The 47,252-nt window shown below is 48.7% G+C and carries 41 protein-coding genes (1 of these 41 running past the window's edge); 14 read left to right on the top strand and 27 right to left on the bottom strand.

Annotation, left to right across the window (positions count from 1 at the left end; all coding sequences use genetic code 11):
* Positions 1-661: 661 nt before the first annotated feature.
* Positions 662-1,213 carry a hypothetical protein gene (locus tag ACXAFR_RS11505; RefSeq protein ID WP_475176872.1) on the bottom strand — a complete coding sequence of 184 codons (552 nt, stop codon included), beginning with the start codon at positions 1,211-1,213 and terminating at the stop codon, positions 662-664.
* A 678-nt stretch (positions 1,214-1,891) separates the two neighbouring features.
* Between ACXAFR_RS11505 and rrtA the strand changes: the two genes are divergently transcribed.
* Positions 1,892-2,464, top strand: coding sequence for a rhombosortase (gene rrtA / locus ACXAFR_RS11500; protein ID WP_475176869.1), 573 nt, complete (start codon positions 1,892-1,894; stop codon positions 2,462-2,464).
* Between the two features lie 36 nt (positions 2,465-2,500).
* On the opposite strand, the gene ACXAFR_RS11495 is transcribed toward rrtA, so the two are convergent.
* The gene (locus ACXAFR_RS11495; RefSeq protein ID WP_475176867.1) at positions 2,501-4,177 is read right to left on the bottom strand and encodes a lactonase family protein; all 1,677 of its coding nucleotides are present in this window, start codon (positions 4,175-4,177) and stop codon (positions 2,501-2,503) included.
* Between the two features lie 160 nt (positions 4,178-4,337).
* A complete protein-coding gene (locus ACXAFR_RS11490) occupies positions 4,338-4,886 on the bottom strand; it encodes an HD domain-containing protein (protein ID WP_475176863.1) in 549 nt (182 codons plus the stop codon).
* Between the two features lie 254 nt (positions 4,887-5,140).
* Between ACXAFR_RS11490 and ACXAFR_RS11485 the strand changes: the two genes are divergently transcribed.
* Entirely contained in the window at positions 5,141-6,238 is a 1,098-nt protein-coding gene (locus tag ACXAFR_RS11485; protein ID WP_475176860.1) for a hypothetical protein, read from the top strand.
* Between the two features lie 52 nt (positions 6,239-6,290).
* A complete protein-coding gene (locus ACXAFR_RS11480) occupies positions 6,291-7,046 on the top strand; it encodes a FecR domain-containing protein (RefSeq protein WP_475176857.1) in 756 nt (251 codons plus the stop codon).
* A 101-nt stretch (positions 7,047-7,147) separates the two neighbouring features.
* On the opposite strand, the gene ACXAFR_RS11475 is transcribed toward ACXAFR_RS11480, so the two are convergent.
* The 9 genes from ACXAFR_RS11475 to ACXAFR_RS11435 form a co-directional block, all read right to left on the bottom strand.
* Complete coding sequence (locus ACXAFR_RS11475; protein WP_475176855.1) at positions 7,148-8,257, bottom strand: hypothetical protein; 1,110 nt, start codon at positions 8,255-8,257, stop codon at positions 7,148-7,150.
* 136 nt (positions 8,258-8,393) lie between these two features.
* Positions 8,394-9,380, bottom strand: coding sequence for a hypothetical protein (locus tag ACXAFR_RS11470; RefSeq protein ID WP_475176853.1), 987 nt, complete (start codon positions 9,378-9,380; stop codon positions 8,394-8,396).
* 25 nt (positions 9,381-9,405) lie between these two features.
* Positions 9,406-10,428, bottom strand: coding sequence for an LPP20 family lipoprotein (locus ACXAFR_RS11465; RefSeq protein ID WP_475176851.1), 1,023 nt, complete (start codon positions 10,426-10,428; stop codon positions 9,406-9,408).
* A 76-nt stretch (positions 10,429-10,504) separates the two neighbouring features.
* Positions 10,505-11,464: an MlaD family protein gene (locus ACXAFR_RS11460; protein WP_475176847.1), complete on the bottom strand. Its 960-nt coding sequence runs from the start codon at positions 11,462-11,464 to the stop codon at positions 10,505-10,507.
* The gene (locus ACXAFR_RS11455; RefSeq protein WP_475176843.1) at positions 11,461-12,111 is read right to left on the bottom strand and encodes an ATP-binding cassette domain-containing protein; all 651 of its coding nucleotides are present in this window, start codon (positions 12,109-12,111) and stop codon (positions 11,461-11,463) included. Before ACXAFR_RS11455 ends, ACXAFR_RS11460 begins: the two co-directional genes overlap by 4 nt.
* Positions 12,112-12,948 carry an MlaE family ABC transporter permease gene (locus ACXAFR_RS11450; protein ID WP_475176841.1) on the bottom strand — a complete coding sequence of 279 codons (837 nt, stop codon included), beginning with the start codon at positions 12,946-12,948 and terminating at the stop codon, positions 12,112-12,114.
* A 123-nt stretch (positions 12,949-13,071) separates the two neighbouring features.
* The gene (locus tag ACXAFR_RS11445; protein ID WP_475176839.1) at positions 13,072-13,902 is read right to left on the bottom strand and encodes a hypothetical protein; all 831 of its coding nucleotides are present in this window, start codon (positions 13,900-13,902) and stop codon (positions 13,072-13,074) included.
* Between the two features lie 28 nt (positions 13,903-13,930).
* Positions 13,931-14,899 (bottom strand): hypothetical protein, encoded by a 969-nt coding sequence (locus tag ACXAFR_RS11440; protein WP_475176837.1) that lies wholly within the window; start codon positions 14,897-14,899, stop codon positions 13,931-13,933.
* 99 nt (positions 14,900-14,998) lie between these two features.
* Positions 14,999-15,811, bottom strand: a complete 813-nt coding sequence (locus ACXAFR_RS11435; protein ID WP_475176835.1) for a sigma-70 family RNA polymerase sigma factor — start codon at positions 15,809-15,811, stop codon at positions 14,999-15,001.
* Positions 15,812-16,284: 473 nt separating this feature from the next.
* Here ACXAFR_RS11435 and ACXAFR_RS11430 point away from each other — a divergent pair, with 473 nt between their 5' ends.
* The 5 genes from ACXAFR_RS11430 (at position 16,285) to ACXAFR_RS11410 (ending at position 21,981) form a co-directional block, all read left to right on the top strand.
* The gene (locus tag ACXAFR_RS11430; RefSeq protein WP_475176833.1) at positions 16,285-17,685 is read left to right on the top strand and encodes a hypothetical protein; all 1,401 of its coding nucleotides are present in this window, start codon (positions 16,285-16,287) and stop codon (positions 17,683-17,685) included.
* A 126-nt stretch (positions 17,686-17,811) separates the two neighbouring features.
* Positions 17,812-18,417, top strand: coding sequence for a hypothetical protein (locus tag ACXAFR_RS11425; RefSeq protein ID WP_475176830.1), 606 nt, complete (start codon positions 17,812-17,814; stop codon positions 18,415-18,417).
* A 94-nt stretch (positions 18,418-18,511) separates the two neighbouring features.
* Positions 18,512-19,981, top strand: coding sequence for a transglycosylase SLT domain-containing protein (locus tag ACXAFR_RS11420; protein ID WP_475176828.1), 1,470 nt, complete (start codon positions 18,512-18,514; stop codon positions 19,979-19,981).
* Positions 19,982-20,052: 71 nt separating this feature from the next.
* The gene (locus ACXAFR_RS11415) at positions 20,053-20,907 is read left to right on the top strand and encodes an ETEC_3214 domain-containing protein (RefSeq protein WP_475176827.1); all 855 of its coding nucleotides are present in this window, start codon (positions 20,053-20,055) and stop codon (positions 20,905-20,907) included.
* A 6-nt stretch (positions 20,908-20,913) separates the two neighbouring features.
* Positions 20,914-21,981, top strand: coding sequence for a hypothetical protein (locus ACXAFR_RS11410; protein WP_475176823.1), 1,068 nt, complete (start codon positions 20,914-20,916; stop codon positions 21,979-21,981).
* A 74-nt stretch (positions 21,982-22,055) separates the two neighbouring features.
* Here ACXAFR_RS11410 and ACXAFR_RS11405 read toward each other — a convergent pair whose 3' ends face one another.
* Positions 22,056-23,819: a vWA domain-containing protein gene (locus ACXAFR_RS11405; RefSeq protein WP_475176818.1), complete on the bottom strand. Its 1,764-nt coding sequence runs from the start codon at positions 23,817-23,819 to the stop codon at positions 22,056-22,058.
* A gap of 104 nt (positions 23,820-23,923) precedes the next feature.
* Complete coding sequence (locus ACXAFR_RS11400) at positions 23,924-24,301, bottom strand: hypothetical protein (RefSeq protein WP_475176816.1); 378 nt, start codon at positions 24,299-24,301, stop codon at positions 23,924-23,926.
* A 693-nt stretch (positions 24,302-24,994) separates the two neighbouring features.
* Between ACXAFR_RS11400 and ACXAFR_RS11395 the strand changes: the two genes are divergently transcribed.
* Positions 24,995-25,438, top strand: a complete 444-nt coding sequence (locus ACXAFR_RS11395) for an acyl-CoA thioesterase (protein WP_475176814.1) — start codon at positions 24,995-24,997, stop codon at positions 25,436-25,438.
* Positions 25,439-25,462: 24 nt separating this feature from the next.
* Here ACXAFR_RS11395 and ACXAFR_RS11390 read toward each other — a convergent pair whose 3' ends face one another.
* From ACXAFR_RS11390 to pedF, 7 genes are all read right to left on the bottom strand, one after another.
* Complete coding sequence (locus ACXAFR_RS11390) at positions 25,463-26,581, bottom strand: DUF3108 domain-containing protein (RefSeq protein WP_475176811.1); 1,119 nt, start codon at positions 26,579-26,581, stop codon at positions 25,463-25,465.
* A gap of 245 nt (positions 26,582-26,826) precedes the next feature.
* The gene (locus ACXAFR_RS11385) at positions 26,827-27,036 is read right to left on the bottom strand and encodes a hypothetical protein (protein ID WP_475176808.1); all 210 of its coding nucleotides are present in this window, start codon (positions 27,034-27,036) and stop codon (positions 26,827-26,829) included.
* Positions 27,037-27,454: 418 nt separating this feature from the next.
* On the bottom strand, positions 27,455-29,491 hold the full coding sequence (locus ACXAFR_RS11380; RefSeq protein WP_475176806.1) for a fibronectin type III domain-containing protein: 2,037 nt from the start codon (positions 29,489-29,491) through the stop codon (positions 27,455-27,457).
* A 321-nt stretch (positions 29,492-29,812) separates the two neighbouring features.
* Positions 29,813-30,121: a hypothetical protein gene (locus tag ACXAFR_RS11375; protein ID WP_475176804.1), complete on the bottom strand. Its 309-nt coding sequence runs from the start codon at positions 30,119-30,121 to the stop codon at positions 29,813-29,815.
* Positions 30,122-30,777: 656 nt separating this feature from the next.
* On the bottom strand, positions 30,778-32,538 hold the full coding sequence (locus ACXAFR_RS11370; RefSeq protein ID WP_475176801.1) for a PQQ-dependent methanol/ethanol family dehydrogenase: 1,761 nt from the start codon (positions 32,536-32,538) through the stop codon (positions 30,778-30,780).
* Between the two features lie 285 nt (positions 32,539-32,823).
* On the bottom strand, positions 32,824-33,708 hold the full coding sequence (locus ACXAFR_RS11365; protein ID WP_475176800.1) for a substrate-binding periplasmic protein: 885 nt from the start codon (positions 33,706-33,708) through the stop codon (positions 32,824-32,826).
* 40 nt (positions 33,709-33,748) lie between these two features.
* The gene (pedF, locus tag ACXAFR_RS11360; RefSeq protein ID WP_475176798.1) at positions 33,749-34,189 is read right to left on the bottom strand and encodes a cytochrome c-550 PedF; all 441 of its coding nucleotides are present in this window, start codon (positions 34,187-34,189) and stop codon (positions 33,749-33,751) included.
* A gap of 447 nt (positions 34,190-34,636) precedes the next feature.
* On the opposite strand from pedF, the gene ACXAFR_RS11355 reads away from it, so the two are divergent.
* From ACXAFR_RS11355 to ACXAFR_RS11335, 5 genes are all read left to right on the top strand, one after another.
* The gene (locus ACXAFR_RS11355) at positions 34,637-35,872 is read left to right on the top strand and encodes an ABC transporter substrate-binding protein (RefSeq protein ID WP_475176795.1); all 1,236 of its coding nucleotides are present in this window, start codon (positions 34,637-34,639) and stop codon (positions 35,870-35,872) included.
* A gap of 2 nt (positions 35,873-35,874) precedes the next feature.
* On the top strand, positions 35,875-36,834 hold the full coding sequence (locus tag ACXAFR_RS11350; protein WP_475176794.1) for a YVTN family beta-propeller repeat protein: 960 nt from the start codon (positions 35,875-35,877) through the stop codon (positions 36,832-36,834).
* Between the two features lies 1 nt (position 36,835).
* A complete protein-coding gene (locus tag ACXAFR_RS11345; RefSeq protein ID WP_475176791.1) occupies positions 36,836-37,564 on the top strand; it encodes an ATP-binding cassette domain-containing protein in 729 nt (242 codons plus the stop codon).
* A complete protein-coding gene (locus ACXAFR_RS11340) occupies positions 37,561-38,337 on the top strand; it encodes an ABC transporter permease (protein WP_475176790.1) in 777 nt (258 codons plus the stop codon). Before ACXAFR_RS11345 ends, ACXAFR_RS11340 begins: the two co-directional genes overlap by 4 nt.
* Positions 38,338-38,430: 93 nt before the next feature.
* Positions 38,431-39,093: a response regulator gene (locus ACXAFR_RS11335; RefSeq protein ID WP_475176789.1), complete on the top strand. Its 663-nt coding sequence runs from the start codon at positions 38,431-38,433 to the stop codon at positions 39,091-39,093.
* Positions 39,094-39,185: 92 nt separating this feature from the next.
* Here ACXAFR_RS11335 and ACXAFR_RS11330 read toward each other — a convergent pair whose 3' ends face one another.
* The 6 genes from ACXAFR_RS11330 to exaC form a co-directional block, all read right to left on the bottom strand.
* Positions 39,186-41,873, bottom strand: a complete 2,688-nt coding sequence (locus tag ACXAFR_RS11330; protein ID WP_475176787.1) for a hybrid sensor histidine kinase/response regulator — start codon at positions 41,871-41,873, stop codon at positions 39,186-39,188.
* Between the two features lie 5 nt (positions 41,874-41,878).
* Complete coding sequence (gene nosP, locus ACXAFR_RS11325; RefSeq protein ID WP_475176783.1) at positions 41,879-43,063, bottom strand: nitric oxide-sensing protein NosP; 1,185 nt, start codon at positions 43,061-43,063, stop codon at positions 41,879-41,881.
* 312 nt (positions 43,064-43,375) lie between these two features.
* On the bottom strand, positions 43,376-44,128 hold the full coding sequence (locus ACXAFR_RS11320) for an ABC transporter ATP-binding protein (RefSeq protein ID WP_475176780.1): 753 nt from the start codon (positions 44,126-44,128) through the stop codon (positions 43,376-43,378).
* Positions 44,125-44,955 (bottom strand): ABC transporter permease, encoded by an 831-nt coding sequence (locus ACXAFR_RS11315; RefSeq protein ID WP_475176777.1) that lies wholly within the window; start codon positions 44,953-44,955, stop codon positions 44,125-44,127. Before ACXAFR_RS11315 ends, ACXAFR_RS11320 begins: the two co-directional genes overlap by 4 nt.
* Positions 44,952-45,956: an ABC transporter substrate-binding protein gene (locus ACXAFR_RS11310; protein WP_475176775.1), complete on the bottom strand. Its 1,005-nt coding sequence runs from the start codon at positions 45,954-45,956 to the stop codon at positions 44,952-44,954. The genes ACXAFR_RS11315 and ACXAFR_RS11310 overlap by 4 nt, the downstream gene beginning before the upstream one ends.
* Before the next feature lie 251 nt (positions 45,957-46,207).
* On the bottom strand, positions 46,208-47,252 hold the 3' portion of the coding sequence (gene exaC, locus ACXAFR_RS11305; RefSeq protein WP_475176771.1) for an acetaldehyde dehydrogenase ExaC. The gene runs 473 nt beyond the window's last position; 1,045 of the gene's 1,518 nt are visible here — the last part of the coding sequence; the start codon falls outside the window, past its right edge; the stop codon is at positions 46,208-46,210.

Genomic DNA, 47,252 nt, shown 5'->3' with positions numbered 1-47,252 from the left:
TGATTTAAATGACAAAGCTTTCCAGAATTTTTCATCTATTTTTTTGACAGGAATCCAATGCAGCGTCATTCGCTTCTTGTTGGCTGAGGTAATGAAATACTGGGGCAGTTATGAACTCTGAAATTTTATTATATGTGATAGAAAGAGCCCGGTAAGGCTTAACACTTCCCTAGTAGTCATCGACTTGCCAACGAAAAATCGGCTGAATAACAACACCCTGTATCGAAGACGGCGCTAGAGTCTCTCCATAACGCTCAAAATTTATATATTTATATACGCGAAAATAGTCTAAAAAGCCTTTCAATTCGCTAAAATCAATTCCTTCCGCGCGCCATGATTTTTCTACCGAAGGCAACCAGCGTAACGGTCAGCTCCTCAATATCACTAATACTCCCTTATTTTAGATATTCCTTATTGATTTAAAAAAAATATGGGCCATCCTAGCCCGGCAATCATCCTTGAGGTTCCATTAAGCAGTACCAGTAAACTACTCGTCTTTTGAAACCGCCACCATCCTTGGTAATTGAGACATCCTAAATCATTAGACGGACAAAATTATCTATAGACGATTATTTTTTTGCAGAAATGTTTTCTTAATTGTGTCCGTTATTTGTTTTTCAGATTTTAATGTCGACCATTAGATCAAATGCATATCTCTGAGCTATTCCAGCTCCAAAGCCACATAATTGGAAACGAACGGCTTGATCTCTAGCTGTCCAGTTACATAGCTTTCAGTTCCACCACCATTGCTCTGAATTTTCAGATAGTAGTTTCCAGCGGGAATAACGACTGAACGGAAATTACTGCTGTTGAAATATATAATGTCGTCTACCAGCCATCCCTCTGCGGTAACTTCATACAAGCCACCATTACACTTCATATTGCCAACCCTAGGATCACTACAACCCTCCAAGACGATCATAGTCTGGCCCTGAGGATTTTTTTCCGTTTTAGTTATCGATATGTGCCCATAGTCCCGTGATGTTTTCGACGCGTTATAATAGGCAATTTTCTCTTTATCAATGCTGTAAGAGGTATCAGAGCTTCCAACCGAGCCTGAGCTGGATCCGCCAGCAACTGCACCTCCAACAGTCGATCCCATCACTGTGGACATAGCGCCAGAAAATGCACCATTTTTTACTCGTTGAAGATCAGCCGAAGTGCAGCCGGACACCAATACAACAGCTGCAATCATTAAAGTGATACCTTTCATGTTAACTCCCATATATCTTTTTAAATAAATTTTTTAGATCCAGCTGACCAATTTAAATCAGAGCATTTTAATGCGCAGCCACTCGAACACTTTGATTCGAGAGACTCAACCATCCTGATGAAATGCGCTTCGCATAATGAGCATTCCATATTCACTTCTTTAGACGGACACATTTGGAAAACGATACGTAACTCTTGAAGTCGCGATATATCTCTACGATATGGATTTATAATGATGGCTTTTCTTAGCACCACCTTATTTACATCGTTTAGATATCGCCAGGAGACTCAAGGAGTTTTTACAGGATGAGCGAGGAGTTCGTAGCACACTTCACTTTAAAATCCTTTGACAATGCATATGAGAGGTAAAGAGGCATTGTGAACATACGAGGCTTTCCACGTCTAAAATTTCTGACTCGATGACTTTGACTATTCAAGAGAATGACTAATAACCAACAGTCTTGTCGGTATATTATCAGACGCGCAAATTAAGGTTCAATTAACATATCTATACTTATTTAATTGATGTTTGTTTTTCCATCAAAAAAAACGTTCAGCTCATACTTTGATCTGACAGCGAAGACACATACACTGTTTATGATAGGAAATTTTTCCTTTATTGATTTTTTAGTATTTACTTATGGTTCACTTTTTACATTCATTTCAAAGAAAGCGCTTAGTGATAATACTTGTGATCCTTGGAATGATTTTTACCTTTTTCTCTCATCATCAATATGCAGTTGCTTTCGACCGTGATGGCATTGCCGCAGGTCAACTCTGGCGATTGGTCACTTGCCATTTCACTCATATTACCTGGCAGCACCTGCTATGGAATTCGCTTTCATTAGTAGCGGTTTATTGGATATTTTATAGTAACCTCAGCCAGCTCACTTTTGTGGGCCTACTCTTCCCACTCTCATTGATGACTGGCGGGTTTCTCTATTTATTTGTTCCTGAACTTCATTGGTATAGAGGTTTCTCAGGTGTATTACACGGATTAGTGATCGTTGGTGCGTTTAACAATTTAAAAGCAAATAGGCTATTAGGGATAGCGACAGTGGTCGGTATCTTGCTCAAAATTGTTGTCGAATGTAACAGCGATGTGTCTGTGAGAGACTATTTGGGAAATATGCGCGTCGTTTCAGAAGCGCATTTAGCAGGCACCATTGGTGGATTTTTCACAATTGGTTTAATTGCGCTATATCGGTACTATTTTTTTCGAACCTTGCAGAAACGATTGCCACCTCGTTAAAGGGTAGGACTCGATATTGCGAGCCCTACCTCTAACTTAAAGCCGCTTTTGACGGTATTTTATAAAGCCCAGCATACTAAGAAAGCCGAGGAAAAATACAGACGAGCTACCACCTCCACCGCTACCCCCGCCGGTATTCTCTGTCGCTGGCTCAGGTTCTGTCGTTTCCGGCTCATCAGCAACAGGCGTTGATCCTTCATTGACGATGGTATCCTCTGTTGAATCATTACTCGAATTCGTATCGACTTCCGCCAAGGCAATTGAGCTAGAAACGCTATAGCCAGTAGTTGTGCCGTTGCTTAATGTAAGGGTGATGCCCTCTTCAACGGTGGGATCCAGGTTAGAAATCAGACAGGTGACAACCTGCCCCTGCTGCTCACAACCGGTATCACTATTATAGGGAAGGATCGTCTGAACCGTCGCACCTTCGCCTACTAGAATTGATATCTCAATGTTATGGGCGGTTACCTCACCATTATTGACGAGGGAGTACACGACATCAGTCGTACTTTGTCCTTGGGTAACCTGACTGGAAACACCTATATCTGTGTCGATAGTAAACTCCGTCAGTCCATAGGTTGATCCGACGTAGGCGTAGTGATTGCCCGATGCAAGATAAACACTTTCGGGACCTCGGATTTCTGAAACTGACCCAACGCCATGAAGCTCAGCTCCGACATAGCTTAGTGAGCCGGAATTAGAATCTCTGGTATAAACCATGATAGCGTCTATGACGTTATCGGTAATGTAGGCCAATTGGCCATTCTCGCTGAGCTGAATGCTGTTTAGCCAATAAAGCTGCTGCACTTTGGAATCTGGATTATCAACCATGACTGACCGAACAAATCCTAGATCACCCGATGCCTGAATTGAGAATTCAAAAATCATATTATCGGATAATGCATAGAGATATTTACCATCTGGACTAACGTCCATTGATCGTGGTCGCTCTAAATCCTCAAGATTCGGGAGCGTATGGTCGACCTGTGAGATATACGACAGCGCACCTGAGGATTGATCTCGATTGAAATGGACAATTGCACCCTCGCCACTGTGGGGCTCCAATCCAACATAGACATGCTGTTGATCCGGACTAATGACCACTGAAGACACATATTGGTAGCCGCTGGTTAGACCTTTCGACACTTCAGTAATGTACTGAACCTCTGACACCATTCCATTTGATGATGTCGCCAAAACCGTAACAGAATGACTATTAATGCTGGTGACATAGATGAACTTTCCATCATCAGAAATGGTCATCGCTCCGGGAGAATCCAGTCCCCTCCCCGAATATTCCTGTATTTGTGTCAGCAACCCCGTTGATAGATCTCGTTGGTAAACAAACAGCTGATCGGTAACGCCGTCGGTATCTAAACCGAGAACGTAGACGTAATTTTCATCTGGCGATAGAAGCAAATCAAAGGGGCTATGGACACCCACATCCGCCGCAGAGTCTTCTTCAAGAACGTACTTAAGATTTAAATGAGTATCAGCCCCCCGTTCAAATACATTAATTGCGTGATCTACAGACGAAACACTGTATATATACTTCCCATCGACAGTTGATACCATGTCTTTGGTGAAGCTCAATGAATTGTTGCCATCGATATCATCGATGATAGCCTGATGCTGGGCCAAAGGCAGAGCCAGCGTTGATGCCGACGCCAATACAGTACTCAAGAAGAGTGGAGAAATTTTCTTTACAACCATGTTTCCTATCCGTGGTAAGTCCCATTTATGGCAATTCGCTGCGACTGTCGCTCGTCGAAACCTGAATGACGATATTCAGTGCAAGCGTCTTGACCAAGAGACTTGGACGGACAACTCATGGATAGCTCAGTCAGTGTGGCGGAGGCCCTCGCGCCTAAAACTATTTGTCAGATGCGCGAGAAGAAAAATAGTCATTGACCAACGACTGTGCACGCTCATATAAAATTGAATCGCCTTCCTGAAGAATCTCCAGGAGCAACCGCTTTTCCGCCATATAGACTCGTGCAAACTGGGGATCATGCTCGGTGATTGAGCGGGTGTTATCGATCAAATCTGCGAGTTTTATTGTTTTCGCCCGTGGACTTGCGGCAGCGGTATGGGCCCTATCAATGGCTTTTCGAGCCGCGCGATTGCCCTGCTCCGGAACCGAGACATCCGTCAGATCGCTTACTAGGCCTGCGATGTCGTTCCCAAAGTGCTGTTCGATGTCTTTCAGTGTCATTGGCGTATCTTCAACCACATCATGCAGCCAGGCAGCAGCGATCATGTTGTCGTCATCAACGACCGATGAGACCAGTTTTGCTACGGCGGCAGGGTGAACGATATAGGGCTCACCTGTATATTTTCTGCGCTGATCTATCTTTTGATGGGCGTCATGAGCAAATTTTTTTGCCTTTTGACTCACCGTTAATTCCGCTTTCTCGGGCATATATACCTCACGTGAATCCTAGCCTCAAATATTTGTCCTGATTTTATCTTAATCAACACTGACAGTTCATCGATTATCCGTCACTGAGTGACTCTCTTTGAATTGCTAGAAAATGATGGCAAGCATCCAATTTTCGCACCGCTAAACAATGTTCACCCAAACAATTTGTCCGTCTTAGTGGAAATTGACGACCAGGCTTTTATAGCTGTTATCTCGCCTTCTGTAACCACCCCCATAGATTAAGGACGACCAATATGAAATTTCCCCGATTGCTACTTTTCTCTGCCATCATCGCATCGAGCAGCGCCATCGCGCAATTTGAAGATCAAGCAAATAAAAATGAGCTCTTTGATGAAATGGACAGCGAGCTTGATGGCTGCACCGCTGAAGAGCAACAAGCCCTCACCATCACGGTACAAGGGCTGCAGGGACAACTAAAAGATAGCCAAAGGAAATCTGCTGAACTTAATCAACAACTGGATACAGCTCAATCTGAGCTCACCAAATACCAAGCCCAAGAAAAACAGCAGACCGCGAGCCTCGCAAGCCTTCAACAACAACTCACCAGCTTAAGAAATGAGAACAGCCGCCTGCAAGGTGCTACGGACAAAGAAGCGGAAACGCGCAAAAACGCTGGTGAAATTGTCATCTATGCGAGTCAACTGGAGGGCCAAATTGGTTCTTTAAATCAACAATTGAAGGATCGTAATACACAGATAGATCAGTTGCGCCAACAACTGGCGCAAAGTAAGTCTCAGTCCGAGCAACTGCGTGGACAAATAAACCAGATACAGCAAACCCAACATCAATCCATGCCTACTTCAATCCCTTCCAATGCGCAAACAAAGCCTGTCACCGTTGCCAGGCAAACAGCTCAAGAAATCCCAGGAGCCCAGGATGGTAAAATCATTGGTCAAGTTCTATCAATGCGCAGAGAAAAGTCGAAGGACAATCAGGATCAAATCGTACTTGGAATCTCTCTAACCAATACGACGAACAACACGATCTATGGCATTATGGTGGGGCCTGAGGCCAGCGCAATCGACAACGCCAACAACATGTTTTCACAGCGGGATGTTCGTCAGTTTCAAGGGATTACCCTGTGTAGCTCCGGCTATAAGCTGTATAATCAAATGGAATGGTGTGAAGACCAAATTAACAAAGGGCGATTCTCAACCACGTCTTTTCGCCCAGGTGTCGCGGTCAATATACTCGCTACCCTACCTGCTATCAGCTCTGATCCAAATACAGAATCGAGCACCGTAAATGCCTCGCTATTTCTTCTATTGCACGACGAAAAAGCAAATACCTTTGAAAAGTTTCCGGTCGATGTGCATTATGCTCGCCAATAGTTCTTCGCGGAAGAGTTAGGATACGTCAGTCACTTCACTGGGAGGCAAAGGGATGCCACACATTAACCGCCGAGACTTTATTTCTCAGACTCTATTACTAGGAACGGCTCTGCAAGCAGGCGCCAACAAAAGTATTGCTGCGCAACAGCGCCCTTCTGGAGCGGTCGTAAAGTACCAAGGGGATGTTATTCTATTCTCTACCCCTGATACATCGGGAACACCACTGAAAGACCGCCGGCACTATATTTTTGCAAACAATCAAATCGAAAGTGAGTCGCATGCAAAGGCTTACATCAAATTGATCGATGGTTCTCGACTATTAATGCGAGATCAAGCACGGCTCACCTTGTACGATGATCGCAAAATACAGATCCACCAAGGCAGAGTGCTCTTCTCTGTCGCCAAACGTAAGCCCGCACAAAGAGCTTTTCAGGTGGGTACCCGTCTGGCGCGTCTCGGGATTCGCGGTACCCAGTTCGCTATTGAACCTGGCGCTAGCGATGACGAGATGACGGTCTATCTGAAAGAGGGTGATATTCTTGCCGAACCCATCGGCGAGGCGTTTAAACTGTATAGGTCAAAAGAAGCGTCAGAATTCGAGCAGTTTAAAGCTACTGAGCAGCAGGAATTCGAATCCTATAAGAAATCTCTGCAAGAAGAATTCGCCGGCTACGTAAAGGAACATCAGCTCACCCCAAACCGAGGGATCTCTTTAAAGGGCGAAGAATTACGAGAGGTTCCCATCCCGACAAGCGTTGCTCGTCTGTTTGATGAGTTACAAGATCCCTCATTTGAAGAAGACATCTAACCCGCCCTACGAAAACCTACAAACCTTCTCCTCTACAAACGCCATCCTTTAGATGGCGTTACCAATACCTCACGCACAAAATCAGCTTCCCACAAGGTACATCAGAACTTTAAGGTAGGACGAATGGCAAAAACGGTGCGGTCCACCTCGCCATATTCGGCTTGGAAAGCACGACTGTATTTTCTAGGCCACTGCTGCACAACACCGATAGACAGAGCGGGAACAAAACGAGACTCGCCTTTTATAGGAAAATAGCGGGTTATAAAGGCACTGGCTTCAACAGGCGCCAAATTGTGCCGAGAGACAATGTAACTCAACTCATAGCCGGTGTTTTCCGAAAGCGACAAAAGACTCCCGCCCTCTCTAACCTGACTTCTTTCAAGAGCCAGATACAAAGTATCGGTGATATCGTCATTTTCGTGATTTTTTATACCCAGCCTCATTCCCCAATCAAAGGCTTCGAGATCACGTTTGACACTGCCTTTCGCCTTCCATTCGAGTTCGTACCAAACGTCGTTGATCAGCTCGTTACGGAAGATGTGATGGCCACCGACACTGAGCAGATACCCCATAAAACCCACGTTCGGCGCATCGCTAGCCCCCTCATCATCTGGGCTGTAAACGCTGATATTACTTAGCAGTAGTGACGCGCTATAGGGTTCATCAAAGCCGGCAGTGACCGATTCAATCAGATTGGAGTCATCGCCAAAATCCAGGTCATCATAAGCACCAGGCCAATTGTCTTTGATCGCAACGCCAAGTAGCGGCAAGGGATAGACGCTGAACTCCATAGTTAAAAATTCTGGTCTTAGGGATTGTTTAAGCAGATCACCATATACCTCCCACTCTCCAGCCTCGACGACGTTGACCGATGCATCGTCTGTTAGCGACCAGGTTTGGCCAACGGAAGAGTAGTAGGGACTCAGTCGATAAAAGGAACCTTTGGGCTGGAGGCTTTCATCAACTCCGCCGGAAAGCTCTAACACACCGTCCGCTGCATCTAACTCAACAAACTCATCATCTGACGCTTCCGCATCCATAGACTCCCACTCGGACTCATCGAAGTCTGCATCCAAGTCAATCTCTTCCGCAGACTCATCGTAGACAGATGATGAATCGTCCGGAGCCTGTGCCTTTACTTGAAATGCAAGACAGGTAACCAAGCCGATACCCATTAAAGGCACGCCAAAAGTGCGAACTAGGTCTTTCATTGAGGTAAACGATCCCTGTAGATTGGCAACCAGGGCTGCCAACGACGGTTTAAGAAAGCAATAAAGAATCGGCAGAAAATACCGAAGAAGAGCTACCGCTGACTCATTGAGTCAACGGTAGTGACCCTACAAGGGCTTAAGGGTTACAACCAACCATGCCTTCGAGGCTAGGCACTCCAGAAGTTAAAGAACTCATAAATCCACTCTCAAATTTCAACTGGACGGGAGTTCCCACTTTAATATTCGCTTCTGCACCCTCGTCTACGAGCTCGGCCCATGCAACGGTATCTTTACCGCGCCAGCAAATGATTTTACCTTCCGCAAAGGGATAGGTTTCTTCTTTGCCCTCAAACATTTGTGTTTCTAGAAAATTCACTGAAACGCCAGGTTGCGCACCAGATGCGGGTGGAATTGATAGACGGTAGTACATTTTTCCTTTGCCCTGATCCATACGAGCCGCCTGGACATAACCCTTGGTGGCCATCAAGGATTTAATTTTTGCTTTCGCTCCAGCGATAGCATCGCGCATTGCAGAAAGATACATACTCTGCTGCTGACTACTGGATAACGTCCGACAGCTTCCGGAGCTGGTCACCACGTTAGTGCCGTCCAGTTTAACGCCAACCTTTTGCTCAATGGGGTTTGTTGAATAAGATTGAACACGACCGGATACCTGCGCCGTATAGGTACAAACCGGGGCGCCATCATCGCCACCATCGTAGTAATAGTTCGTTAAGGTGGCAGAATCAAAGGCACCGTTAATCGCTAAGTTCGCCGCCTCTGGAATCTTGTAGTTCGAGCTTCCACCCATTTCAATGCGACGCAGCTCTTCATCGAGTTGGTCGCGTATGGTGCGATCAACATTGACATTGATGGCACCACTTTCTGCGATGGTTGCTTCAAGAGCCGTTCGTGCAGGACCACTCATGTCACCGGCAACGTCGTTTCCATGAGTGCCAACATCGGCTTTGACTTCAGTGATAATCACAGTAAAGCGGGAGTCATCGGCGGCTTCAATTTTACCGATGTCTTGCTTTGGCATATTTGTTAGTGGGACAACGGTTTGGCAGCCGGCAACTGCAACGACAGCAATCGCTGGCAGTAGGGTTTTTAACTTCATCATGGTGTTTCCTTACTGGTATAGAGCGTTATTGGAAGCCAAGAGAGGTCAACAACCCCTCTTCGTTAAAGCGTTCGGCTAGTTTTTCATTCGCCTGTTGGATGGCGGCATCTGCACTGGTTCGAGAACCGCCATTTTGTTCAAAACTGGAAGACAGAAGGACATTGCCTTTATCGTCGATAGACTCCAGCTTGACGTTCATTAGAGCCATGTGATCCTTGCCAAATGAATCTGTTTTGACATCGCTGGTAACGGATATAATCGTTGCCCCGGACGCATTGGCATTGCTGACAACTTTAACCTTGTTGGCGGACAGCATCTGTTCGATTCCCTGGGCCAGTCGCTTGGTGTTCTGATCGTATCGAACCACAACTTTGAGGTCACCTTTCGCCGTACGAAGCCGGCCCTTTTTGGCCATAATATCCATGAGGACAGGCTCAGGATTGAACTCAGTATCGAGATATCGACGGGTATTGCTCAGGCGATCCAACTCATCCAGTAACTGCAAGAGGCTATCGGTCGCCATGACTTGAGCCAGATTCGAGGACTGTTCAAAACTCGTAAATTCACTGTCGATTTTTGTCGTTAAACTATCGATGCGGTATTTGGTATCAGCCAGCATCCGCACCTTGTCGACTTTGACGAGCGTCCAATAGGTGTTTGTTTTGGGATCATGCTCCGTCTTCAGGTATGAAAAATGACTGAATTGGGTGTCCCCTACAACAGCGGTTGTTTCACTCGACGAGCTCATGCTCCCTGCCCCGTCACTAAATTCAGAATTAACCGTGGTGGTATCGCCAACCCGTATACCCAGGTTGGCTGCTACATCGAGCAAAGCATCAACCTTAGCCTTCTCCAGTTGATTCGCCGCCGCCACGCCGTAAAAATCAGATGCAGTATTTGCCGGTGGATTCAAAAACCAATCGGGCGGCTCTTTGGCTTTTTTACCGCCAAACAGCGATAGCTGTGCAACACTTTGCGTGGATAAGGTTGCTAATAGTAACGTCAGCGTATATCCCACCAGGTGCTTCCAAATAGTCTTTTTGCTCACTTGCCATATCCTCCATGTCATCCCCCTGGCAGCAGTCTCAGGGTAACTCTGTTAGACGGACAATGCCGCCGGGTTACTATTGTTTGTACAACGTCTCGTCCGCTGGTAATGCATCATAACCGGCCCCGCCGACAGGCATTTCTTGGCCATTCCCGCCCAGCAACCAGTGATTAGACAGTTGTCGAGTCAAGCGGTCAGCGGAAATCGCCGCACCATCCAAAGACTCGAGAAGGTTGGGTAGCTTTGCAAGGCTTGGCTGTGTTTCTGCCAATACATTGTCCAGGGTTAACAAGGTTTGGTTAGAAGATGTTAATATCTGCTCTAACGGCAACAGCAATTGCTGCTGGCTGGTTTCCACTTGCCGTAGCGTCGCATCCAGCGACGTTAACATTTTATCAGAAGTCGCCAGTAATTCTGGCAATTGTTTGCTTGTTTCAGTGAGTTCTATCATCAATCCACTGGTGCTCGCCAGTATGCCACTGATATCGTCACTGCTTCCGGCTAGCCCCGCTAGCAGGGTGTCGACACTGCTAACAATGCTTTGCGCCTGAGCCATCAATTCATCAAGTCGCAAGTCTTCCATGTACTGCCCCATACTTTTGGGCGCCACGATCTTTACCGTATCCCCCGAGCTTAGAAGTTGCGCAGCACTGCCTGGTATTAGCTTCATCGATGCTCCACCGAGGACCGTATCCAGCCCAACTTGGCTGCCAATACTGAGCTGGCTATCGGTGCGCAGGTGCTGCTCAAATTCATTGTCGATGACCAATTCAATAGCAACACTGGCATCCGCTTGCAGCTCTACAGATTCAATATTTCCCACGGTAACACCAGAAAGCTCAATCAAGGTTCCTGCAGTTAATCCGTAAGATTCTGGTAATACAGCATGTAATTCAATCCAATTGCGCTTATTGGCGTGAAAAACGAAATTGATGAACAGCAGATAGATTACTATTGCCATTGCTAGAATCAGGAAGAGTCCGACCAGTCGATCTTGCTTGCGTATATCACGGGATATTGAACGGGAGAAACTCACGTTAGCAACTCCAATCCTGTGTTGGAAATTTGGTAGTGCTCGTCCGCAAAGCCATCGTCATCACCAGACGTGGTGACCATCACAATCGTCACCCCCTTTTCCGCCTCATTGGTTAAAATATCAACAACATTATTTAACATCGCAGGAGACATACCCGCCTGCAACTCATCGGTCAGGATAACATCGGCAGCGACCACCAGAGCCCTGACCAGATTGACTAAACGAAACTGCACGTCGTTCAGCTGATGAGGTTCGAGTTCCAATAAATCACTTACTCCCAACTTCTCTGCCGCTAAATGTATGCGTTGATGAGCCTCTTCAGTATCGCAGATTCGATGGTAGACAAGGGGCATCGCTAGGTTGTTGTAAACCGTAAACAAGCTGATCAACCCACCCTGCTCATAGCAATAACAAAGTGTCGCAAATCGTTCATCCTCACTCAGAGAATCTACAGGCATGTCATTAAATAAAACGTCGCCATCAGTGGGCTCTACCAAACCTGCGCAACACTTTAATAAGGTTGAGCTACCGTCGAGAACTCCAGTTTTCCGGATCGCCGTTATTCGACCGGGCAAAAAGCGGCAATTTACATCGCGAAAAAATATCCGCGAGTTAAGGACCAAACTGAAGTTATGGAGTTGTAACATTTAATAAGCCACGATAGACAGGCCGATATTGATTACAAAAAACAGCAACAACTGAATGGTCGTACTGTTGGAAATTGTCCGAGATATATCCGTAAATCGATCACCGACCTGATAACCTGAATAAAGGCTCACAAGTCCGATAACAATACCGCAAAAAAATGCCTTTGCTGCAAAAATAAACAACTCAACAGGGTTGAGCGCATCGGTCATCGCAAACAAATAATCATTAAATGCCCAGGATTGATAGGTAAAAACCTCAACGTATATCCACGCACTCACGGCGGCGGTAACATTGAAGTACACCAGCATTAGCAAAAGCGATAATGGGAAGGAAAAAAAGACAGGCAAAAGAAACAGAATGAAGGGACTCAGCCCCTGCTCTCGTATCAACCGAAATTCGTTATTAAGCTGCAGATAGCCAATCTCCGCCGTCACGGCAGTTGCCGATCTCGCGATCAAAATGACACCTGAAATCAAAGGCCCGATTTCACGCACCACCATGACCACAAACAGGTCGGCAAAATTCTCCAACTTCTGCAAATAGGCAACACCGCGATCCGCCAACCCAACCCCTATCAGGATGGCGACGATACAATTAATGCTCGCGGCTTTGTAGGCTGTGTTATAGAGCTGGCGCTTGAAGAGAAAGAGAAACACCGACCGCTTAGGTGCATCGGTCAGCAATGCTCTACTGTGCCTCAACGACAGAGTGATCAAGCCACAGACATCGGCGCAGGCTAAAAATGCTGCCCGAGCTCTTGAACCTGTCCGCTCGGCAAACCTCAGAATTCCATAGGGCCGAGGCTCTGCCTTGATGGGTTGCTTGGAGTCGTCCATGAGCGCTTTCCCAGTCTACTCAGTATGCGATAGCCGACTATGAGGCTGCTGATCACTGACCGCCACATCGTGTAACTTAACAAAAGAAGGTTTCACTGGGCAGATCCTTGTTCTGTGATTCCGTTAGTGAGTAGCACGACGGATATCTGCTTCCTGACGATCTAGCCAGGCTTCAATAGCAGCCTCTTGAGAGGCCAGCTCCGCAGCCTGAGATGCTTGTAATGCCCGCTCAGCAAAACGTCGAGCTTCTGTTTGAGACTCTTCCAGTTGAGCACGCAGAAACAGACTGTCAATAACGCCTCTGGCACTCCCCCCCCGCTGATATTCCGCCCGGGCTCGATCCAGGTAATCCATATTTTCCATCTGCTTGCCAAGATTATAGTAAAGGAAGCCTAATAACCTTGGATCCTCATCGGCAGCCAACGACCTGATTTTTTCTTCGGCCTGCTCGCTATGGCCCGACATGACCAGCGCTAAAGCAGTTTCCCGGTCTTCATCAGCGAATTCCAGCGCCTGAGAAAAATATTGCTGGTCACCGGTTAGCTGCCCCATCCTTAGGTAGGATTGAAACAGCATGGCATCGCTGGCTAGCGACTTGGCGAGATTCAAGGCAGCTTCGGCATGCGCTAATGATGAAGCCCCCGACTCATTATTTTGACCTGCCTGATCCGCCGACTGCGCCAATAAATAATGGACTTGCCATTGATTCTCTCGGTCATCGATAGACTGAAAATACTTGAGCAACTCCTCCAGCCTGGCAGTGGACTGAACAGCCACATCTTTCTGCAGCACTAAATCCAACGCGTGCACACGATCTGCGTAGGCTTCGGCTTTAGGCGGTGAATCAGGGGACGAACTGCACGCCACAAGTCCTAGACAAATAAAACCGACTTGAATGGCGCGAAAACTAACTTCCAGGGCAGGGTTTGTCGACTGTTTGCAGTGTTTTGGCATCGTACACCTGGATCAATTCGTCTTTAAACTAAGGAGTAGACTCAATATCAGGCAAGGTGAACACTTTCTCAACCGGCTCTGAATTGGCTTTGACCAAACTGTAAATCAAACGATTTGGCTCTAGCTTAACGCTGTCGAAATACCCTTCCGGGGTTTTGTCTTGATAGATTTCTTTCGACATCAATTGACCATCTTCGGAAATACCATCAATGGTGCGTAATTGAAGCTGGAACTGGCCATCCGCAACAAACTCCAGTAACAAAAACCCAGATTGAATCTGTACACCAATGACCCGCTCTGCCTGTAATAGCGGTTGAATTGCCTCAACTGCTCCACTGGGCTCACGTAAAAACCAATGCTGTCGAACGTCCGTTTTGCTATAGCACACGGCGCTGAAACGCCCCACCGTTCCCAGCGCACAATTTAACCACTGACCAATAGAAGCATCCCTAACGGGCGCTTCCGGGGTTTCAGACGATGCAATCGAGGAGCGCGCCGCTTTTTGTGCAGGCGCTTCTGCTTCGTACACATCCAGGCTGGGTGCCAAATCTTCGCTTATTGCCAGTTCGTTCGCGGTATCTGGCTCAGGGGATTGGGTCGCTACCGCCAGCCAGACACACAATGCGCTGGCAAATGTCGCGACGGCAACCTGTGGTCGCCAAAAGCCAGCGACCCATAAGCTGAATCGATCGGCCAATGACGCGGTCTTTTCTGGTTTCTTTTCCGAATGATCGGCAGTATCAGAGTCTGTTGACTTCAACGGCAATTGGTTGATTTCGGGCAGGACATCAGCCAGCAGCTGCCACTGCTCGTAAACATTTGGGTGGGCTAATATCTGCTGTAAAATTTCATCGCGCCGCTCGGCACTCAAAGCTGGATGATTCCAGTCCTCCGCCAACAGAGCCAACTCCTCAGCGGAAACCTCCGCCCCGAGGTTCGATATGTCCTGACTGTCCAGCGCCAGCTGACTCAGCGCAAAGGCCAGACGATCATTCATCGTGTTGCTATTCCCATCAGCCATTACACGGAAACTCTACTTTCGGCGGCGATTTGCCTCAGACCTGAGCCTGTAGGGATAAAATATAAAGACATTAGACTAGACATCAAGGCACTCCCGTATCCTATTTAGGGTTGCCTTAATTTGACGGACAACAACCGCTTTAGAAACGCCCAGCCGTTGCGCCACCGCAGTGTGACTCAAGGCGTCACAGTAGACCATTTTCAGTAGAATTTGCTCTTCCGGGCTGAGATCAAGAGCTTTTATTTTCTCGCAAGCCTCTGAATTTAAAGATATTTCTTCGGAAACATCAGTAGCATCTCCTGCCACTGCAGATTCGGCACCCGCAAGCAGTAAACTGGCAAAACTTAATGCGTCAGCCTGTCTTTCCCGCTCTTCGTAAACCTCGGCACTGACGTCCCCAGGTAACATCCCTGCTCCTGTTTGGTCGGGGTCATCCAGCGATAGAGGCGCGTCAGACACACCACACCAAGGCAGCTTGCTTTTTATTCCGCGTACAATTTCCTGCAATATCGATCCATCTCGACCGGTCTGTGTGTGGCGGTCAATAACCTCCTGAACAGACTTTTTATAAAGACACAACTCCTTCCAGAAAGTAACCCAAAGGTCTCCCTTTCGCTGCAACCAGACTGGAGGTCGGGGACGGCCATAAATTTTACGAAAATAGTCATTGACCAAGCTGGTTGCCAAGGAATACAGAAAAGTCTCAGGAGCGCTTTTGCCCTTGAACGACTGACAACGCTTCCACTCATCCGCCGCCAAACTGGTAATGACAAAGGTGACTGCCTCTTCGCTCGCGGCAGCATCCAGTACAAATTTTTTTCTGGCAATCAGTGAAACACGCTCAAAATAGGCCTCACTGAACACCAACGCCGCCCAATCTACACTCACCCGACACCCTTATTTCTGGTCATTTTTTCATCACTAGACCAGCATCCTCATCAAAATAGAGCGCCTACCAGCATCGGCAACTGCGATCACAACTCACAAAGGTTGTTTTCTATGTGCCCTCTTTTCAGAGTCGCTCCACGTTGATCGTTCAAAATAGCGGTAGATTGTAGACGTATCGACCGACCCTGCCAACGGCAAAAGCCCAGTAAAAAGGCGTGAAATTGGTCACATTAGCCTCATACTCTACACTTTGACAGTGAATCAACAATACGATCGTTGATATTGGGGATACGTCAATAGAGAAAAAATTTGCCGGAACCTCAAAAAGCGCCATAATGTCCACCCATTTAAAACTCACGGATTAGGCGTCGTCAGCGCGGCTTTCAATTTTCACCACTGTTGGTAAGGATACTGATGCACACTATTTCATTCTCGAGCTTACATCTGCATACAACGAGACACAGCTAATCGCTATGCCTCTTCGTCATTTATGCCAGAGCTCTATTTTATTGGGTCTACACCTGAGCCTTTTTGTATCGGACGCTATCGCCCAGACCGATGAATTTGAACAGTGGCAAGCGTCTCAAAACGCTGAATTCCAGAATTACCAAACAGAATTCGACAAAGAATTCGTACAATTTCTCGAAGCCGAGTGGGAAGCCTTTCGGGTCTTTACTGGGGAAATCAGAGACGACTCACCAAAACCTGCCGAAGTGCCTGTCATTCATCATGATCTTGCCGTAGCCCAGGCATCTGAGCAATCGATAAACCGAGTATCAGCACCAGAGCAAATCTCTATTCCCGGTTTCTTTGGCCATCAACTATCGTCGCCGAAGCTTCCAGACATTGCCTGGCCAGATCTCTCAGTACTTAACAGCAGCCGAGTAAGTCAAACCTGGCAAGCCATCAGTAGCCAGGACAACCAACCCATTCTGGATTTTATAAAAGAAGCCCGCGCTCAACTAGACCTTGATGACTGGGGAACGATTCAGCTGGCCGAAAAGTACTTGACCCAACGTCACCTTTCCAGTCGCCAAAAAACCATCTATAGCTGGTTCTTGCTGAATAAATTGGGGTACGACGCCCGCGTCGGATACACGAAAGGTCAAACGTTGCTGATGCTACCGGCCAAATACAAGGTTTATTCCCGGCGCTTCAATGTGATTGGAGACACGAGATATTACCTGTTTCCAGATATTCCCGTAGCTTCCGTAACCACCTACTCTGACAAACAGTATCAACCCCAATCGAAACCTTTGGAATTCAGCTTCCAACGGGCGATCACAGCATCCGGAATCAATGCGAGCATTCGCTACCAACTCCACGCACCCTATCCAGAAAAAACCATCGAGCTGGACTATGATCCAGGCACTACCGATTTTCTTCGTACCTATCCGCAGGTTGATCTGCAATGGTATTTCCGTGCCCGCCCCTCTGCTCCAACAGCAAATTCGCTCAAAAAAGAACTGCAGCCGCTGATTGCCGGAAAAAGCGATCGCGACGCGATCAATGCTCTGCTGCACTTTACGCAATCCGTGTTCGACTACCAAACTGATGAGCAGCAATTTGGACGAGAAGAATATTTACTGATCGAAGAAAGCTTGTATTTCGGAATCAATGATTGCGAAGACAGATCAATTTTTCTCGCATGGTTATTGAGAAATTTGCTCCAGAAAGACGTTGTCATACTCGACTATCCAGGTCATGTTGCACTCGCCGTCGCGACTGACATACAACCGTCAGATCAATTTGTGACCATGAAAGGGCGCAAATATGTGATTGCAGATCCGACCTATATCGGAGCAAATCTCGGTGTGGCGATGCCTCAATTCGCTCACTTAGAACCTGAGGTAATCGCGATTCCCAGCGAGTGATACAACCAATGCCGGACCAGTACATAATCCGATAAAAAGGGCTTCGCAAGGACTATCAACTAACAGTCTTCGTAATTTGTCCGTCCAAGCCAACAACCACCAGTAACCTTTCACAAGGAATTGATAATGAACTTTCAGAGCACCCTAAAATCCGTCAAATTGCTAACCGCCGCACTGGCCACGACCGGGCTTGTTGCCTGTGGCACCCAGGCACCACAACCCCAGCAGCAAGCGACAATGACACCAGAAATTCCAGATTGGGTTATGAACCCCATCATTGAAAATGGCATTGCCGATACCCAGTGTGTGGCAGCCAATCCTGGTGTCGGTATGAATTACCTCAAATCTCAGGCCACATCTCTAGGTAGAGCCGAGCTGGCAAAACAAATCGACATTAAAGTCAAAGCGATGGACAAGACCTATCAACGCCTTTCAGATACAAAAGAAGGATCTTCTGTCGGCGGCTCATTCGAATCCGTCTCTAAACAGGTTACGGAGAAAAACCTGGCCGGTAGCCGCGCAATCAAAATGGGCTATGTCACTATGCCAGACAACACTCAAAACTTCTGCGTCATGATGGCCATGTCTCCTGAAGTCACCAAGACTTTGTTTAACGATTTAATCAGCGAATCAGGCACCAATGTGTCCCCTCAAAACGAGTCCGTTTTGTACGAGCGTTTTCTGGCTGAAAAAGCACAAAAAGAGATGGAAGCAGAATTTCAGAGCAACTGATTTCGACGCGACCAATAAACGCTGGCGCGCAGGATGTGCGCCAGTTCAACGACCGGAGGAATGACACCCTTGCGCGGTGCATCAGTAAAACCCCATGAAAAAGACCCTGATCTATTGTGCTCTGGCGGGAGTACTCAGCGGCTATAGTGCCGCCCCTTTCTCTCAACAGGACGATCCATTTTCGGAAATGGACAGTGCGCTTGACGACAGTTCGACGTCAGATGCAGATATGAAAGCTGAATTCGAAGCCTGGAAGAAAAGCCATCTGAACGAATATGATCAGTACAAAAAGCAGTTAATGGAGGAATTTGAGGCTTACAAAAAAATAGCCGCAGAAGAAACAGAAAAATACCAGAAGCGTCTTGAGCAAGTGTGGGACAAGCCAGAAACATCAACAAAGAAAGTCTGGGTTGACTACTCCAAAGATCTAAAAACCAAAAACCGGGTCGATTTTGAACAACAGAACATAGAAATTACCACTACACTAGACAGCAAAAATACCGTTGACGACACTCAATTAAAGCAACAGCTGATTACCTTATTAACGAAGAACCAAGCTCAAGCCTTTGAGGAAGACACGGTTGCTCAGGCGATAGAAAAACGCAGCACAGAAAAGCTGGAATTGATCGAAACAGCTCACGTTGAACCCAAACCGATTCTTCTACCACTGGTTTCCGAAAAAGAAGATCCGTCAACACAAGATGTTGAAAAAATTGTCGACAGGATGATCGCGGAGAAAAAGGAAACTGTCGCAACCAATAAAAAAGGTGAGAAAGTAGTGACGGTTCACGTTGCCATGAGCACTCCCACAGAACCAGAAGAAGACAACTCAGACATACGAGAGGCAAAGCGAGACGCGAGAAGCGCGCAATCCTCAGAGCCCCGTGAAGTCCCGAAAAAGGTTGAGGCACAACCCAAAACGCCGCCAACAGCTAATGAAAGCGAGACATCACCCGCCCCATCGAGTTCTGAAGCATCTCGCTCGCGCCGCGTTACACCACGCCCCATGGCCGATACTCAGGTCAATACTCTCCCCAAGGGTGCACGCTTAGTTGCCGCCGATGTTGGTAAATTTGCAACGAATTCAAAGCTGGATCAAAAACTGGTGTTTGCAATTATCGAAACAGAATCTGCTTTCAACCCCATGGCCAGATCCCCTATTCCCGCCTATGGACTTATGCAAATTGTACCGGGTTCTGCCGGGATGGATGCCACACAGCAATTGTTCGGCAAAGGTCGCATACTGTCTCCTTCTTACCTCTATACACAGGATAAAAATATTGAGATAGGAACCACTTATCTGAACATTTTGTATTTTCGCTACCTGAAAGGTATCAAGGATCTTCAAAGCCGACTTTATTGCTCGATTGCCGCATATAACACTGGCGCAGGTAATGTTGCAAAAGCGTTTACCGGAGCAATGAAACTCAAACCCGCTCTGGAAAAAATCAATCAAATGTCACCCGAACAAGTCTACGACCATCTGGTCAATAATCTTCCTTATGTGGAAACTCAAAACTACCTGAAAAAGGTCGTTGCAAGAATGCCCAAGTACGAAAGCTAAGCACCTCTCCAAATTTAACCGCCGCGAACCTTCCGCGGCGTTGGCTTTTATGAGACAAGGAACTGCCAGCCATGAATTCACCCAAGCAAGATCAGGGAAAACACTCCGATTCAGAACAACTCTCCCAAGAGATCCGCGACCATATTGAGCGAGAGGTGGAGGAAGAGGTCGATGAGGAGTTAAGTAAACACTCCCGTTACAACCTTGTGCTGAGCAGTTTTAGAACATGGTTTATTGCGGTTGCGGCAACCATTATGGCGCTTGGCCAATTCTCAGAAGCAGTCACATTAATTGAAGATGGTATTGATTCGCTGCGTTCCCGATTTACCAATACCGTTGAATACGAGCGCATCGCCAATATCCATATCAACAATACCGAGTCTTATATAGAAGATTTACTCGGTGTTCCCCAAATATCCAAATCGATAACCGACACGATAGATGCAAATTATTTTTACGATGACAAATTTCTGCTGACGATTTTCATCGAAGACAGCCGCGTCGCCGCCTATACCGTCATTCCTTTACAGGACGACTTTAATCCAGAAATCATCGACAGTGCAGAACAAAATTGGGAGCTACAAAAAGCTACTTATGCCAACTTTCCTGCCAATCCCAAGTTGTACATGGTCGATCATTCCGCGACAGCCAGCTACTACTTGGAATCCCTCGATACCGGGCGAATCGGCCTCTTTGTACAGAATTACCTTGGCAATGTGTCACTGACTGGAACGGCCGTCAGCCCACTCCTGATTGAACTCTACAATGACGAGGTGACAGGAAGCCCAGAAGACTTGCTTGAGGCTCAAGAACGCTTACGAGCAAACTTACCTCCAAACTTGTTTGGCATGGGAACCCTAGAGCTGAGCTTAATACAGCAAAGTTTGCTCACGGGCGCCGAATTCACCAGCTATTTTGGTGGCTAAGCGGGTATGGAAATCGGACGTCAACAGAGAAAATACACAACAATGATCGCGGCAATTTTCGCTGGCGCAACAAGTATCGCCACAAACGCCGCCGACTCTCTACCCTGTTGGTATGAAAACCCGGTCACAATACATCAAAGCGGTCAGGTGGGCGTCGCTAGAGATCTGTACACCGGAGGTCATCGTCCCCTGGATTTAGGCAAAGCCCGAGCTCTGGATGGGCTTTGTCGCCAACAAGGCCAGACCTGCTCTCCTGAAACGCTCGTCGATTCACTGAATCGCAATCAACTGTTGGGCAAACCGGTATTTTTTGCCCATTTCAGTAAAGATGGTTACCTTTACGCCTACGCATCCTATCAACCTGTCGATGATCGTCAGTGTACACCAAGTCGCTGCGACCTGAGCGCCTGCGACCCAAGCTGGCTCTGCAATCCAGCTGAAAATAACACCAACGGCATACTCGGTGTCAGCTACCGTGCCACGAGCACCCCAAAACAGTTTGATCTGGCAACCAGCAATGCTTTGCTGCAGGCAGAATATTTGTACGGCGTCGAAGTTACCGCCGCAAAAGAGCTGCAACAAAGTCAGTATTCTCGACAACGGCTAACCCTCCTGATGCAGGAGAGCAACGTGGATCTGGGAGAGAGAGAGACTCTGCCCTACCAAGTGAGCCAACAATGTCGCTCCGGAAGCAGTCTCTTTCAAAGAGTCGTTTTGAGCGACCAATTGACTCGATCTGCTGATATACCGGCAGATGATTTGGAATGGCTGGAAAACCCAAAACACCTGGGATTTGATGGAGCCATTGGTGTCGTAGAAAATCCAACCGGCAGCGGGCTGCTATCAGACCAAATAGAATTGGCTCTGCACCGTGCGGCCACCGAATTAGCCTTTGAAAAATCCGTCGACGTCTCTGATGACAGCTTTACGATGACGACCGATCAAGGTTATATTTTATTAACAACCACCAAAGAATCGACCCACACAGAATTGAAAGCGCGGGTGTTAAGCATCCACTTTGCTCCAGGTAGCGATGGTTTTCTGAAGGTTTATGCTTGGGTAGCCGCGATGTGAATTCTCGCAATCGTTAAAGGTGCTAGGGGAAAACATTATCCTCTTTTTGAAATGCCTGCCCCTTTGCCAAACGATTAAAGGATTTTCGCAATCTTAGCCCGCCGCGCCAGCTGCACAAATTCGGTACGATAGCCGTAAGGGTCGTCGCCTTTACTCTGCTGGGCCAGATCAATAACCTGATCAAAATCCCACTGATGAATATAATCACCGCCTCGTAACAATTGAGCAAAACCGGCAACGGCAATTGAGAAGTTTATCTCCTGCTGCAAACTGGCTGTTAAGTCCGACGTTTGGACGTCGACCGGCGTTTCCAAAAGGCGCGACTCTGTCTCTCCGGGCAATTTATAGCGTAAGCGTACATTGGCATATTCTTCAGGGGCAGAATCCCCAGATGGCACCGTGGTAGTTTCGCGATTACTGGGATAGCGCGGCGTATCGATAAGACCAGTCCCCGATGTTGGCGTAAATTCATAGATCGCTGTGACCGTATGGCCTGCGCCTATGTCTCCAGCATCGACTCCGTCATTATTAAAGTCTTCACGCTCCAGGGCTCGACTTTCATAGCCAATCAAGCGGTATTCACTAACCGTCGTTGGATTGAATTCGACCTGAACCTTCAAATCATCCGCAATCGGAAAAAGCGCCGACGTCGCTTCGTGAACCAGTACTTTTTGTGCTTCACCTAAAGTATCAATGTACGCCGCCGTACCGTTTCCATTCTGGGCCAATTGCTGCATCAGCGCGTCATTGTAATTGCCTTGTCCAAACCCCAATACGGACAGATAAATCTGTTTGCGGCGCTGAGCTTCAACGAAGGCAGTCAAGGTTTCTGGATCTGAGATACCAACATTGAAATCTCCGTCTGTCGCCAAAATGACTCGATTTACAGCCTCGACATCAAAATGTTGGGCTGCGAGTTCGTAAGCGAGCTGAATGCCCTCGCCCCCCGCTGTGGATCCACCCGCCTGCAAACGATTTAACGCTGCCATTATGCGCGCGGAGTCCGTAGCTGGGGTTGGTTCCAGCACCACTCCTGCCGCCCCTGCGTAGACAACAATCGCGATACGATCATCATCGCTTAGGGATTCTAATAACATTTCCAAAGACTGTTTCACCAGGGGTAATCTATCCTGCCCGCCCATACTGCCGGAAACATCCAATAGGAATACCAGGTTGGTTTTTGTGGCTGTGTCAGCGGGTGGTAAATAGCCTTTGATACCGATATGCAGCAGTTGATTACCCTTTGCCCATGGGGCGTCTGTTACGGAAACGGTGGTGGCAAAAGGCGCTTCTTTTTCTTCTGGCAGCGGATATTGATAGTCGAAATAGTTCACCATTTCTTCGACCCGCACCGCTGCACGCTGGGGCATAAAACCCTGATTGAGCTGACGACGAGCGTAACTGTAGGAAACCGTATCCACGTCCACAGAGAAGGTGGAGATTGGCGACTGTGCGACCTGTACAACTGAGTGCTCGTCACTGGCGTCGAATCGATCCTTGGAGGGCCTGGTGTAGGTCGGTGGCCCCGGATCCATCAGAGCAACACTTTGCTTGGCTGGAGCGACTAGACTGGCGATTTCACGAGTCCTTGACGATTCAACAGAGCTGCTCGCTATTGGTGATGGATGCGCGAGATCCTCTGAATCAGACAGCACGGGCGCTTCGGCCTGTGCCTGATTGTCGCGAGCATCTACATCAGACTCGTTCGTCGAGACACTGCACGCGGTGATCCCAGCTATGGCAGTCACCAATAACAGCCGCACTGGAAAACCGATTGCGGACGAACGGATAGATGGACTGAATGAGAGATTGGCGCAAAACTTTGCTGGTTTTCCCATGATCTTTTCTCCGAAAACAATGAAACACATCCATTGGACGGACAAAATCTCTTTAGAAACTCAGATCCCCGTGATAATCAACGTAACCATTAGTAAAGAGGTTCTTAAATCAACCAGGAATCAGGCCCTAGGTTATCACTACTCTGATCCACGTGATGCAGCCCCTTGAGACAGCGCATCCAACAGAGATAGAGACTGAAGATCAGAATGGGATAACCCACCAGGAGAAAAGCAGTCATCCAACCAATCCCCGACCAGACCATGCAAATCCAGAACGTGCGAAGCTGGTAGCGACCATGAGACTCACACCAGAAGTTTCCAGAGTGGCGAAGATTGCGGAGTAGATAGATCGCCGCAAAGCCACTAACAAACGTCAGCGGCATCAACATTAACAAATGATAACCCGTTCGGATTCGCTCGCGCTGCTCAAGGGTGGGCCCTTTACACGGTGCAGTAACAGCCAACACAGTCAGATCATTCACGGCAGTGATTCACTAAAAAGCAATAATGATGGAAATTTGCAATTGCCCGAAGGCTCCTTTGATAAGACGGACAAGCGATATGCCCATGTCTTTCCAGGCAACAATAGAGCCGCGAACAACGCGACCAAAGGCCCGCAAGTACGTAAGAAGACACATTGAATACGATAAAACGCTCAAATAGCAAAGAGCAATGACTAAAGCGACAACGCAGACGAGACCACCGCTGCGTACACAGATATAACACCAAAATTGCCTGAAGATCGACAAATTTATGAGCATGAAAACCGAATTTCCCAAAGTTTTCAGCTAAAAAACAGCCCCATTGATCTCTCACCAACATCGAAAATGTCGTTAAAATCTTTGGCCTGGGCATATATTGGCGAGAATCTAACGGAGGTATTGCAAGGAGGCAGCCGTTTGAGAGAAACTGCCGCCAGACAATAATAGACGCGACACACGGCTTCTCATCCAGACAATTTTTCAACCATTCCATGGCGTGTCTCATCATCCAACCCGTGATTTAACAGGGGCTTAGGCTAAGCTGCCGACGTTTTGAGCTGGCAGGTCTTTTTGCAACGGATCTTTGCCGATACATACTGTGTCAAAGCCGTTCGCCATTCAGAGTATAGCGGATGGGAGATCTTTTTAGCGATAGCCTGCTATCATTCACTATTGGCACAAGAGGATTCGTATATGGCCACAGCTGGCCTGGCAGGTTTTTCGTATATCTATGAAGTAGACATCCCCGAAAACCCTGATGAAGTGTTACACGTCGATAATATCGCCATCATGGGCTTTATCAATGAAGCTCGCCTGGCATATATGGCCGCGGCCGGCCTGCCCGGCTTCGATCCGGATTCAAAAACCGGCCACACTGTTGTCGTCAACCATTGCGAATACCGAGCCGAACTTTTTTCTCCCGACACCCTGCGCATTGGCATAAAAACCATGTCGGTTGGTAACTCATCAATAAAACTGGGATTTCGCCTGTTCAGTGATCAGCAGGCTGTCACGATTGCCGAGGCGTTTACGGTCGCCGTCGCCTACGATTTTGGCAACAAGCAAAAGTTGCCGGTACTGGAATCCATTCGCAAACAATTGCGACTACTGGATTATGCCAGCATGAACAGTCACTGATGGCGGCAAATCCACGCCGATCCGTCAGGGCCCGCGACTTCGACTCCGAGAACTTCCTGACGACGCCTCCATAGGATACCCCTCCAGCTCCGGCGATGTTTCATCCACCCCATCAATAGCGACTCCGTTTACCTCTCCTTCAAGAAGATCCAGATGCTGACTGGGGTCATCCCCTTCTTTATGTTCAAGCTTGACGATGACAAATTGCCAATCCACCGCGAGCCAGACCCGAGTCACCTGGTCATCATCTTCCAGCTTTTCCACAACCAAGGTCCGTAAATATCCCATAGGCGTGTTCAGCGTCTGCTGTGCCTTCACTTGATATCGGTAGAGACGATCCCGCTTGCCGCGAGCGATCGGGTACTCGTAAATGTCACCAACGTGAATGCCACCACAGAGTAAATCGAATCTCAGCTGCTCCTGGTGACTGAGTAAATCCTGTTCATTATCGACCAGTGAGCGGGACCACTTCTTATCGCCGGCAGAATTGGACACGGTTTTATTTTGCCAATCGAAGGACAACTTAAGATCACGAGAGCTGCCCAATCCATCGCGCTCGTAACGATAGGAGATGGGCCGAAGACGATCGCCATCGACATTAAAGCGCGTAAACTCTCTCAGCGTCACAAACAACAAGGAGGCTTCGCCACCAAAACGCCAGCTGCCATCGTCCTGTCGACGCAACTGACGCTCACTGGTGACACTGATTCCCCGGTAGGTCGCCCGGTATTTAAGCCGCAGCGGTTCGATGATAGCCGCCAAATCACAGGACTTCGGCACAACATCTAGCCCGGTGCCAGATTCTGTATCCACATCAGTGGCGGACGCTGCTTTTGGGTTGGAAGCCGGTACTTTTGGTTGTGCCTCGGCATTATCCGCTTCAGCGTTATCCGCTTTGATCTGGGATGCATTTTCAGTCGGCGTAATATCGTCAGATTCTTCCTCATCTTCCGAGACGTTTAAGGCGTCAGCATCCTGTTCCGGCTTTTCTTCAATCGACAGCTTCGGCAATTTTATTTCCAGTTGAGCCCCAGAGATTTCTTCTAAAGACTCTTGGGATTCTTCAGCATCCGAAGATTTGGCATCTTCGATGGTCGCCAGTCCACCATCCTGCGCACAAGACAAGAGAGTAACGGAAAGCATTGAAAGCAAGAGCGCGCAAGAAAGCGCGCGCAGGTTGCGCGAGTACCGCGCTTTTTTATGAATGAGAAACGACAAAGTGAAGACATGGCCCCTTAGTAATCTATTCAAGGAGCATAATACAGAATCGCAGTGAACGTAGCCTGAAGTTCGGGGATTTCAGCCCAAAGAACCCCAATGAGTGATCACGCCGTTTAAATTTTGTTCAGAAGTTTTACTGCGATCCGACCCGTGGAGGCCTGTTCGGATTACTGGCTCTGAAGTCGTAAGCTCTCGAGCTTTTCACACGCCTCTTCACGCAATTGACTGAGTTGCTTAAGCGTCATATCCAACAGCGATATATCTCCAACGTAATCCAACGGCGCTGAATCACCCTCTGAATATTTCGCCATCACGCAATCAATATCATACAACTCGTGTTCGTATTCAGAGATTTTTCTCGCCAAATAATCGCGCATACATCCCCCGCATAACTCTTTCTGTAACGGATTGGAAATGAATATTACATGGGAAATTAAAATATTTGCAATATTTACAATTTATACTACCGCGCCGCTTAATAGATGATTTAAATGTCATTATTAAACATTTAAATTGACTTTGTCTGGGCAATAACACTGTAAATTTTTTGCATTTCAAGCGGTTAGAATTGCCACCAGTGGCAACTGCGATTTCGCTATAAGAAAACGATTATCTATTACCGTTTTTGCGTAACTGTACAACTATAGACCAAAGTATAATCTGGTGATGCAGAAATCGTTTTATTCCCTGAGCCGTGACTGGCACACATACAGCCTGAGACAATACGCCAAGGCAACGCAACCACCCAAGAACTCGGTACGAAGAACTCGGAGGTTGCGTCGTCTGCGGTAGAACCTACTTGGCTGCGTCGAGCATCATGCGGTCAAACTCTACCGTATCACCTTCCGGATCACGCACATCAAAGGCAAAACTGCGCACCGCGCCCATTTCCGTATCCAGAATACTGAACGTCGTGATATTGCCACTACAGACGAACGGCACTTCGCGACTGGCACCTTCCATATCAACCATAGGGTTGCTGATGGTTGGATAGATGGCAGCCAGGCCATGGGCATCTCCAGTCACCGGATAATTTTCTGCATCCCAACGAGAGGCTTCTGCCCCTAGCGCCAACTCATCACCTAAGGTGCCATTACTGCGAACAGTATCATTGTATGGCGTACCGTCTTCCTGACTCCAAAATGCACCATAGCAGTTACCGACGTTAGAGGTTTCTATGAAGTTCATATCGCCATCTTTGAATCGGTTCCAAACGTGAGAATGCCCCATAACGACCAATTGTACGCCATTCTTATGTAATAGCGGCTCAACATCGCGACGGAAATGATCATCTGCCAAAGGATATTCATAGCGAACATGGGAAATCATTCCCAGGATGGGTTCGATTTGAGTTTTAAACACCTGCGCTCGCAATTCATCATTCTGAGGCATCAACACTTTTTTGGTGTGGGTGATCCCATCGGCGTCCAGATAGTCTATTTCCATTTCAGGGTCACTCAGTACTGGCGTACCATTATCACCGAGCCCATGGGCATTCTGGTGAAGCATCACAACCCTATACGGAGACGCTTGAAACGCGTCGCTGTTTAATGTTTTTTGCAGCCATTCGTACTGCTGGGTACCTTCAGCGAACGGTGTAAAGATAAATTCGCCAAATCCCCAGTTTTCGGGATTGTTAGACTCCGCTAGATACTCAACAAATTTACTGCGATCATTTTCACCGATATTCCAACTGCGCCAAATGCGAGAAACATTCATGGATATCAAGAAAACATCACCGAATTTTTTGCTGTAGTAAGACTCCCCTTCCGGACCATCATCAGGCAATGTAAGAAGGTCTCGGTATGTTTCAAAATCATTGGAATTGTCGCGGATCCACTGCTCTTTTGTGGCGGGATCACCAGTAGGATTGATACTCGCCGCGTCTTGCTCGTATCGATAAGCTGCGAACCAACGCGGCTGAGGATCACCAAACATATAATTTAATGTCGCTGTCTGCTCGGAACCATTAACCATAATCGTCTCATTGGGACGAAAAACACCCGATACCTCGTGGTTACCTACAGTTGCAAACAATGGTACGTTTTGCATTAAAGGCCCGCCAGTATAAGGCGTCTCTGGGACCTGATCGGCAAAGCTTGCCTGTAATACCGGAAAGAAACTCGGACTTGAAGACCAGGGATCCTCGTGCCAATCAGCATTGTAGTTGTCAAACCACTCAGCTGCCCGACGAGGTCGATTTACTAGATCACCTGCAAAGAAAATTGCATCCAAATTTGGAAACAGCTCATGCACCTTCTGGTAGTTGGCCAGAGAATTAAATCGCTCTTGGTGATCGGAAGTCAGCAGAATTTTAAGAGGCTCACCGGACTCTGGCAGAGCGTTGAGTGTGTAAAAGTCAGACTTGACGATCTCACCGCTCTCAGATTGTGAAAATATACGGTAGTCGTATTCGACACCTGGTCGCAAACCGTCAATGACAGCTTCATGGCGATAGGCCTGACGCTGCTGAACTTCTGTCAGCTCGACCTCCAAGCGTGAATTGGCGTCATCAAACAAACGCTCTAGCTTCATGGTATCGGCGTTGACCTTACGACCGGCAGGCTTTGAAGACTGATCGCTGCCAGCTTTGATCCAGTTCTGGTGTTGCCACCGAGGGAAAACACGCACCCAGCTTTTTTTGCCGGAAAAATTGGTAACCCAAGCGACGTGAACACCATCGCTGGTGGGGTTTTGCAGATAAGGTTGAGTCAACAGGGCCGGCTCACCAGCCTCCATAATAGAGACATCAGCCGCGTTGACCGCAGCCAAAGGTACAGCAGATAGGATTGCACTGACCAGAGCAATGCGGGAGAAATGAGGGAGGTTCATCAACAGGATCCTTGTTCTAGGTAAATCAAAAAGGCGCCCGAATCCTAATACTAAAGTATGAACATGCTGTGAAGGTGACGTGTCAACCAGATGACACCTTGAATCTCATTACCCAGATATAACGCAGAAGACCACAAGCGGTGGCGAAAGGCAGAGTTCACTTAACAAATGGGGAAGAAAGGAGCGAAAATAGCATCCCTGCCAATCGAGCGTTCCCTGGGGAAGTCATCGGTCTTTAGGATGGCACTGGTGACCAGCCCTCCATTCAACCAACCCCTATTGTGCCGGACGATTGTTGCTGATTTGTGACGGAGAATGGTTTTACAGCGAGTTTAAATAGGCATCCAATGTTTTTTGCAGCTCGGACAAGCGATTCTGCAAACTCACCTGAAGCACATGGAGCTGATCCAAGCCCATCGATAAATTATTAAAATCCACTTCCAGACTCGCCACCGCTAACGAGGACTCTGCAATAAAATCAGAATTGGCGCTGTCTTGGATGGGATCGTCTAATCGCCGGCGCCGGAGTCGCTCAACGCCGCTGCTGCTACCAATCCAGCGCTGGATTTTATGTAGGGTTTGTTCTGCCTCAGTAATTTCCTGATGCAGCTCACTTAAAACGACACTCATAAGTCGAGACGTTTATTGGTCTTTTGGCTTGGTACTTCCCTTACGCGCCCAAAATACGATATCTACACAGGATACCTATCCCACTGTATCCACGATGTTGCTCTGAGGAGGGCGCATCCTGCTCAAAAAGAACAGAAAGAACCTGACCGATTAGCCAGATTACATTGAAACCGCTGCAAACAACGGCACTCTTACCACACATCCACAAAAAGCGACTAACCTTGAATTGTTTTGAGTTCAGCTAAGAGGCCTCTTCCGCAGACAAAACCTGCATTAGACACCAGGCCATTAAATTAGTTTACAAGGCGATAATTTTACTTAACGTAAGATTACTTTGAGACAATGACAGTATCAAGACATTAATTGCCATAATGCTGCCGTTTTTTATAAAGACAGTGTGCTTCCATGTCCAGAGCCAACATACTGACGTAAAAATTGCCTTGAATACTTTGAGAAACATTCGCACTTGCATGGCATCGATACGGGCTCCATGCAGCATTCGGCATATCACATAGAGCATTCGCTTCTTTCAAGCTGGCAGAAACCTGATCGAAATATCGTAAAGAGAATTTAGCCTTAAACAACAAAAAAGCCGATCTTCAACGAAGATCGGCTTTTTCACTTGCGATTAACAGCAGACTACTGATGTTAACAGCTTACGGCAATTTGAAGGTCCAGACAGTGCCGCCCTGGTTGAAGTTCTTCACCTTTTTGGCGACCTCACCGCCCCAGAGTGGAACCGCTCCACCCCAGCCGGAGACAATACTGATGTACTGATCACCGTCCTGAGTCCAGGTTATAGGAGACCCCACGATTCCAGAGCCAGTATTGAACTCATATTCTACCTTGCCGGTTTTGGAGTTCAGTGCGATCAGATAACCTTCTGGATTACCGAAAAAGACCAGATTTCCCGCCGTTGCCAATACACCGCCCCAAAGAGGCGCCTCATTCTTGTATTCCCAAACGATTTTACCCGTTTTAGGATCGACGGCTTTCAAGGATCCAATGTGATCGTCATAAATTGGCTTAATGGTGAAGCCCGATCCCAGATAGGCAGCCCCCTTCTTGTAATCAACGGGTTCGTTCCAAATATCCATACCCCACTCATTGGATGGAACATAGAATAATTCGGTTCTTTGGCTGTACGCCATGGGCATCCAGTTTTTGCCACCAAGGAATGATGGGATGGACCAAACCGTTTCCCCTTTTTTGCCTTCGGCAGAATCTGTTGGATCACCGGGACGGCCACCGTCTTTAAAGATCGGACGGCCTTTGTCATCGAGACCCTCTGCCCAAGTGATCTGAGAAACAAACGGGAATCCGCGAATAAATTCACCGTTTTCGCGATTCAGAACATAGAAGAAACCGTTACGGTCAGCGGTGGCCGCCGCTTTAACAGTTTTCTTACCATCTTTATAATCAAACGCAATCAGCTCGTTAACACCATCGAAATCCCAACCATCGTGCGGCGTGGTCTGGAAGTGCCATACGATTTTGCCGGTATCCGGGTCGATCGCTAAACGAGAGGCGCTGAAGAGATTGTCACCGGGACGAGTGTGAGAATTCCAAGGCGCCGGGTTACCTGTTCCCATAAAAATCAGATCGGTATCTGGGTCGTAGGTGCCGCCAAGCCAAGTGGCTGCCCCCCCGGATTTCCACATGTCGCCGGGCCAGGTTTTGTTGGCTTGACCGCCGGTAATTCCGTTTTCCTTGCCATTCAGGTAGCCCATATGGCCTTCAACGGTTGGGCGGGTCCAAATGAGTTCGCCAGTTTTGGCGTCGCGCGCTTCAACCTTACCAACGATACCGAATTCACCACCCGAAATACCGGTAATCACCTTACCCTTCACAATCATTGGCGCAGCTGTAAAGGAGTATCCGGCTTTGTAATCGCCCATGGTTTTGCGCCATACAGGCTTGCCGGTTTTTTGATCCAAGGCGATCAACTTGGCATCTAAGGTTCCGAAAATAACCAGGTCGTCATACAAAGCTGCACCGCGATTAATAACGTCACAGCAAGGCATAATGCCATCGGGCAACCGAGCCTCATACTGCCAAATTTCGTCGCCCGTTTTCGTGTCGACTGCAAAAATGCGCGAATAGGAGCCGGTAACGAACATTACGCCATCTTTCACCAACGGCTGACTTTCCTGGCCACGCTGTTTTTCACCACCAAAAGAAAACGCCCATGCTGGAACCAGTTTTTTAACGTTCTTGTGATTGACCTCTTTGATCGTACTGTAGCGCTGAGCCCTGAGACCTAAGCCATAAGTCACCACATCTTCAGCAGTTTTATGATCGTTGAGAATGTCGTCGTCAGTCACCTTAGCGTAAACCGGAGCACTGCCGAGTTGTAGCGAAATCGCCATCGTAATTGCAGAAGCCAGTATACCGGCAGATAGGGTTTTATTTTTCATTATGTGTCTCCTCGAGAACTCAATTGACCTTGATAGCGTCTTTTATAATTTCAATGCTTCAAGTGATTCCCAGCGCGGCCCGTTGTGTACATCAGCCGATTCGCCCTTTCCCAACGAATCGACCTGCAAGCACGCCTGTGCTGAAACTACCCAGTGAGAAGGATAGTCAAAGGCTCGTGCAGTATCCTGCCGTCTGCACGTCGCCTCAATTACACCTCCGGGCCAACTTCTTCCATCCTTGGTAGGATGGATAACTCCAGAGTATTCATATCGTCAGATACAAGGTTATTCAGCAGTTTCGTATAACGAAGGCTGACGATATTGAACATTAAAAGTTGCAAATACGTCCTTGAGCGTGCCGTCGCGAACCCAGCCATCGATCAGGGTTTCGACCTCGTTGGCAAGCTCTCGATAATCCTGCTTCACAGCAACGCCAATATCCCACTGACGCTTTACCAGGCTCTCCATACCGGACTGACCAATATCGAGACGGTGCTCGGTGTTTTTAGTAAAATCGTGCAGGCCCCATTCAATCTGACTCCGTAGCGTTGCCACCGCGGCTACCTCGCCGTCTTGCAATGCATCAAGTGCTGCTGGTGTGCTCATGTAGTGAATGATGTTGTCCCGCAAACGCCCCTGAAGTGTCGACGTAAGAAAGGTATCTGGAAGAGAATCGATTTCCACACCGATTTTTTCGTATTGGAAGATAGCAAGGTTGTACACCTCACCCGTCTGCTCAAGGTCTCGAGCGATCGCCCAGCTTTCCTGGTGATAAGGTGCAAACATATGCACCATCTCGTTCCTGGGAAGCCCGTAGCCATCAATACCGTAACTGAACTGCCGGTCGTAAGGGACACGCAGCATCAAATCAGCTTTGCGCTTGTCGACATCAGTGACAGCACCTTTCCAGATGGCATTGCGCAGGTCGTCTTCGAGTCGCTCATCCGCTGTTAACCAAAACCAGCGAACATCAACACCTAAGGCTTCGGCAATACGCTTGCCGACTTCAATATCAATGCCGACCGGCTCACCATCAGCCAAAAAAGAATAAGGAGGAAAATCGCGATAGACGGCGATTTCGATATAACCAGAATCGATAATATCTTCGTAACTGCGCGCCATCACCGGCGCGCAGACGAGATAAACTAGAATCGCGATTAATATTTTCATCGCGTGACACCCTAACCAGAAAGGCCGAGAGTTATACAAGCTACTCTACGATTCCTCGGGTATCGATGTAGGAACGAATTGCCCACATAGCTTCTTGGCTAAGAATACCTTCGAACGGAGGCATATAAACACGCCCATCGACAACAGCACCATGACGAATGCGCTGCATAAACCACTCATCAGATTCCGCGCTATCAAAGAACTCTGCTTCATCATTAAGTTTACGAAGGTCGGGAGTGATACCACCAGAAATCACTTCAAGGCCGTGACAGCGGGCGCAGTTCTGATTGTAGGCGGAGTCGCCAACTTTGATCGCGGTTTCATTCCCGCGGTACGGATTTTCGGTCAGCCATTCTTCCCCAAGAGGTGGCAATTCGCTGGTGTCGACCGCCTGAGGCGTGACATTCCCGTGTCCAAAAACTGTGGCAGATTGGCTGGCAGCAAGCAACATGGCGATGGCAAGCGTGCTTTTACTTTTCATAATAGTGCACCGTGTATCGTATTTTGAAACTTATTATCAGCACGTACACAAGCTCGCAGACGGTTAGCTGAGCGGGCTTTATGTCGCGCAATTGGTTCTGAGAACCCTCTTGTTTATAAGTGCGCATGCTAAGTGAGCCGAGATACCACAGCCATTGTACTTGGGTAGCATTCTTTTCATCCTTTTTTGCAATACCCGGTCAATGGACGCCCTACTAATATCTTGCGCCTTAACGCGATATACTTGGGGAAATATTAGATTTTACAGGCCGTTAACGTGGCACGCGCAGGCTGAGCAGAGCCATCCTTTGATCTTGCTCTACTGATTATTGGATGTTTTTTGGCAAAGTACTGGGCTGTAGCATCGGCCATTAGGCGACCCTAGCCTCCTCCTTTAGCAGGAGTCCTAAAGTTGCAAACTACAACGATAACTAGATCAACAGCTTGCATGATTACTGATTTACTGCGACGCGCTACCTGTCTCTTGCGGCCCATCCGACGACGCTTACCCCTGTGCAGATTTTCGCTTGTATTGTGTCTCTACGCCCAGGGAGCCAGTGCAACCCCATTATCCATTCCGATTCTCTATCTGCATCAGCCTGCTGACACAGGCCCAGTTCTCTCCAACGTGTTCGCACCACCTGAGGATATGGGCGAACCAGGCGCCACATTGGGTGTTACAGATAACAACACCACCGGTCGGTTTCTAAAACACAGCTATTCGCTGCAGATTGAACGGCATAGCGATCAGGATCAAATACTCGCTAGGGCGAAAGACTTTGTTGCTGGCGGTGGCAGCCTACTCGTTGTGGATGTCTCCGATGACACACTTCGAGCACTGACGCGCGAAAAAACATTGCGCTCTAATGCTCTTTTCATCAATGCTGGGAGCCCGACAGACAGCTTGCGGCGCAATCAATGCACAACGGGTTTACTGCATACTCTGCCCAGTCGGGCGATGCTGGCTGACGCGTTAATTCAGTTTTTAACCGTGCGCCGCTGGCAGAAGTGGCTTCTCGTCAAAGGCCAACAACCAAACGATGCCGCTTTTGCCGACGCCTTGAAGCGCTCCGCCAAACGTTTTGGCGGCAAAATCGTCGAGGAAAAAACCTGGAGTTTCGACACAGATTTACGACGCGTGGCCCAACAGGAAATTCCACCATTTACCCGAGCTGGCAAGTATGACGTGGTGCTGGTTGCCGATGAAAGTGGTGACGTAGGGGAATACATCCCCTACAACACTTGGTTACCAAGACCGGTTGCCGGCACCCAGGGTTTGACTCCCGTCGCTTGGGCAAGAGTGGTGGAACAATGGGGAGCGATTCAGCTTCAAAATCGCTTTTTTGAGCTTGCGAAGCGAGAGATGACACCTGTCGACTATGCCAGCTGGTTGGCTGTCCGGGTTATTGGTGAAGCGGTAACCCGCAGCGGCAGCGCCAATGTCCAGGACCTCTACTCGTTTATTTTATCGGACGAATTTGAAATCGCTGCGTTTAAAGGTCGCCAACTGAGCTTTCGCAACTGGAACGGACAACTGCGCCAACCGATTCCCTTAGTACATCCAAAAGCTTTGATCAGTCAGTCTCCTCAGGAGGGCTTTCTGCACCCTGTCACTGATCTTGATACTCTGGGGTACGATCGGCCCGAAGTCGACTGTACGTTTAGCACTCGCATGGAAGAATGATAATGAAACCTGCTCTATTGTTTGCGGCGATGTTGTGCGCCACCCCTTCCGCACTGGCCGAGATTGTTTATATTTCCAATGAAAAGGACGACACACTATCGGTTATTGACCTCGACAGCCTGGAGGTCACTGATACGATCAGCGTAGGTATGCGACCACGTGGCATCACGTTAAATTCAGATCAGAGTCTGTTGTATATCTGCGCCAGTGATTCTGATGCGGTACAGGTGATGGATACCAAAACCCATAAAATACTCTACAGCCTGCCTTCCGGTGAAGATCCCGAGCAGTTCGCACTCTCCCCCGACGACAAGTTTCTCTATATCGCCAACGAAGACGATGACATCGTCACGGTCGTGAACACTCAGAGCCACGAGGTAGAAGCACAGATAGATGTGGGTGTTGAACCAGAAGGCATGGCGGCCAGCCCAGATGGCAAGTGGATCATTAACACATCTGAAACCACCAGCATGCTGCACTGGATCGACAGCGACAGTTATGAATTGGTCGACAACACACTGGTCGATCAGAGACCCAGGCATGTCGAATTTACCAAAGATGGCTCACAGCTCTGGGCGAGTTCGGAAATCGGCGGCACCGTCAGCATCATCGACACAGCCACCCGACAAATCCAGCACAAGATTGAATTCAAGATCCCTGGCATTCATCGGGACAAAATTCAGCCTGTCGGCATTCAACTCAGCGAAGATGGTCGCTATGCCTTTATTGCACTGGGGCCGGCGAATCATGTCGCCGTCGTTAACGCAAAGACCTATAAAGTTGAGAAATATCTTTTGGTCGGACGTAGGGTCTGGCACCTGTCGTTTAATGGTGACCAAACCCTGCTGTTAACAACCAACGGAATCAGCGGCGACGTGTCTGTTATCGATGTTGACGCCCTGAAAGTCACGAAAACCATTCGGGTCGGGCGCTACCCTTGGGGCTTAGCGGTAAAACAGTGATATGACTGCGCTAACTGTCGAAAATGTTGCCCATAAATATCCGGGGAAAGACGCCCTGAAAAGTGTGGATTTCAGCTTGTTGCCCGGCCAATTTCTGGCACTCTTGGGTCCCAACGGTGCGGGCAAAAGCACACTGTTTGCGCTGATGACACGACTGCTGCGATTACAACAGGGCGACATCACCATCGACGGATTATCAATCCGCAATCATCGTGAACATGTTTTGAAACAGGTGGGAATTGTCTTTCAACAAACGACGCTGGATCCGGATCTTACCGTCGCCCAAAACCTCTATTACCATGCAGCCCTTCACGGCATCAGCTCGCGGCAAGCACGACCTGTCATAGAGGCCGAACTAACCCGCCTGCAACTGCCGGAAGCCATTGATACACGCGTGAGAAAACTCAACGGCGGCCATAAGCGACGGGTGGAGATTGCCCGCGCCCTACTTCACAAACCGCAATTGTTATTGCTCGATGAAGCCACCGCGGGCCTGGATATGGAAAGCCGGGAGCTGCTGCTGTCCCATGTTCGCGAACTCTGTCAACAACGCCAAACTGCCGTGCTTTGGACGACCCATTTGATCGACGAAGTCAGCTTGCATGATCCCCTGGTGATTCTTCATCGGGGACAGGTCGAGGCCAAAGGCGCTTGCTCCGAATTGTTAGCTCGTCATGAATGCGACTCGATTAAGGAACTCTTTGTGCGCTGCACAGGAGGTGCAAAATGACGTTTAAAGAAGCTCTCTATAGCTTCATCGGCATTTTGCAACGGGAGTTCTGGCGATTTTTACAACAGCGCTCACGCTTCATCAGTGCCCTTATTCGTCCACTGCTGTGGCTACTTGTCTTCGCCGCAGGATTCCGTGCTGCTCTAGGTATTGCCATTATCCCACCCTACGAAACCTACATTACGTATGAGGTCTATATCGTACCGGGGCTAGTGGGTATTATTCTGCTGTTCAGCGGCATGCAAAGTTCTTTGTCCATGGTCTACGATCGGGAAATGGGCAGCATGAAAGTGCTTTTGACCAGCCCTCTACCACGACCCTATCTATTGCTTTGTAAGTTGGTAGCGAGCTCTATCATTGCGTTATTGCAGGTCTACGCCTTTCTCGCCATCGCCGCCTGCTTTGATATTCGAGTCCCAGCAATGGGCTATGTCTGGGTACTGCCTGCGGCACTACTGGCGTCGATTCTATTGACGTCCCTGGGGTTGCTCTTGTCGTCGCTGATACGACAACTGGAGAACTTTGCCGGAGTGATGAACTTCGTGGTGTTTCCGATGTTTTTTCTCAGCTCCGCACTCTATCCCTTGTGGAGAATGCGAGAATCCAGTGAACTCCTGTATTACATCAGTGCAGTAAATCCATTTACCCATGCGGTAGAGCTTATTCGCTTTGCCCTGTACGAGTCGGTCAACGGACAGGCTCTGCTTGTCACGGCGGGATGTTCAGCGGTCATTTTAATTGGAGCTATAATCGCCTATGAAACGCGCCGCTGAAACTGTTTGCCGAAACTCGGCAGCGACTTTAGAGTCGTGTCCTACCCAGTGTAAGACACCTGTTGTTCATTCCTATAACAAAATGATAGAGCCATGCAAAAAATCTTAATTGCCGACGATCACCCGCTGTTTCGCGACGCCATAACCAACGTTTTGGAAAAACATTTTTCCGATGTTGAAACTTTGGCCACCGAGGACCTGGAAGGAACCATAGCCCTGGTTGAACAGGATTCAGATCTCGATTTGATCTTGTTAGATCTCAATATGCCTGGCATGGATGGGCTGAATGGTATTGTCAAGCTTCGCAACAGTTTTCCCGACATACCGGTTGTCGTTGTATCCGCTGAGGAAAACAAAAGCACTGTGCTGCAAGCGATGACCTATGGCGCGGTGGGGTTCATTACCAAGTCGTCGTCCAGTGAAGAAATTGCCAACGCACTTAGGCTGATCATCAGCGGACAAGTTTACCTTCCGCCGGATGTTATTCGTAGTTCTGAAGATGCGCCTAAAAGTGAAAGTCGCGATCCGCAAATTGATCCAAAACTCATCGCATCCTTGAGCCGCAGACAACTGTTGGTGTTCGAACGTATGGCAAAAGGGGAATCCAATAAAAAGATCGCTTACGAACTTAACATTGCGGAGACCACGGTGAAATCTCATGTCTCGGCAATCTTACGACGCTTGAAAGTTCACAACCGAATTCAAGCCGTACTCTGCGCGTCCAATGTGGATTTCAACGATTATATCCACCGCTAACAGCCTATTGATTTTTATCTACGTGGCCTCTGCCTCGAAAACGAAAATCAACGGCCCGCGTTGGAATCAATCACCGCCAGAGGTCAGTCTCGCTAAGAAACATGGCCACTGGTGAGAATATTCGATAGCAGCACTTTGAGCTTGAGCGGTTTTACCGGTTTATTCATCAACTGATAGCCCGCGTCACGGGCAATTTGGCGCAACTCATTCGTATAATTTGCGGTAATTAACACCACCGGAATGCGCCGCTCCAGTCGCTCGTTGATGATTCCGATAGCATCCAGTCCGGTATCACCGTCATCCAAATGATAATCAGCGATCACCAATTGTGGATCAAACTCCAGTAACTCGTCGTCCTGTTGTAACTGCTCTAAGGTCTCCAGCGTCAGTACGTCACAATCCCAATTACTCAGCAAGGCACGCATGCCGTCGCAGATGTCCGGGTCATTGTCGACGACCAAAATTCTGGAATTGCGCAAGGGTTGTCCCAGAATATCCAGCGGCACAGATTCCGTTGTTTGCGGCTTGACTTCGCGACCGTAGGGCAAGGTAACGGAAAAACAAGACCCCTTGCCGATCCAAGATTGAACCTGGGTAGTATGCCCCAACACTCGTGAAATTCGGTCGACGATGGCCAACCCCAATCCCAAGCCTTTATCGCTGCGTTTTTGGCGCGCGTCAATGCGGCTAAATTCCTGAAAAATCTCACCGAGCTTGTCAGAGGGAATTCCAATACCGGTATCCCAAATTTGAACCTCAATGCCCGAAATACGACGGCGACAACCCAGCAATAAACGACCTTTCTGGGTATAGCGGACGGCATTCGTCAGCAGATTTCGTAATATTCTCGCCAGCAGCTGGCTGTCGGAATAGACAATTGCCTGGCAGTTCACAAAATCCAGCGATAGTCCTGCCTTTTGTGCCTGGGGTTTAAATTCAGTAACCAGGCGATGCAATAAATCACCCAGATGAAAATTCTCTTTTACCGCTTCGACAACACCCGCTTCCAATTTGGAAATATCCACCAGCGAGCTGATCAGCGATTCCACATTTTCAAGCGAATAGCCCAGTGAATTTACCAGGTGGTCTGCCTCAGAACACAAGGATTGGTCTTTTAGTGCCGTTACAAACAGCCGAGCGGCATTCATCGGCTGCAATAAATCATGGCTGGCGGCGGCAAGAAAGCGAGTCTTGGATTCATTGGCGCGGTCCGCTGCTTTTTTGGCTTCAATGAGCCCGGCTTCTGCCAATTGCCGCTCTTCAATCTCTTTACGCAACTGCAAATTGATTGATGAAATCTCCCGAGTCCGTTCGTTGACCCGCTGCTCCATGTATTCATAGGCTTGCTGTAATGCCTGCGCAGTGCGACGTTGCTCGGTGATGTCTTGCTCTAAAGCAAAGAAGCCCAATACGCCCCGATCAGCACCAAAATGCGGGATAAACGTCTTGCGAAAATCTCGATTGCGACGATCGCCACTGGATTGAGATACCTCGAAATTAACGGTGTGCCCTGCGAGTGCACCTTCAATATAAGGTCTATGAAGTTGATAACTTTGCTCGCCCAGCATGTCGTGTAAAGACTGTCCGGAAATTTGCTCGCGAGGCTTGCAATACCAGTCTTCAAAGGACTTGTTAACAAATTCGTAGCAAAGCTCTCGGTTGACGTAAGAAATCATCGCCGGAAGGGCATCCGTGATCAGACGTATGCGCCGCTCGCTTTCTCGCAGCGCCTCTTCGTTGCGAAACCGTGATGTAATGTCCGCATAGGTATCGAGATAGCCGCCTCCGGGAATGGCGTGACGACGGATCATTAACACGCGACCGCTTTGCAGTGTGCGCTCGCCAACGAAGATCATCTCTCCGGGCTGTAACGGTTCGTTGAGTTCTGGCCGAGGAATATAGTCCAATTCGGTTTTTTGAAGCAATGCCGGAAAATCCATGCCGCGCACAACATCGTCCCGTTCCAGCTCACACAACTCCAAAAAGCGCCGGTTCCAAGCCTCCAACACGTGATCGCTATTGACCAAAGCCACCCCGTGGGACATATTTTCGAGTGTCGACTGTAGCAGCCTCGCCTGCTCTGCCAGAGCCCGCTCATGACGAAGCTCCTCACCTTCTTTTACCGAGGTAATGTCGGTGTAAATGACGACCAGTCCACCTTCGGCGGTGGCATGCTCTGACATCTGAATCCAGCGATCATTGGAGAGTCGCAGGATGACTTCGTTCGTATCCCGATTCGCCTGCGACGCCACTTCACGCAATCGAATACTGGTATCGATAAGCCCGAGACGTACGGCCTGTTTTTGTATGTCGGCAAATCGAGTGACACCGAATTCAATCGCCACGCCAGCCTCTTCCCAGAACTCCAGAAAGCCGCTATTCGCCATCACCAGACGGCGTTCCGCATCGAACATGACGAAAGATTCTGGAATACTTTCAATCGCATCCAACAACATCTGCCGGGAATGTTCAGAACTGCCCTGGGCTAAAGCAAGTTCCTGATTGGCTTCTTCCAAACGCTTAAGCGTGTTCTGCAACTGGCGAGTTCGCTCTTTGACTTTGTCAGCGAGCAGCGCGGCACTTTCAAAGGATCGATAGGCACCTGAGTGATTGCCCCACCCCATTTCAACGCGTTGAATTAACACCGCGTTGGTTTTACGCAGTTTACTGTTTTCGTACTGCAGAGCTTCCACTTGAGCCTGCAGCTTGCTGATGGAGGTTTCGTCAGAAAAGCGCGGAATTGCCGGCATATCCTGAAAGCGGTCGTCGAAATCTGACATCGCGGTTATTGCCCGATGACCACACCGGTAAAGGTGTGATTCAGATGCATGCCGTCAACCTGCTCTCCATAAGTATTGAACCCGACAACCTTGTGCTCGGCATAAAGCTCAGACATTGGCTCAGCAATGTCCAAATGTTCTATTTCGCAACGCCGGTGAATGCAATCGAAACCGATGATCAATTGCGGCGCGCCGATCTCTGCGGTGAAATCTTCCAGCATGGCGCGAGTTTGCGATAACAAGCCGCCCGACCGCATATGGGTCAAGACTACGCCCAAATCGATGGCACAAAAGAAGGTGAGACTTAGATCATCATTCACTTTTTGCACAGAGCGCACGTAGGTCTCATCGCTCAACTGCACCGCCAGAGGGTGCAGGGCAAAGGTTTCCGGCACCAGATCATCAATCGACAACCCTGTTACCCGGCAATATTCCAGCGCCGCCGGCTCGGCGTTAAACTCATGGACGACCCTTTCATACGGCGACGCGCTGGTCACGACCAACTTTTCTGTCTGAGGCATCAGATGGTGCACACTGAATACCCGAAATGGGCATAGGGTATTGACGAGGACTAATACCGCTGAACGCGTACGAAACTCGCCGTCGTAGAAGATTCGCGTGTCTTGAAAATGCAGATTGTCACCGGCGGAGCCTCCAACCAGCGGCACTTCCTGCAGGCTGAGGCTCAGTGCATTGAGGATTAATTCTTCCCGAATCGACAAACCGTCGAGCATCGAGAGCGCAAAACTGTTGCCACTGATGGGCGCCAGCGCTTTCGCCTGCAGGCGCCCCAGCGTAGCACTGACAACATTTTGAGTATCTTCCTCGCTGAAGCTGGCGAGATTCTCAATCAGTACCGTTTCTACGGCAAAATGACTGCGAGGCAGACTGAACGCGGAAATGGCATTCTTACGATAACCGAGAGGCGTTATCTCGCCCGCAGTGGTGCAACCCACCAACCGCACATCGCCAAAAAGCTGGGATAGCTCCTCAGACAGAATATCCAGGCGATAGTCAGCACTGCAGTAAAATACAATACACGCCGCCTCGTGCCCTTCCAGGCCGGCGTAAATTTCTCTGGCAGCCAAACTAGGATCGGGATTTTCCGAACCTGCGCGAAGAATGTGCCCGGAATCCGACGCTGTCGCCAGAGAATCCGGCGTCCAGATTCGCTTAAGATCCATATTCATCGACCAACCCTCGATGATGCGCTGATATCGTTATTGTCGAAGAGACCTACTACTTCTGGTCCCCAGCCCTAAGGCCAAAGTATAACGGGGCCGATTATAACCATAGTGGCGCCGAAGACGGTAATTTAGAAGACAAAAAACACGACAGCCTTTTTAAAGGTTAAAAACCCGCCAACGGCAAACTCACTTTCACTATTTATGTCGCCGCTATGCCGATGATTTTTATAATAATTATAGCCGTAACTACGAAGAGATCTGCACCACGTAACCAGCACCAATGCTTGCATGAGGTAAAAAATGACAACGGCATGTTTACGTGTCACCCAGTCGGCCTTGCAGTAACAAAGGAAAACGCTCTAATAATGACACAGCTCCGGTTTCGCGAGATGCGCCTGCTGTGCGTAACCATTCTTCCACCGTCACATCCAACAGTATACTCATCGGATCCGCACTCAGAAAAACGATGCGATCGGCAATGACGAAAGCCTCCTGTAGATCATGAGTGACGCACAATAAGGTGGTCGCCTTCTCCTCACACAGGCTCACCACCAATTGCCGAAGTTCTTTTGCCAAAGGCGCATCGAGCGACGCAAAAGGTTCATCCATCAACAGCAGTCTCGGCTGGGGAACAAAGGCTCTCGCCAAGGCCACACGTTTTTTCATTCCCCCCGAGAGTTGTGCCGGATAGTGTTGGTGAAACCCCTTCAGGCCGACACTGTCAAGAAGTGCCGCCATGGCTTCGGTTACATGCTCCTGTTCAGCCACCAGCGCCAAATTTTCCAGAGCCGTGAGCCAAGGCATCAACCGCGGATCCTGAAACAGCATGGATATCGACGGCCGCTGCGGCTGTGTCGGAGCAACGCCATCGACACATACCTCACCATCAAAACCACCATCCAAGCCCGCAATCAGATTCAACAGCGTACTTTTACCCGCGCCGGAAGGACCGACCAGAGCCACTCTCTCACCGACGTGCATACTCAGTTGTAGGTCTTTGATGACATCGCGTCCTGGGCCGAAAGACTTGCTGTGAATATCAACGGTTAAAAGCGAAGATGACGTCACTCGATGCCACCTTTTTGCCAGCGCTGCATATGTTTTTCCCACGGTCTCAGAACAGCGCCTTCAACCAGAAAGATCACCACGACAAACGCAAAGGTATAGGCGAGTATGCTGACAATGTCGAAGAGCTGGAAAAACACACTGATTTTAAAACCAACGCCATCACTGCAGCCGAGTAACTCAACGACCAAAACAATCTTCCAAACCAAGGCGAGACCGGTGCGGGTTGCCGCCAGAAAAAACGGATACAGCTGCGGTAGATAGATGCGCCGCACTGTTCTCCACCAAGGCAATCGATACACCTTGGCGACTTCCAATAAATCCCGATCAACAGTCTTTGCTCCCTCACGGAAAACAATGGCCATGTTTGGCAACTTGTTAATAACCACGGCCGTAACCGCCGCCACTTCATTTAACCCTAGCCACATTAAACACAGCACAATGGTGACCAGTGCGGGAATGTTCAGAAGCAGCGTTAGCGTTGCATCCAACCAAAGGTCAAGCTGCCGGAAATGGCCCATGGCCAGCCCCAAGGCTAACCCCAACGTCAGCGCGAGCGAAAACGCGATGGCCACTCGTTGCAGCGTGATACCGAGATGGTAGGGCAATTCACCACTGCCCAGCTCCTGCCAGAACGTCTGCATAACCTCGAGGGGATAAGGCAACAGCTGCGGTTGCCAAATAACAACCGACAGATGCCAGGCGACAACCAGCACCACAATGGACAGCACTCGCGGCAGGAAGCGTCCGTGTAGGACCTTTAGTTTAAGTCGCTGCCACCAGCGCTGAGGAGCATCCATCGACGATACGGCAGCCTGTTGATGATTCATTCGCCAGACAACACCTTGCTCCGCCAGAAGAGATCATCAGGCAATACTTCCAACTGCCCGGCTAAATCGGATCCCGCTTCAGCTCTGAGAATTCGAAAAAGTTTCTGCGTCTCGGCAATCTCGTGATCGCCAAAACGTGCCGGTATTCCCTGTCGATATGCGTCTCGTAAACGGGCCTGCAATCCGGCATTGCCCTCCTTCAGTACAGGTGTAATCTGCTGCCATTCAACATCAGAAGTCTTCATCAAATCTCGGGCTTCATAGGACAACTGAAGAAAACGTGTCAGCATATCTTCATTCACCTGCGCCCATTCACTCTTAAACAGCCAACCCAACAAAGGCACTTGCGGGTCGACATCCAGCGACGTTAGGAGCTCTGACATATTCACCAATTCAGGCATACCCGCAGCTTCCAGGCGCGACGAAAAATGCCAGAAATTAATAACGGCATCCAAGTCATGATTGAGAAGTAATTGATTGAGAATCGGCGGTGCCGCCAACTTAACGGAGCTTTCGCGAATTAAATCCATGTTATGGACTTTACGGGCGTAGGCCCGATAGAGAATCCAGCTTTTGTTTACCGGACCACCGGCAATACCAATCCGCTTTTGCCGCAGATCAGTAAAGGTTTTGATGCCACTTTCCGGGGTTACAATGACGGATGCCGCCATCGTCGAATACGGATAGAAGCGATATTGGCGCCCGAATTCACGTTGTCGAGCGGCCCATATCCAGTCTCCTACGATGACGTCAACACTGCCAGATTGTAACGCGGTGAGAGTCGCCTGATTCGACGCCAGCGGAACAACGTTTACCTTGAGTTTGTACTTGGAAGCAAGCTTGTGCCGCTCAATGACATCCAGCTCCCAGCGTACCGTCCCAAATTCCAGAACGCCGACCCGCAGAGTGTCAGAAGAGTCTTTCCCTTGCACAGAGAAAGGCAGCAGCATCAGAACCAGAAACCAGCGCCACACAGCCAGTGGCGTAATCGTGGGTAACATCGGACATCTCTTATAATCTTATTGTATCGGCATGCTAACGGCCGCAAGTGTCATCGAGAATGCTACTTTAGCAGGACATGCAACGAAATGCGCGGATTTAACCCAATTGGCAAAGGGCCCCCTAAAAATAAACCGGAGTTATCCTGGCACAAATAAAAAGCCGACCCTGCCAGCACAGTGACAGGATCGGCGTAAGCGACTCTCCTCAGAGGGAGAGCCGAAGCGGTTGGCTAATAAAATCAGAAGGCGTCTTAGAAGAAACCCAGGGGATTGATGTCGTAACTGACCAGCAGGTTTTTGGTCTGCTGGTAGTGATCGAGAGCAACCTTGTGAGTTTCGCGGCCGATACCAGACTTCTTGTATCCACCAAATGCCGCGTGAGCTGGGTAATGGTGGTAACAGTTAGTCCAAACACGACCCGCCTGGATAGAGCGACCCATGCGATAAGCGCGGTTCATGTCGCGTGTCCAAACACCGGCGCCCAAACCAAACATGGTGTCATTGGCGATTTCCAAAGCTTCGGCTTCGTCTTTAAAGGTGGTAACACCGACAACAGGTCCAAAAATCTCTTCCTGGAACACGCGCAGCTTGTTGTTGCCACGGAACAGAGTCGGCTCGATGTAGAAACCGCCGCTCAAACCTTCAATGCTGGCTGGGCCACCACCGGTAAGAACTTCTGCGCCTTCCTGCTTACCAATTTCCAGGTAGCTAAGGATTTTTTCATACTGTTCAGAAGACGCCTGAGCACCCACTTGAGTATCGGTATCCAGCGGATTACCACGCTTGATGCTACGGGTTCTCGCGACAACCAGAGAAATAAACTCGTCGTACATGCTTTCCTGTACCAGCGCACGGGAAGGACAGGTACAAACTTCACCCTGGTTGAAGAAGGCCAGCACCGTACCCTCTACCGCTTTGCTCAGGAACTCGTCTTCCTGCTTCATAACATCTTCGAAGTAGATGTTTGGCGATTTGCCACCCAATTCTACGGTTGAAGGAATCAGGTTTTCTGCAGCGCACTTAAGGATGTGAATACCGACAGGGGTAGAACCGGTGAATGCCAGCTTGGAGATACGCTGACTGGTTGCCAGAGCCTGACCGGCTTCAGCACCATAACCGTTGACGACGTTAATCACGCCAGGTGGCAACAGATCACCGATGATTTCCATCAAAATCAGAATGGAAACCGGAGTCTGCTCGGCTGGCTTGAGAACCGTACAGTTACCCGCAGCCAACGCAGGAGCCAGCTTCCAAGCCGCCATCAACAGCGGGAAGTTCCAGGGAATGATCTGACCG

It is taken from the genome of Pseudomaricurvus sp. ABR4_320 (assembly GCF_056159445.1).
The sequence above is the reverse complement of the archived record's forward strand: the minus strand, read 5'-3'. Positions and strand labels throughout refer to the sequence as shown.

Bases quoted from the DNA above. Each gene is read 5' to 3' on its own strand.
- ACXAFR_RS11405 (WP_475176818.1), bottom strand. From the start codon at position 23,819: ATGGGAAAACCAGCAAAGTTTTGCGCCAATCTCTCATTCAGTCCATCT.
- ACXAFR_RS11495 (WP_475176867.1), bottom strand. From the start codon at position 4,177: ATGGTTGTAAAGAAAATTTCTCCACTCTTCTTGAGTACTGTATTGGCG.
- ACXAFR_RS11415 (WP_475176827.1), top strand. From the start codon at position 20,053: ATGAATTCACCCAAGCAAGATCAGGGAAAACACTCCGATTCAGAACAA.
- ACXAFR_RS11340 (WP_475176790.1), top strand. From the start codon at position 37,561: ATGACGTTTAAAGAAGCTCTCTATAGCTTCATCGGCATTTTGCAACGG.
- ACXAFR_RS11470 (WP_475176853.1), bottom strand. From the start codon at position 9,380: ATGATGAAGTTAAAAACCCTACTGCCAGCGATTGCTGTCGTTGCAGTT.
- ACXAFR_RS11450 (WP_475176841.1), bottom strand. From the start codon at position 12,948: ATGGACGACTCCAAGCAACCCATCAAGGCAGAGCCTCGGCCCTATGGA.
- ACXAFR_RS11315 (WP_475176777.1), bottom strand. From the start codon at position 44,955: ATGAATCATCAACAGGCTGCCGTATCGTCGATGGATGCTCCTCAGCGC.
- ACXAFR_RS11370 (WP_475176801.1), bottom strand. From the start codon at position 32,538: ATGAAAAATAAAACCCTATCTGCCGGTATACTGGCTTCTGCAATTACG.
- ACXAFR_RS11485 (WP_475176860.1), top strand. From the start codon at position 5,141: ATGAAATTTCCCCGATTGCTACTTTTCTCTGCCATCATCGCATCGAGC.
- ACXAFR_RS11355 (WP_475176795.1), top strand. From the start codon at position 34,637: ATGATTACTGATTTACTGCGACGCGCTACCTGTCTCTTGCGGCCCATC.
- ACXAFR_RS11480 (WP_475176857.1), top strand. From the start codon at position 6,291: ATGCCACACATTAACCGCCGAGACTTTATTTCTCAGACTCTATTACTA.
- ACXAFR_RS11430 (WP_475176833.1), top strand. From the start codon at position 16,285: ATGCCTCTTCGTCATTTATGCCAGAGCTCTATTTTATTGGGTCTACAC.
- ACXAFR_RS11335 (WP_475176789.1), top strand. From the start codon at position 38,431: ATGCAAAAAATCTTAATTGCCGACGATCACCCGCTGTTTCGCGACGCC.
- ACXAFR_RS11380 (WP_475176806.1), bottom strand. From the start codon at position 29,491: ATGAACCTCCCTCATTTCTCCCGCATTGCTCTGGTCAGTGCAATCCTA.
- ACXAFR_RS11310 (WP_475176775.1), bottom strand. From the start codon at position 45,956: ATGTTACCCACGATTACGCCACTGGCTGTGTGGCGCTGGTTTCTGGTT.
- ACXAFR_RS11350 (WP_475176794.1), top strand. From the start codon at position 35,875: ATGAAACCTGCTCTATTGTTTGCGGCGATGTTGTGCGCCACCCCTTCC.
- ACXAFR_RS11365 (WP_475176800.1), bottom strand. From the start codon at position 33,708: ATGAAAATATTAATCGCGATTCTAGTTTATCTCGTCTGCGCGCCGGTG.
- ACXAFR_RS11395 (WP_475176814.1), top strand. From the start codon at position 24,995: ATGGCCACAGCTGGCCTGGCAGGTTTTTCGTATATCTATGAAGTAGAC.
- ACXAFR_RS11505 (WP_475176872.1), bottom strand. From the start codon at position 1,213: ATGAAAGGTATCACTTTAATGATTGCAGCTGTTGTATTGGTGTCCGGC.
- ACXAFR_RS11375 (WP_475176804.1), bottom strand. From the start codon at position 30,121: ATGAGTGTCGTTTTAAGTGAGCTGCATCAGGAAATTACTGAGGCAGAA.
- ACXAFR_RS11385 (WP_475176808.1), bottom strand. From the start codon at position 27,036: ATGCGCGATTATTTGGCGAGAAAAATCTCTGAATACGAACACGAGTTG.
- nosP (WP_475176783.1), bottom strand. From the start codon at position 43,063: ATGAATATGGATCTTAAGCGAATCTGGACGCCGGATTCTCTGGCGACA.
- ACXAFR_RS11445 (WP_475176839.1), bottom strand. From the start codon at position 13,902: ATGCCAAAACACTGCAAACAGTCGACAAACCCTGCCCTGGAAGTTAGT.
- ACXAFR_RS11440 (WP_475176837.1), bottom strand. From the start codon at position 14,899: ATGAATGATCGTCTGGCCTTTGCGCTGAGTCAGCTGGCGCTGGACAGT.
- ACXAFR_RS11390 (WP_475176811.1), bottom strand. From the start codon at position 26,581: ATGCTTTCCGTTACTCTCTTGTCTTGTGCGCAGGATGGTGGACTGGCG.
- ACXAFR_RS11475 (WP_475176855.1), bottom strand. From the start codon at position 8,257: ATGAAAGACCTAGTTCGCACTTTTGGCGTGCCTTTAATGGGTATCGGC.
- ACXAFR_RS11410 (WP_475176823.1), top strand. From the start codon at position 20,914: ATGGAAATCGGACGTCAACAGAGAAAATACACAACAATGATCGCGGCA.
- ACXAFR_RS11345 (WP_475176791.1), top strand. From the start codon at position 36,836: ATGACTGCGCTAACTGTCGAAAATGTTGCCCATAAATATCCGGGGAAA.
- ACXAFR_RS11455 (WP_475176843.1), bottom strand. From the start codon at position 12,111: ATGTTACAACTCCATAACTTCAGTTTGGTCCTTAACTCGCGGATATTT.
- ACXAFR_RS11330 (WP_475176787.1), bottom strand. From the start codon at position 41,873: ATGTCAGATTTCGACGACCGCTTTCAGGATATGCCGGCAATTCCGCGC.
- ACXAFR_RS11425 (WP_475176830.1), top strand. From the start codon at position 17,812: ATGAACTTTCAGAGCACCCTAAAATCCGTCAAATTGCTAACCGCCGCA.
- pedF (WP_475176798.1), bottom strand. From the start codon at position 34,189: ATGAAAAGTAAAAGCACGCTTGCCATCGCCATGTTGCTTGCTGCCAGC.
- ACXAFR_RS11490 (WP_475176863.1), bottom strand. From the start codon at position 4,886: ATGCCCGAGAAAGCGGAATTAACGGTGAGTCAAAAGGCAAAAAAATTT.
- ACXAFR_RS11420 (WP_475176828.1), top strand. From the start codon at position 18,512: ATGAAAAAGACCCTGATCTATTGTGCTCTGGCGGGAGTACTCAGCGGC.